The sequence below is a fragment of the Streptomyces sp. NPDC044003 genome (assembly GCF_056435185.1).
The window spans coordinates 236,882-294,552 of the sequence record NZ_JBWKFA010000002.1; the positions used below are offsets into that span (position 1 = coordinate 236,882).

A 57,671-nucleotide genomic window follows, 5' to 3' on the forward strand; every position below is an offset into this window, starting at 1 on the left:
CGGGGGGGTGGGGGGGGGGGGAGGGGGTGGGGGGGGGGGGGGGGGTGGGGGGGGGGGGGGGGGGGGGGGGGGGGGAGGGGGGGGAGGGGGGGGGGGGGGGGGGGGGCTTCCCCCCCCCCCACGCCGCCGTCGGGTGGGCACCATCCGACCACCGGGCCGCACCCGACCGACCAGCCAAGGGACCCCATGACCCACGACCATGACCTCGTGCTGCGGCCCACCCCCGCGCAGACCGCCGCCGCCCTCAACCCGCCCGAGGGGCGCAACGGCGGCGACCTCGTCATCGAGACCCTCACCGGCCTCGGCGCCACCACCGTCTTCGGGCTCCCCGGCCAGCACGCCCTCGGCATGTTCGACGCTCTGCGCCGCTCGTCGCTGACGTACGTCGGCCTCCGCGTCGAGAACAACGCCGGCTTCGCCGCCGACGCCTACGGCCGCATCACCGGCGAGGCCGCCCCGCTGCTGCTCTCCACCGGCCCCGGCGCGCTCATGTCGCTCGCCGCGCTCCAGGAGGCGGCCGCCGCCTCCGCCCCGGTCCTCGCGATCGGCAGCCAGATCCCTGCGGCCGGGCTCGGCGGCGGCCGGCACGGCTACCTGCACGAGCTCCGCGACCAGCAGGCCTCGTTCCGGGACGTCGTGAAGTCCGTCCACACGGTCCGTACGCAGTCCCAGATCCCGTCCGCGATCGCGGCGGCCTGGGAGTCGGCGCTCACCGCCCCGCACGGGCCGGTCTGGGTGGAGATCCCGCAGGACGTGCTCCTCGCGGAGACCGCGATCCCGGTCGTGACGTCCATGGACGCGACGCCCGAGGACGTCGTCCCGCGCCCCGAGCTGACGGCGGTCGCCGCGCACCTCCTGGAGAACGCCGAGCGGCCGGCGATCATCGCGGGCGGCGGCGTCGTCCGCTCCGACGCCTCCGGCAAGCTCCTGGCGCTCGCGGAGAAGCTCGACATCCCCGTCGTCACCACCTTCGGCGGCAAGGGCGCCTTCCCCTGGGAGCACCCGCTGTCGCTGCAGTCCTGGCTGGAGGACCGGCACACCACGGACTTCCTGGAGGACGCCGACGTCCTCCTCGTCGTCGGCTCGGGCCTCGGCGAGCTGTCCTCGAACTACCACACGTTCGCCCCGCGCGGCCGGGTGATCCAGATCGAGGCCGACGCGGGCAAGCTGGAGTCCAACCACCCGGCGCTCGGCATCCACGCGGACGCCCGCCTCGCGCTCCAGGCGCTCCTGGAGACGGCCGGAGAGCGTACGGACCCGGACGCCCCGGAGCGGGTCGCGGCCGTCCTCGGCAAGGTCCGGGAGCGGATCGCCGCGCAGGACCTCGGCCTGGAGCAGCGGATCGTCGCTGCGGTGCGGGAGGCGCTGCCGGACCGGGCGCCGAGCTTCTGGGACATGACGATCCTGGCGTACTGGGCGTGGTCGGCCTTCGACGCGCGGCACCCGAACACGATGCACTCGGCCCAGGGCGCGGGCGGCCTCGGCTACGCCTTCCCCGCCGCGCTCGGCGCGGCCGTCGCCGACCCGTCGCAGCCGGTCCTCGCGGTGTCGGGTGACGGCGGCGCGATGTACTCGATCGCGGAGCTGGCGACGGCGAAGCAGTACGGGCTCGACGTGACGTGGCTGATCGTCGACGACGGCGGGTACGGGATCCTGCGGGAGTACATGACGGACGCGTTCGGCGAGGCCACGGGCACGGAGCTGACCCGCCCGGACTTCGTCGCCCTGGCCGAGTCCTTCGGCGTCCCCGGCACCCTGGCGACCCCGGAATCCCTCACGGCGGACCTCGCGAAGGCCCTCGCGACCCCGGGCCCGTCGGTGGTGGTCCTCCCGGCCCTCCTGAGGATGTTCGAGCCGACGCACCTCTGACGGGCCGCGGTGCCCCGGGAGGCATATTCTGGGGACACGTGCGGACAGTGGCGCACTCCGTACGATTTCCGGCCGTCACGGCCGGCACGGGCGTGACGGCAAGAGCGAAATCCCGGTGAGGTGAAACCTCATGCGTCGTCATTCCCCCTTCCTTCTGCCCGCAGGCGTGGCCCTCGCCATCGTCGGCTTCCTCGCCCCCTCCGCCGAGGCCGGAAGCGCGCACTTCGTCGGCACCCCGACGGCCAACATCTCCGGCAGCACTCTGACCGTCAAGGGCAAGGAAGCCGGACTCGGCAACGAGTCGCAGATCCATGTCGAGGTCACGGCCGACGCCCAGTGCGTCAACCGTGGCAACAACGACCCCGAGGCCGCCAACAAGCAGTCGTTCGGCGGCGGCGGCGACTTCCCGGTCCAGAACGGCAAGGCCAACTTCAGCATCACGGTCACCGCGAACTTCCAGCCCAAGTGCAGCCCGCCGATGACGGTGGTCTGGAGCAACATCACGGTCAGCGACGCGGCCAACGGCCTCTTCGTCACTCTCTGACCCCTCCCGCACCCCCCGGGCCCCGGTCGCGGGACCGGGGTCCGACGCCGTCCAGGCTCAGAGCACGAGCTTCTCCCACTTCTCCCGGTAGAGGCCCATCTGATGCTCGTACCCCTCGTGGAACGCGGCGGTCTCCTTCGGGTTCAGCCCCTTGCCGTACATCGGCTCCGGGGCTATCAGCTCCGTGATGTCCCCGACGACCGCGGCCGCGGCCCGGGCGTGCTCGCCGCCCTTCTCGCGGGCGGCGAGCAGCTGGAGGCCCATGTCGCGCAGGAGGATCACGAAGCTGTTCCGCGGGGTGCTCGTCGTCTTCTTCCGCTCCGACGGCCGGCCCAGCCCGGTCCTCCCTTCGGCCAGCCCTTCGAGGACCTGTACCGCCGCGTGCAGCCGCCCCCACCGGTACGGCTTCCCGTCCTCGACCTTCCCCATGGATCTCCCCTTCCCCTCCGTTCACGGCACCGCCCGGCCGGCGGCCCCGGGGCTCACCTACCCGCCCACCGGCCCGCCGACCCGGCAGGTGACCGGAGACCGGTCCCCGGTCCTAGGACCAGGGACCGGTATTTGTTGCGGCGGGATGAAATCGCACGTCGGCCGCGTTGGGCCTTCCGGTAGAGCAGGACGGATGGGAGGCCACTCGTGGCGGCGGTGGGGCACAAAGAGCCGGATCGGACACAGCAGGGCTGGGCGCGCAGGCTGGCCGGGTACGCGTGGCGGTACAAGGCGAACACGCTGCTGGCGCTCGGGTCCTCCCTTGCCGGTATGGCCGTGCTCGCCCTCGTGCCGCTCGTCACCAAGGTGATCATCGACGACGTCATCGGGACGAAGACCCGGGACCTCGGCGTCTGGACGGGGCTGCTCATCGGCGCCGCCGTCCTCGTCTACGCCCTCACCTACGTCCGCCGCTACTACGGCGGCCGGCTCGCCCTCGACGTCCAGCACGACCTGCGGACCGACATGTACGACACCGTCATCCGGCTCGACGGGCGGCGGCAGGACGAGCTGTCCACGGGGCAGGTCGTCGGGCGCGCCACCAGCGACCTTCAGCTGATCCAGGGCCTTCTCTTCATGCTCCCGATGACGATCGGGAACATCCTGCTCTTCCTCATCTCGCTGGCCGTCATGGCCTACCTGTCGATCCCGCTCACCCTCGTCGCGCTCGCCGTCGCCCCCGCCCTCTGGTGGATCGCCAAACGCAGCCGCACCCGTCTCCACCCCGCCACCTGGCACGCGCAGCAGCAGGCCGCCGTCGTCGCCGGCGTCGTCGACGGGGCCGTGACCGGCGTCCGGGTCGTCAAGGGCTTCGGCCAGGAGGACCAGGAGACCGGCAAGATCAGGGAGGCCGGGCGGAAGCTGTTCGCCGGGCGCCTGCGGACGATCCGGCTCAACTCCAGGTACACCCCCGCCCTCCAGGCCGTACCCGCCCTCGGCCAGGTCGCGGTCCTCGCGCTCGGCGGCTGGCTCGCCTACCGGCACCAGATCACCCTCGGCACCTTCGTCGCCTTCTCCGCCTACCTGGCCTCCCTCGTCGGCCCGGTCCGCATGCTCGCCATGGTCCTCACCGTCGGCCAGCAGGCCCGCGCCGGCGTCGAGCGGGTCTACGACCTCATCGACACCAAGCCGGTGATCAAGGATGGCACCAAGGAACTGCCCGCCGACGCGCCCGCCACCGTCGAGTTCGACGACGTCTCCTTCGCGTACGAGGACGGGCGCCCGGTTCTCGACCGCTTCTCCCTGGAGATCCGGCCCGGCGAGACCGTCGCCGTCGTCGGCGCCTCCGGCTCCGGCAAGTCCACCGTCTCGCTCCTCCTGCCCCGCTTCTACGACGTCACCCACGGCGCCGTCCTCGTCGGCGGCCACGACGTCCGCGAGCTCACCCTCGACTCCCTGCGCGCCGCCATCGGCCTCGTCCCCGAGGACTCCTTCCTCTTCTCCGACACCGTCGCCGCGAACATCGCGTACGGCGTCCCCGACGCCACCCGCGAGCAGATCGAGACCGCCGCCCGCGCCGCCCAGGCGGACCGTTTCATCGCCGAGCTCCCGGACGGGTACGACACCAAGGTCGGCGAGCACGGCCTCACCCTCTCCGGCGGCCAGCGCCAGCGCGTCGCGCTCGCCCGCGCGATCCTCACCGACCCCCGGCTCCTCCTCCTCGACGACGCCACCTCCGCCGTCGACGCCAAGGTCGAGCACGAGATCCACGAGGCCCTGAAGTCCGTGATGGCGGGCCGTACGACCCTGCTCATCGCCCACCGCCGCTCCACCCTCGGCCTCGCCGACCGCATCGCCGTCCTGGAGGACGGCCGGCTCGCCGACATCGGCACCCACGCCGAGCTGGAGGCCCGCTCCCCGCTCTTCCGCCGCCTCCTCACCGACCCCGAGGAGCTCGGCGCCGTCTCGCCCGGCCACGTCACGCCGCCGGACGAGCTTCCCGAGGACCGCACGCTGCGGGCCGAGCTGGACGCCGAGTTCGACGCCGAGCGGGGCATCACCCCGACCCTGTGGGTACGGGACGAGACCACCGGCCGCGAGACCCCCGCGCCCGGAGCCACCCCCGAACTCCTCGCCGCCGTCGCGGCCCTGCCGCCCGCCACCGACACCCCCGACATCGACGAGGCCCGGGCCGTGTCCCCCGAGGACGCGTACGGGCTGCGCCGGCTGCTCCGCGGCTTCGGCGCCCCGCTGCTCATCAGCCTCGGTCTGGTCGCCCTCGACGCGGGCGCGGGCCTGCTGCTTCCGGTCCTGATCCGGCACGGCATCGACGAGGGCGTGAACCGGCTCGCGATCGGCGCCGTCTGGGCGGCCTCAGCGCTCGCCCTGGTCACCGTCCTCGTGCAGTGGGTCGCGCAGACCGCCGAGACCCGGATGACGGGCCGCACCGGCGAGCGGGTCCTGTACGCGCTGCGCCTGAAGATCTTCTCCCAGCTCCAGCGTCTCGGCCTGGACTACTACGAGCGCGAGCTCACCGGCCGGATCATGACCCGGATGACCACGGACGTCGACGCCCTGTCGACCTTCCTCCAGACGGGCCTGGTCACCGCCTTCGTCTCGGTCGTCACCTTCTTCGGGATCATGGTCGCGCTGCTCGTGCTCGACCTCCAGCTCGCCCTGGTCGTCTTCGCGACCCTGCCGGTCCTCGCCCTCGGCACGTACTACTTCCGCCGCTCCAGCGTGAAGGCGTACGAGCTGGCGCGCGAGCGGATCAGCGTCGTCAACGCCGACCTCCAGGAGTCCGTCGCCGGCCTCCGGATCGTCCAGGCCTTCCGCCGCGAGCGCTCGGGCGCGGCCCGCTTCGCGGAGCGCAGCGACTCGTACCGTGAGGCGCGCGTCCGGGGCCAGTGGCTGATCTCGGTCTACTTCCCGTTCGTGACCCTGCTGTCCTCGGTCGCGGCCGCCGCCGTCCTGATCGTCGGCGCGAACCGCATCGAGGCCGGCACCCTCACCACCGGTGCGCTCGTCGCCTACCTCCTCTACATCGACCTCTTCTTCGCCCCCGTGCAGCAGCTCTCGCAGGTCTTCGACGGCTACCAGCAGGCCGCCGTCTCCCTGAAGCGGATGCAGGAGCTGCTCCAGGAGCCGACGTCGACGGCCGCCGCCGACGCGCCGCGGGACGTGCTGTCGCTGCGTGGCGAGATCGCCTTCGAGGACGTGTCCTTCGCGTACGGAACCGAGGAAGAGGCCCTCACCGGCATCGACCTCCGGATCCCCGCCGGACAGACCGTCGCCTTCGTCGGCGAGACCGGCGCCGGAAAGTCCACCCTGGTCAAGCTGGTCGCCCGGTTCTACGACCCGACGGCCGGCCGGGTCACCGCCGACGGCGCCGACCTGCGGGACCTCGACCTCACCGCGTACCGGCACCGGCTCGGCGTGGTCCCCCAGGAGGCGTACCTCTTCGCCGGGACGATCCGCGACGCCATCGCGTACGGCCGCCCCGAGGCGACCGACGCCGAGGTCGAGGCGGCGGCCCGCGCGGTCGGCGCGCACGACATGATCGCCACGCTCGACGGCGGCTACCTCCACGAGGTCGCCGAGCGAGGCCGCAACCTCTCCGCCGGGCAGCGCCAGCTGATCGCCCTGGCCCGCGCCGAACTCGTCGACCCGGACATCCTGCTCCTGGACGAGGCCACGGCGGCCCTGGACCTGGCGACCGAGGCCCAGGTCAACCAGGCCACCGACCGGCTCGCGGGCCGCCGCACGACCCTCGTCGTCGCCCACCGCCTGACGACGGCCGCGCGTGCGGACCGGGTGGTCGTCATGGACCACGGGCAGGTCGCGGAGGACGGCACCCACGACGAACTCCTGGCCCTGGGCGGCCGGTACGCGATGCTGTGGAACACGTTCATCGGGGAGGCGGAGCCGGAGCGGGTCTGAGGAGCGCTCTGAGTACGGGGGATCCGCCGGGTGAGTACCCCGGCGGATTCCCCGCTCTCGTCCGGCGGACTTGAATCGAGGGCATGAGCCACGAGACGACCCGCGCCCGCGCCACCGCCTCGCCCGCCGTTCCCTCCGCCTCCGACGAGGCCGGCCGGCGCCTGCGGAAGCGGTCCCTGATCTGGGCCGGGCTGTTCGTGCCGGCGACCGTGCTCGCCGGCATCGTCGCCCTCACCGCCGAGAACGCCGGCCGCTGCGTCACCTACGGGGAGGGCTGCGGCTCCACCCCCGGCTACGCGTACGTCGTGAGCCTGGTCCTGGCGGCCGTCGCCTTCGTGACCGCCCAGAGCGCGGCGCGTGCCACCGTCGCCCGGACCGCGTTCCGGGTCCAGCTCGGCGCGGAGGCCGTCTTCCTGACGCTGGTCATGACGACCTTCGGGTAGCGGGAGACAAGCGGAGGCAACCATTCCCGGACCTCGTGCGTCGTACGGCCGTACGACGACTCGCCCGGGAGAGGAACGCATGACCACAGACGTCGGCACGGCCCGAACCCTCGCCCGTGTGCTCGTCCCGCTCCTCGCCGCCCTCGCGCTGCTCCTCCTCCCCGGCCCCGGGCCCGGCGGCGGGACCGCCGACGCCGCCGCCGTCTGCCACGGCCGGCCCACCCGCACCATCACCTTCGCCACCGGCGAGCTGCGCCTCTACCGGACCCGCCAGTACGTCTGCGCCGTCACCGTCGCCAAGCACCCGGGCCCGCGCCGCCCGATGACCGTCTCGCTCCAGCCGCGCGGCGGCCGGGCCGTCGTCCGGTCGGGCCGCTTCGACCGACAGGCGGGCCCGTTGACGGTCCACGCACTCAACCGCTGCGTCCGGGCGAGCGGTTCGGTGGCGGGCCGGGGGACGGCGACGGGCTGGATCCTGTGCTGATGTACAGGAAAGTCCAAGGGTAAGGACCAACTGGGTCTGGCGGTCCGCACGTTGTCCCCGCTAGGTTCGCGACACCGTTGTGAACCAAGGGGAGGGTGAATGCGCAAGTCGCTGAGATGGGCGCTGTCGCTTTCGGTGCTCATAGGCACCGTCGGGTCGACCGGTGTGGCTACCGCCGCGGACACGGAGGCCGGCAGCGCTGCCGTCGTCGACTCGCAGAGCACGAGCACGGACATCAAGGACCGCATCCTGGCGATCCCCGGGATGAGCCTGATCGAGGAGAAGCCGTACGCGGGCTACCGCTACTTCGTCCTCAACTACGAGCAGCCGATCGACCACAAGCGCCCGTGGGCGGGCACGTTCCAGCAGCGGATCTCGATCCTCCACAAGGACACGAGCCGCCCGACCGTCTTCCGCACCAGCGGCTACGGTCTCTCCACCACGCCGAGCCGGACCGAGCCGACCCGGATCATCGACGGCAACCAGGTCTCCATGGAGTACCGGTTCTTCACGCCGTCCCGCCCGGCGCCGGCCGACTGGTCGAAGCTGGACATCTGGCAGGCCGCCAGCGACCAGCACCGGATCTACGCGGCGCTGAAGTCGATCTACGGCCAGAAGTGGCTCTCCACCGGCGCCTCGAAGGGCGGCATGACCGCCACGTACTACGAGCGCTTCTACCCGCGCGACATGGACGGCGTCGTCGCCTACGTGGCGCCGAACGACGTGGTCAACAAGGAGGACTCGGCCTACGACCGGTTCTTCGAGACCGTCGGTACGAAGGACTGCCGCGACCGCCTGAACAACATGCAGCGCGAGGCCCTCGTCCGCCGCGAGCCGCTGGAGAAGAAGTACAAGGCCTGGGCCGAGTCCGAGGGCGCCACCTTCAACACGGTCGGCTCGCTCGACAAGGCGTACGAGGCCGTCGTCCTCGACTTCGTGTGGGGCTTCTGGCAGTACTACGGCCAGAACGTCTGCGACCAGATCCCGGACGCGGCGACCGCGAGCGACGACGTCGTGTACGACACGATCGACGCGTACTCCGGCTGGTCCGCCTACAGCGACCAGGGCCTGGAGTACTACACGCCGTACTACTACCAGGCGGCGACCGAGCTCGGCTCGCCGACCATCAAGCAGCCGCACCTCGACGGCCTGAGCCGCTACGGCTACCAGCCGGCCAGCAGCTTCGTGCCGAGCGAGATCCCCATGAAGTTCAAGCCGTGGGTCATGCGGGACGTCGACGACTGGGTCCGCAAGAACGCGAACCACATGCTCTTCGTCTACGGCGGCAACGACCCGTGGGGCTCCGAGCAGTTCCACGTCGACAAGGGCGCGCGCGACAGCTTCGTGTACGTGGCGCCGGGCATGAACCACGGCGCGAACGTCGCCGGGCTCGTCCCCGCCGAGCGTGACGCCGCCACCGCCCGCATCCTCGCCTGGGCCGGCGTCTCCGCCCCGGCCGTCCAGGCGGCGCAGCCGCTGGCGGCGTTCGATGCGCGCATCGACACGGCGGTCGACGAGGACACGACCCGGGAACACGGCCTGCGGCCGTAACCCGTCGTGGGCACCGCTCCACCGGGGCGGTGCCCACGCCCACCCCGTTGTGGGCAATCGCTCCACCGGGGCGGCGCCACCGCCCACCCCGTTGTGGGCAGGCGTTCCGCAAGGGGCGGAACGGGTGGGCACAACGGACCCGCGCCCTGCCGGCGCCAGAGGCTTTCGCGCCTGAACCCGCACCGCAGGTACGGCGCACAACGTGGTGCGGGTCAGGCTCGGAACGCGGAGGCGCCGCTAGAGGGCGCCGTCCCGTGTGCCCACCCGTCCCGCCCAGCGGGACGATTGCCCACACGGGCCGCGGCTCAGCGCACGTACGACAGCCCGTACCCCACCGGATGCAGCACCTTCGTCGGGTCCTCCGCGTTCTGGATCGGGACCGGGAGGCGGCCCTGGGGACGGGCGCGGCCGGCCAGGACCCGGGCGGCGGCCCGGAGTTCGACGTCGGTCCAGGAGTAGGCGGCGAGGGTCGCCCGCTGGCCGCCGAGCCGCGCGATGTCGTACGGGTTGCGGATCGCGACCGTCACCACCGGCACCCCCGTCGCGACGAGCCGCGCGACGAGCGTCCGCTGCGGACTGGTCGCGGACACGTTGTACGTGCCGACGAGCACCACGTCCTTGCCGGCCGCCGCCGCCACCGCCTCCTCGATCTTCGCGGCCGTCGGGGTGATCCCGGTGGAGAGCGCCGTCGCCGTGAAGCCCAGCTCCGACAGCGCCGTCGCGAGCGTCGTCGTCGGCGGGCCCGTCGTGCCGGACGGTGAGGCCGGGTCGGCGCCGACGACGAGGACCGAGCCGTGGGTGGCCGGGCTCAGCGGCAGGAAGCCGTCCTCGTTGAGGAGGAGCGTCGTGGTCGCCTCGGCGATCCGGTCGGCGTGGGCGAGGTGGGACTCGGTGCCGACGACCCGCTCGACGCCCGCCCGGGTCGCGTACGCCTGCCGGAAGAGGCCCAGCTTCGCCTTGAGCCGCAGGATCCGCAGGATCGATTCGTCGAGCCGGGCCTCCGTCAGTTCGCCGTCCCTGACGGCCTTCAGGACCGCGTTCCAGGCGACGTCGAGTTTCGGCGGGTTGAGCAGCTGGTCGACGCCGGCCTTGAGGGCGAGGACCGGGACGCGCTCGTCCCCGTACTTGGTCCGTACGCCCTCCATGCCGAGGGAGTCCGTGACCACCACGCCGTCGTAGCCGAGCTGTTCGCGCAGGATGCCGGTGAGGATGGGCCGCGAGAGCGTCGCCGGGTCCTCGCTGGGGTCGAGCGCGGGGACCACGATGTGCGCGGTCATGATCGAGTCGATGCCGGCGTCGATCGCCGACCGGAACGGCGGCGCGTCGAGCTCGGCCCACTGCTCCCGGGTGTGGGTGATGGTCGGCAGGCCGTAGTGGCTGTCGACGGCGGTGTCGCCGTGGCCCGGGAAGTGCTTGGAGGTGGCCGCGACCCCGGCCCGCTGGTACCCCTTCACCTGCGCGGCGACGAGCCCGGCGACGGCCTGCGGGTCGGAGCCGAAGGAGCGGACCCCGATGACCGGGTTGGCCGGGTTGACGTTCACGTCGGCGACCGGGGCGTAGTTCTGCCGGATGCCGACGGCGGCGAGTTCCTCGCCGGCGATCTGCGCGGCCTTGCGGGCGTCCGCGTGCGAGCCGCCGGCGCCGAGGGCCATCGCCCCGGGCAGCAGGGTGGCGGGCTTGCCGACCCGGCAGACGATGCCGTGCTCCTGGTCGGTGGAGATGAGGACGGGGACCGGGGTGGGCTGGGCGAGCGCGGCCTGCTGGATGCCGTTGGAGAGGGCGGCGATCTGCTGCGGGTCGCGGGTGTTGTGGGCCCAGGAGAAGTAGATGACCCCTCCCACGTGGTAGCGCTCGACCAGCTCGGCCGCGGTGCGGACGCCGATCTCCTTGAGGTTGGCGTCGATGTCGGCCTGGTCCGGGGCGGTGGCGGAGTGGCCGTAGACCCGCATCACGAAGAGCTGGCCGACCTTCTCCTCCAGCGACATCCGGTCGATGAGCCGCTGGAGTCTCAGGTCGTCGGCCTCGGCGTGGGCGGTGGGGGTGATGAGACCGGTGACGGCCGCCGCGGCGGCTGCGGCGGTCACCGTGAGGAGGGTGCGTCGGGAGGGGGCGGGGGCGCGGTGGTGCACTGATGCTCCTTCCGGCCGTGCAAGGTTGAAGGAAACTTCCAAGGTGTCACGGATAGCCCGAAAGTAACTGCCAGGTCAAGGACCCGCGCAGGAATCGTTCCCGCCCGCCTCAGGCGGCCGAGGCGATCGTGGGCCAGAGCTCCTGGAGCGTACGGACCGCCTCCCGGATCGCCGGGCGCCGCGCCGCACCGGTCCGCCACATGGCGTGCAGCCGGCGCGTCGGCGTCGGGTCGAGCCGCACCGGCACGACCTCCGGCGGCAGGGTCCCGCGGCCCAGGCGCGGGACGAGGGCGATGCCGAGGCCGGCCGCCACCAGGGCCACCTGCGTGTGGTTCTCCTCCGCCTGATGGACGATCAGCGGCTCGTACCCCGTCGCCCGCAGCGTCCGCGTCAGCCAGTCGTGGCAGACCGTCCCCGGCGGCTGCGAGATCCACCGCTCCGCCGCCAGCTCCTCCCGGCGCACGGACTCCCGCGCCGCCAGCGGATGGTCCCGGTGGACGAGGATGTCGCACAGGTCGTCGCCGATGACCACCTGCTCGACCCCCGGCGGCGTCGGCAGCGGAGCGATGTCCCAGTCGTGCGCCACCGCCAGGTCGATCACGCCCCGCGCCACCAGGTCGACCGAGAGGTGCGGGTCCACCTCCGAGAGACGGGCGTCGAGGTCCGGGTGGAGCCGGGCCAGCTCGGCGAGCGCCCGGGGCATCAGACCGCGCGCCGCGCTCGCGAAGCAGGCGATCGTGAGCCGCCCGGCGGGCCGGCCGCGCCGCTCCTCCAGACGTACCTCCGCCTCCTCGACGAGAGCGAGCAACTCCCGGGCCGTGGCGGCGAGTTGTTGGGCGTCGTCGGTGAGCCGGATACCGCGCCCGCTGCGTTCGAGCAGGGTCGTACGGGTCTCCCGCTCCAGCTTCGCGATCTGCTGCGAGACCGCGGACGGGGTGTAGCCGAGGGCGGTGGCGGCGGCGCCGACACTGCCGTGGACGGCGACGGCGTGCAGGGCGCGCAGACGACCGAGATCCAGCACGGGCACCTCCTGTGGGAGTTCCTGGATGTAGGGATCCTTCATCCCACCATGAAGAGACCTGTGCTGGTGCTACACGGTCGGCCGCGGCCATGCTCGATCGCATGCGCCCCGCCCACCTCGCCCTCGCCGCCCTGGTCGCCGCCGTCTGGGGAGTCAACTTCGTCGTCATCGAGATCGGCCTCGACCACTTCCCGCCGCTGCTCTTCTCCGCCCTCCGCTTCCTCGTCGCCGCCCTCCCGGCGGTGTTCCTCGTCGGCCGCCCGAAGGTCGCCTGGAAGTGGATCGTGGGCGTCGGACTCGTCCTCGGCGTGGCCAAGTTCGGCCTGCTCTTCACCGGCATGGACCTCGGCGCCCCGGCCGGACTCTCCTCCCTCGTCCTCCAGGTCCAGGCCGTCTTCACCGCCCTCTTCGCCTTCGCCGCCCTCGGTGAACGCCCCGCGCGGCTCCAGGTGCTCGGGATGGCGGTGGCTCTCGCCGGCATCGGCGTCGCCGCCGTCGACGAGGGCGGCTCGGGCCCGCTCGTCGGCTTCGCCCTGGTGATCGCCGCGGCGGCCTGCTGGGGCGTCTCCAACGTCCTGACCCGCAAGGCCGCCCCGCCCGACGCCCTCAACTTCATGGTCTGGGTCAGTACGGTGCCGGTCCTGCCGCTCCTCGGCCTCTCCCTCCTCCTGGAGGGCCCCGAGCGCGACCTCGAGGCCCTGCGCGGACTCGACTGGACGGGCGCCGGCGTCATCGCGTACGTCGCCTGGATCACGACCGTCTTCGGCTTCGGCGCCTGGGGCCTGCTCCTGCGCCGCTACCCCGCGTCCTCCGTCGCCCCCTTCTCCCTCCTCGTCCCGGTCTTCGGCATGTCCTCGGCGGCCCTCGTCCTGGGCGAGCCGGTGAGCCCGCTCCGCTGGTGCGCGGCGGCGCTGCTCGTGGGGGGAGTGGCGCTGACGTCGTTCGCCCGGAGGGCAGTCGAGAAGCCCGGGGCTAGGGTGCTGGTGCCGACGCCGAACGGGGGAGCGACACCATGACCCATCCGCAGCCTTACGGGCAGCCGCAGCCGCAGCCTTACGGGCAGCCGCAGCCGCAGCCGCAGCCGCAGCCGTACGGACATCCGCAGCCCTATGGGCAGCCGCAGCCGTACGGACAACCGCAGCCCTCCCCTCCCCGAGGGTGCGAGGTCTGCGGCGCGCAGCCTGCCGTCGCGGCCGCCGTCCGTGCGCACCAGGGCATGGTCGTCATCATGCGCACGGTCACCCGGCGCGGTGTCTTCTGCCGCACCTGTGGTCTCGCCGTCTACCGGAAGATGACCTCCGACACGCTCGTGACCGGCTGGTGGGGCCTGCTCTCCCTGTTCGTCACGCCGTTCGTCGTGCTCTCCAACGTCCTCGGCGCCCGCGCCGCGTTCCGTCGTCTGCCCGAGCCGCAGGGCGCCTGGCGGCCGCCCCTGGACCCGGGCAGGCGGGTGCTGCGCCGCGCGCCCGCGATGCTGGTGCTCACCCCGTTCGCGCTCGTCGCGGCCGCGATCCCCACACTCGTGCTCATCGGGCTGATCGCGGGCCCCGAAGGCGACGGCGAGCGGGTCGGGCTCTCCGTCGGCGACTGCGTCGACAACACCGCCGACTGGCCCGAGCAGGCGCTCCTGAAGGTGGACTGCGGATCGCCGCAGGCCGAGTACCGCGTCGCGGACGAGGCCTCCTGCGGGCCGGGGGACTACATCCTGCGCGCCGAATATCAGATGAACTCCCCTGGGGAGCCCGGCTACTGTGTCACGCGCCCGTGACCGTGCGCCGCCGAGAGGTTCCGCCCCGTATGACCTTCGAGAACGTCACCGTCGACAGCGTCGAACCCGCCCCCGGAACCGTCCTGTTGGCGGGGATCCCCGGCAGCGGGAAGTCCACGGTCGCGGCGGCCCTCGCCGCGCGGTTCGCCCGCGCGGCGCACATCGAGGTCGACCACCTCCAGGAGCTGATCGTCCAGGGCTGCCACTGGCCGACCCCGGACGGCGACCCGGAGGCGGACCGCCAGATCCTGCTGCGTGCCCGCAACGGCTGCCTGCTCGCGGACAGCTTCGCCGCGGCGGGCTTCCTGCCGGTCCTCGACGACGTGGTCGTACGCCGCTCCCACCTGGACTACTACCGCGCCCACGCGAAGGCGGTCCCGCTCCACGTGGTGATCCTGGCCCCGGGCCCGGACAAGGCCTGGGAGCGCAACAACGCCCGCCACAAGAAGCTGACGACGAACTGGGCGTTCCTGGACGAGGCCATGCGCGCGGAACTCTCCGGCGAGGGTGTCTGGATCGACAACGCGGACCAGACGGTCGAGGAGACGGTCGACGCAGTCCTCGCGGCGACGGGCCTGCGCCCGGAGCGGTAGATCGGCCGGGGCCTCCCGCCGGGAGTGGTAGATCGGCCGGGGCTTCCCGCCGGGATCGGTGGGTCGGTCGGGGCCTTCCGCCGGGGGCGGTGGGTCGATCGGGGCCTTCCGCCGGGATCGGTGGGTCGGTCGGGGCCTTCCGCCGGGAGCGGTAGGTCCGTCGGGGCCTCCCGCCTGGAGCGGTAGGCCGGCAGGGCCCTCCCGCCCGGAGCCGTAGGCCAGCCGGGGCCTCCCGCCCGGAGCCTTAGGCGAGCCGGGGCCTCCGTCCGCGGAGACCCCCACCCCGGCGCCCCGCTACCCCCGCGGCGCCGCCGTAGACCCCCGTACCACCAGCTCCCCCGGCACCGTCTCCACGCCGCCCGCCGGAGGCTCCTCCGCGTTCATGGCCAGGCGGCCCGCGCGGACCCCTGCCTCGTGCAACGGCAGTCGTACGGTCGTCAGGGACGGGACCGCGTCCACCGAGAACGGGAGGTCGTCGAAGCCGGCGACCGACACGTCGCCGGGGATCGACAGGCCCCGTTCCCGCAGGGCCGCGCAGACGCCGAGCGCCACCGTGTCGTTGGCCGCGACGACCGCCGTGAGGTGCGGGTCCCGGGCGAGGAGTTCCGCCGTCGCCTCGTGACCCGAGCGGCGGTCGTACGGCCCGTGGACCGTCGGGCCCTCGGCCACGCCCGCCGCCGCGAGGGCCTCCCGGTGGCCCTCCAGGCGGTGCCGGGTGGTGGTGCGGTCGGCCGGCCCCGCCACGTAACCGATCCGTCGGTGGCCGAGGCCGAGCAGGTGCTCGGTGAGGTGGCGCCCACCGGTCCTGTTGTCGAAGACGAGCGCCGCCGTGCTCGCGTCGCCGGGGACCGGCGGCCGCCCGCACAGCACGACCCGGGTCCCGGCCTCGGCCAGCTTCGTCAGCTTCCCGGCCGTCGCCGCGAGGTGCTCCGGGTCCTCCAGGGAGCCGCCCATGAGGATCACGGCCGCGGCCCGCTGCCGCTGGAGCAGGGTGAGGTAGGTGAGCTCGCGCTCGGGGGAGCCGCCGGTGTTGCAGACGACGGCGAGCTTCTCGCCCCCGCCGCGCCCCGTCGCGCTCTCCCCGATCGCGCTCTGCGCCGCGCTCGCCATGATCCCGAAGAAGGGGTCGGCGATGTCGTTGACCAGCACGCCGACCAGGTCGGACGTGGCGGCGGCGAGGGAGCTCGCGGGGCCGTTGAGGACGTAGTCCAGCTCGTCCACGGCCTGCAGCACCCGTTCGCGGGTCGACGCGGCGACCGGGTAGTTGCCGTTCAGGACGCGGGAGACGGTGGCGGGGGAGACCCGTGCGCGGGCGGCCACGTCAGCCAGGGTGACGGTCATCGCGTGCGTACCTCCAGGGCCCTTGTCGGCGGCGATGTCGGCAGGCTAGCGTCATCTTCGATGGAAAGCGCTTTCTATCGAGATGTCGAGAGAACACCGCGGAGAGGAACCTTTCGTGACACGCAGGACAGTCCGCATCGCCATGAACGGCGTCACCGGGCGCATGGGATACCGCCAGCACCTCGTCCGCTCGATCCTCGCCCTGCGCGAACAGGGCGGCCTCGACCTCGGCAACGGCGAGACCCTCTGGCCCGAGCCCGTCCTCGTCGGCCGCCGCGAGCACGCCCTGCGCGCCCTCGCCGAGCGCCACGGCCTCACCGAGTGGTCCACCGACCTCGACGCCGTCCTCGCCGACGACTCCGTCGACGTCTACTTCGACGCCCAGGTCACCTCGGCCCGCGTCGAGGCCCTCACCAAGGCCGTCGCCGCCGGCAAGCACGTCTACACCGAGAAGCCCACCGCGGCCGACCTCGCCGGCGCCCTGGAACTCGCCCGCCTCGCCGAGGCGAAGGGCATCAAGCACGGCGTCGTCCAGGACAAGCTCTTCCTCCCCGGCCTGCTCAAGCTCAAGCGCCTCATCGACGGCGGCTTCTTCGGCGAGATCCTCTCCGTGCGCGGAGAGTTCGGCTACTGGGTCTTCGAGGGCGACTGGCAGGACGCGCAGCGCCCCAGCTGGAACTACCGTGCGGAGGACGGCGGCGGCATCGTCGTCGACATGTTCCCGCACTGGGAGTACGTGCTCCACGAGCTCTTCGGCCGCGTCACGAGCGTCACCGCCCAGGTCTCCACCCACGTCCCGCAGCGCTGGGACGAGCAGGGCAAGCCGTACGCCGCCACCGCCGACGACGCCGCGTACGGCATCTTCCAGCTGGAGGGCGGCGCCGTCGCCCAGATCAACTCCTCCTGGACGGTCCGCGTCCACCGCGACGAGCTCGTCGAGTTCCAGGTCGACGGCACCCACGGCTCCGCCGTCGCCGGACTCCGCGGCTGCCGCGTCCAGCACCGCTCGGCCACCCCGAAGCCCGTCTGGAACCCCGACATCCCCGCCACCGAGTCCTTCCGCGAGCAGTGGCAGGAGGTCCCCGACAACGCCGAGTTCGACAACGGCTTCAAGGCCCAGTGGGAGCTGTTCCTCCGGCACATCGCGCTCGACGAGCCCTACCACTGGGACCTCCTCGCCGGCGCCCGCGGCGTCCAGCTCGCCGAACTGGGCCTGCGGTCCGCCGCCGAGGGCCGCCGCCTGGACGTCCCGGAGGTGACGCTGTGACGATCCGGCTGCCCTCCCCGGACGGCTCCACGCGCGCGTACACCCCTCGCGCCGAACCGCTCGCGCTCTCCGCGACCGGCCCCCTGACCTCCCGTACGGTCTTCTCCGCCGCGCACGTCGTCGCCGACCCGTACGCCGACACCACCCCCGACTCCCCGGCCGCCGTCGACTGGGACGCCACCCTCGCCTTCCGCCGCCACCTCTGGTCCCACGGCCTCGGGGTCGCCGAGGCCATGGACACCGCCCAGCGCGGGATGGGCCTCGACTGGGCGGGCGCGGCGGAGCTGATCCGCCGGTCGGCGGCGGAGGCGCACAGCGTGGGCGGCCGCATCGCCTGCGGCGTGGGCACGGACCAGCTGACGGGCCCGGCCGGCCTGCCGGAGATCCGTGCGGCGTACGAGGAACAGCTCGCGGTCGTCGAGGAGTCGGGCGCGCAGGCCATCCTCATGGCCTCCCGGGCCCTCGCCGCCGCGGCGACCGGCCCCGAGGACTACCTCGACCTCTACGGCCACCTGCTCCGCCAGGCGAGCGAGCCGGTGATCCTGCACTGGCTGGGCCCGATGTTCGACCCGGCCCTCGACGGCTACTGGGGATCGCCCGACCTCGACGCGGCGACCGAGACCTTCCTCGACGTGATCAAGGCCCACCCCGACAAGGTCGACGGCATCAAGGTCTCCCTCCTCGACGCCCGGCGCGAGGTCGAGCTGCGCCGCCGCCTCCCGGAGGGCGTCCGCTGCTACACGGGCGACGACTTCCACTACCCGGAGCTGATCGCGGGCGACGAACAGGGCTTCAGCCACGCCCTGCTGGGCATCTTCGACCCGCTGGGCCCGCTGGCGGCGGAGGCGGTGAGGATCCTGGACACCGGTGACGTGGCGGCCTTCCGCAAGACGCTGGACCCCACGGTCGAACTCTCCCGGCACCTCTTCCAGCCCCCGACCCGCTTCTACAAGACGGGCGTGGTGTTCCTCGCCTGGCTGGCCGGCCACCAGGACCACTTCGCGATGGTCGGCGGCCTGCAGTCCGCCCGCTCGCTGCCGCACCTGGCCCGCGCGTACGAACTGGCCGACGGCCTGGGCCTGTTCCCGGACCCGGCGCGCGCCGAGTCCCGGATGCGCTCGCTCCTCACCGTGTACGGAGTCCCGCGATGAACCTCGACCGCTTCTCCCTCAACCAGATGACGGTGAAGCAGCTGGCCCTGCCCGAACTGGTCGAGCACTGCCTCCGACTGGGCGTCCCGGGCATCGGGCTCTGGCGCGAACCGGTCCAGGAGTACGGGGTGGAGGCCGCGGCCGACCTGGTGCGGGACGCGGGGCTCACCGTCACCACCCTCTGCCGCGGCGGCTTCTTCACGAGCGACGGCTGGGAAGCGGACAACCGCGCGGCGATCGACGAGGCCGTGACGCTCGGCACGGACACCCTCGTCCTGGTCTCCGGCGGCCTCACCCCGGCCTGCCCGGACCTGCCGTCCGCGAGGGCTCGCATCGCCGAGGCGATCGGCATCCTCGCCCCGTACGCGGGGGAGCGGGGCGTCCGCCTGGCGATCGAGCCCCTGCACCCGATGTACGCCTCCGACCGGTGCGCGGTCTCCACCCTGGACCAGGCCCTGGAGATCGCGGAACGCTTCCCCGCCTCCCAGGTCGGCGTCACGGTCGACACGTACCACCTGTGGTGGGACGACCGGGCCCCGGCGGCGGTGGAACGCGCGGGTGCGGCCGGCCGCATCCACTCCTTCCAGCTCGCCGACTGGACCACCCCGCTCCCCGCGGGCGTCCTGAACGGCCGGGGCCAACTGGGCACGGGCGCGATCGACCTCGCGGCCTGGGTGGCCCTGGTGGAGAAGGCCGGCTACACGGGCCCGGTCGAGGTGGAACTCTTCAACGACGCCCTGTGGGCGCGGGACGGCGCGGAGGTCCTGGAGGAGACGCTGGAGGCGTTCCTGGAGGTCTGAACCGGCTGAGCGGGTGGTCTTCGCGTTGCGTGCCCCGGACCGCGCTCGGCGGAGGTCCGGGGCGCCAGCGTTGGAGGCCAGGGGCCGTGTCCCCGGGTTCGAGAGTGGTGACCGGCACCTGGCGGGCCGTCCGGGACGGCGTCACGATCACCGTCTTCGAGGTCGAACGCACGGAATACGAGCCGGACTCCGGTTCGGCATGCCGGGAGCGCCGCCGGGGAACTGTCCGGTGGAGGGGGCGTCCTGGCGGTCGGGGGGTGGTGGGGCGTGCCGGAGTGGCTGATCGCGGTGCTGATCCCGGTGGGGCTGGTCGGACTGGGGACGGCCGGGTTCCTGATCTGGGCGCGGCTGGGGACGGACCGGCCCGTGGAGCACGAGAGCACGATGCCGAGGGAGTGGGACCCGGGCGGCTGAGCCGGGTGCGGGCGCCGGTGGCGCAGGCACCGCGTACGGTCTGTTTCCCGTGGGGTGCGGACCGGGTCCTGACGGGTTTCCACAGGTGGGGTCCGCGCTGTCCGAGCCCTTCGCTACGGTCGGTGCATGTCCAACGAGGGTCGCGGTCCCGCAGTGCTCGAAGGGGTTCTGGAGCGGATCACCTATGCCAACGAGGAGACCGGGTACACGGTCGCCCGGGTCGACACCGGGCGGGGTGCCGGGGATCTCCTCACGGTGGTGGGGGCGCTGCTCGGTGCGCAGCCGGGGGAGTCGCTGCGGATGGAGGGGCGTTGGGGCTCCCACCCGCAGTACGGCAAGCAGTTCACCGTCGACAACTACACGACCGTGCTGCCCGCCACCATCCAGGGCATCCGGCGCTATCTCGGGTCCGGGCTCGTCAAGGGCATCGGGCCCGTCTTCGCCGACCGCATCACGCAGCACTTCGGGCTCGACACCCTCGACATCCTCGAAGAGGCGCCCGCGCGGCTCATCGAGGTGCCGGGCCTCGGGCCCAAGCGGACCAAGAACATCACCGCCGCCTGGGAGGAGCAGAAGGCGATCAAGGAGGTGATGGTCTTCCTCCAGGGGGTCGGGGTCTCGACGTCCATCGCCGTGCGGATCTACAAGAAGTACGGGGACGCCTCGATCTCCGTCGTGCGCAACCAGCCCTATCGGCTCGCCGCCGACGTCTGGGGCATCGGCTTCCTCACCGCCGACAGGATCGCCCAGTCCGTCGGCATCCCGCACGACAGCCCCGACCGGGTGAAGGCCGGTCTGCAGTACGCGCTGTCGCAGTCCAGCGACCAGGGGCACTGTTTCCTGCCCGAGGAGCGGCTCATCTCCGATGCCGTGAAGCTCCTCCAGGTCGACACCGGGCTCGTCATCGAGTGTCTCGGTGAGCTCGCCCTCGATCCCGAGGGGGTCGTACGGGAGACCGTGCCCGGGCCCGAAGGGGTGCCCGTCACCGCCGTCTACCTGATCCCCTTCCACCGGGCCGAGCTCTCCCTCGCCGGGCAGCTGCGGCGGCTCCTGCGGACCGAGGAGGACCGGATGCCGGCCTTCCGGGACGTGGCCTGGGACAAGGCCCTGGCCTGGCTCGCGGACCGTACGGGGGCCTCCCTCGCGCCCGAGCAGGAGGAGGCCGTGCGGCTCGCCCTCACCCGGAAGGTCGCCGTGCTCACCGGCGGCCCCGGCTGCGGCAAGTCCTTCACGGTCCGCTCGATCGTGGAGCTGGCCCGGGCCAAGAAGGCGAAGGTCGTGCTCGCCGCCCCCACCGGGCGGGCCGCCAAGCGGCTCGCCGAGCTGACCGGCGCCGAGGCCTCCACCGTGCACCGGCTGCTTGAGCTGAAGCCGGGCGGGGACGCAGCGTACGACCGGGACCGGCCCCTCGACGCGGACCTGATCGTCGTCGACGAGGCCTCCATGCTCGACCTGCTGCTGGCGAACAAGCTGGTCAAGGCGGTGGCACCGGGTGCCCATCTGCTGCTCGTGGGGGACGTCGACCAGCTGCCGTCGGTCGGCGCGGGCGAGGTCCTCGGCGATCTGCTCGCCCCCGGCAGCCCCGTACCGTCCGTGCGCCTGACCCGGATCTTCCGGCAGGCCCAGCAGTCCGGGGTCGTCACCAACGCGCACCGCATCAACGCCGGCACGCCGCCCCTCACCCAGGGCCTCCCCGACTTCTTCCTCTTCGTCGAGGAGGAGACCGAGGACGCCGCCCGGGTCGCCGTGGACGTCGCGGCCCGGCGGATTCCGGCCAAGTTCGGTCTCGACCCGCGCCGGGACGTCCAGGTTCTCGCCCCGATGCACCGGGGCCCGGCGGGCGCGGGCTCGCTGAACGGTCTGCTCCAGCAGGCGATCACCCCGGCCCGCCCGGACCTGCCGGAGAAGCGGTTCGGCGGTCGGGTCTTCCGGGTGGGCGACAAGGTGACCCAGATTCGGAACAACTATGAGAAGGGGGCCAACGGGGTCTTCAACGGTACGGTCGGCGTCGTCACGGCGCTGGACACCGTCGAGCAGCGGCTGACCGTGCGGACGGACGAGGACGAGGAGGTGCCGTACGACTTCGACGAGCTGGACGAACTCGCCCACGCGTACGCGGTCACCATCCACCGCTCGCAGGGCAGCGAGTATCCGGCGGTGGTGATCCCGGTCACCATGAGCGCCTGGATGATGCTTCAGCGGAACCTGCTCTACACGGCCGTGACCCGGGCCCGGAAGCTGGTCGTCCTGGTCGGATCCCGCCGGGCGATCGCCCAGGCGGTCCGTACGGTCTCGGCGGGCAGGCGCTTTACCGCACTCGCCCATCGGCTCACAGGGGACGCCCTCGTGTGAAAGATCACGGGGACTACCGGAACCGGGGCGAAGGGGGCAGGATATGAAGGTTGGCGGCACTGAGTGCCGCCGAATGGCCCAATGAGCGACCCCGAGTGCACTCTCCTGAGCCAAATGGGGGATGGTAGAGACAGTCAGGGCACCTCGAAGAAGAGGCACTACGTCGGTGAGGGATGACGTGAGCGACAACTCTGTAGTACTGCGGTACGCGGACGGTGAATACACCTACCCGGTGGTCGAGAGCACCGTCGGCGACAAGGGCTTCGACATCGGCAAACTCCGAGCCCAGACCGGGCTGGTCACCCTTGACAGCGGATACGGCAACACCGCCGCCTATAAATCCGCCATCACCTACCTCGACGGTGAGCAGGGCATTCTGCGGTACCGCGGCTACCCCATCGAGCAGCTGGCCGAGCGCTCCACCTTCCTTGAGGTGGCGTACCTGCTGATCAACGGCGAGCTGCCGAAGGTCGACGAGCTGTCGACCTTCAAGAACGAGATCACGCAGCACACCCTGGTCCACGAGGACGTCAAGAACTTCTTCCGCGGCTTCCCGCGGGACGCCCACCCGATGGCGATGCTGTCCTCGGTGGTCTCCGCGCTGTCCACCTTCTACCAGGACAGCCACAACCCGTTCGACGAGCAGCAGCGTCACCTCTCCACGATCCGGCTGCTCGCCAAGCTGCCGACGATCGCGGCGTACGCGTACAAGAAGTCGATCGGTCACCCGTTCGTCTACCCGCGCAACGACCTCGGGTACGTCGAGAACTTCCTGCGCATGACCTTCTCGGTCCCGGCGCAGGAGTACGACCTGGACCCGGTCGTCGTCTCCGCGCTCGACAAGCTGCTGATCCTGCACGCGGACCACGAGCAGAACTGTTCGACCTCCACCGTGCGTCTGGTCGGCTCCTCGCAGGCGAACATGTTCGCCTCGATCTCCGCCGGCATCTCGGCCCTGTGGGGCCCCCTGCACGGTGGCGCCAACCAGTCGGTCCTGGAGATGCTGGAGGGCATCCAGGCCAACGGCGGCGATGTCGACTCCTTCATCCGCAAGGTGAAGAACAAGGAGGACGGCGTCCGCCTGATGGGCTTCGGCCACCGGGTGTACAAGTCCTTCGACCCGCGCGCCAAGATCATCAAGGCGGCGGCGCACGATGTCCTCTCGGCCCTCGGCAAGTCCGACGAGCTGCTCGACATCGCGCTCAAGCTGGAGGAGCACGCGCTCTCCGACGAGTACTTCGTCTCGCGCAACCTCTACCCGAACGTGGACTTCTACACGGGTCTGATCTACCGCGCCATGGGCTTCCCGACCGAGATGTTCACGGTCCTCTTCGCCCTCGGCCGCCTTCCGGGCTGGATCGCCCAGTGGCACGAGATGATCAAGGAGCCGGGTTCCCGCATCGGCCGCCCGCGCCAGATCTACACGGGTGAGGTCCTCCGCGACTTCGTCCCGGTCGAGGCCCGCTGACCTCAGCCGCCTCTCGGTCACGTAAGCGAAAAGCGCCCCGCCACCGATCCCCCCACGGGTCGGCGAGCGGGGCGCTTTCCATGTCCCGGTGCGGATTCCCCCCACGGGATCCTGGCCGGGCGTCTGACGCGCGGTCTGCCGGGGGCACGTACGGGAGGGCCGCTCAAAGCTCCCCGATGCACGTGCCCCGGCCGCGCTTGCCTGGGACGTCCCCCAAGACATCCCATGAACGTCCCCCAAGACGTTCTTGGCATCGCCCACTTAGACTCGCGAACAGCCCAGATGGTTACCCCCCAATATCTGTGATCTAGATCTCTTTGTGAAGGTCCTGTGCGTCACACGTGGGTGAATTCACGTGAACCGACGCAGACGAAGGCTGTTGGATACGACGAAGACGGACGAAAAGGCCATGGCCAGGCCCGCGATCATCGGGTTGAGGAATCCGGCCGCCGCGAGGGGGAGCGCGGCGACGTTGTAGCCGAAGGCCCAGCCGAGGTTTCCCCGGATCGTCGCCAGGGTCCGCCGGGCCAGCCGGATGGCGTCCGCCGCGACCCGCAGGTCGCCCCGGACCAGGGTCAGGTCGCTCGCCTCGATGGCCGCGTCGGTGCCCGTCCCCATCGCGAGCCCGAGGTCGGCCGTCGCGAGCGCGGCGGCGTCGTTCACCCCGTCGCCCACCATCGCGACCGTACGGCCCTCGGCCCGCAGCCGCCGGACCACCTCGGCCTTCTCCTCGGGCAGCACCTCCGCGATCACCTCGCCGATGCCCACCTCGGCCGCCACGGCCTCCGCCACCGCCCGGTGGTCGCCGGTGAGCAGCACCGGCCGCAGCCCCAGGGCGCGCAGCCGGGCGACGGCCTCGGCGCTGGTGTCCTTGACGGTGTCGGCGACGGTCAGGGTGCCCCGGGCCACCCCGTCCCAGGCGACGTGGACCGCGCCGGGCTCCGTCGTGGCGGGCGCCTCGACACCCTCGGCCTCGAGCAGGGCGGCGCGTCCGACGAGGACGAGCCGGCCGTCGACGGAGCCGCGCACACCGAGGCCGGGAACGTTCTCGAAGGTCTTCGGGGTGGGGAGCTCCCCGCAGCGCTCGGCGGCGCCGGCGGCGATCGCGCGGGCGACCGGGTGCTCGGAGGAGTGCTCCAGGGCGCCCGCCAGCCGCAGCAGTTCGGTCTCGTCGGCGGAGTCGGTGCCGTACCGCCCGCCGTGCACATGGACGCCGGTCAGCCGCATGCGGCCGGTGGTGACGGTGCCCGTCTTGTCGAGGACGACCGTGTCGACGCGGCGGGTGGACTCCAGCACCTCGGGGCCCTTGATGAGGATGCCGAGCTGGGCGCCGCGGCCGGTGCCGACCATGAGGGCGGTCGGGGTGGCCAGGCCGAGGGCGCAGGGGCAGGCGATGATCAGGACGGCGACGGCGGCCGTGAAGGAGGCGGTGACGTCGTCCGTCACGAGGAGCCAGGTGACGAGGGTGCCGAGGGCGATCAGGAGCACCACCGGGACGAAGACGGCGGAGATCCGGTCGGCCAGCCGCTGCACCTCGGCCTTGCCGCTCTGGGCGTCCTCGACGAGCTTCGCGATCCGGGCGAGCTGGGTGTCGGCGCCGACACGGGTGGCCTCGACGACGAGACGGCCCGAGACGTTGACGCAGCCGCCGGTGACGGCGGAGCCGGGGGTGACGTCCAGGGGCAGCGACTCGCCGGTGAGCAGGGAGGCGTCGACGGCGGAGGCGCCGTCGGTGACGGTGCCGTCGGTGGCGATCTTCTCCCCGGGGCGTACGACGAAGAGGTCGCCGGTCCGCAGCTCGCCGACCGGGATCCGTACCTCCCTGCCGTCCTTGAGTACGGCCACGTCCTTGGCGCCGAGCTCCATCAGGGCCCGCAGCGCGGCGCCCGCCTTCCGCTTGGCGCGGGCCTCCAGGTAGCGGCCGAGGAGGATGAAGGTGACGACGCCGGCGGCGACCTCCAGGTAGATCGAGGAGGAGGCGTGGGCGCGGTCCGCGGTGAGGTCGAAGCCGTGCCGCATGCCGGGCATGCCGGCGTCGCCGAGGAAGAGGGCCCACAGGGACCAGATGTAGGCGGCGAGGGTGCCGACCGAGACGAGGGTGTCCATGGTGGCGGCGCCGTGCCGGAGGTTGGTCCAGGCGGCCCGGTGGAAGGGCAGCCCGCCCCAGACGACGACGGGGGAGGCGAGGGTGAGCGAGAGCCACTGCCAGTTGTCGAACTGGAGCGAGGGGACCATGGCGAGCAGGACCACGGGCGCCGAGAGGAGTGCGGAGACGGTGAGCCGCTGTCGGAGGGAGGCGAGCTCGGGGTCCGCCGGCTCCTCCTCCTGCTCCTCCACCGGCGGAAGGGGGACGTCGGCGGTGTAGCCGGTCTTCACGACGGTGGCGATCAGCTCGTCGACGGCGACGTCCGGCGCGTGTTCGACGTGCGCCTTCTCCGTGGCGTAGTTGACCGTGGCGGTGACGCCGTCCATCCGGTTGAGCTTCTTCTCGATCCGGGCGGCGCAGGAGGCGCAGGTCATCCCGCCGATCGTCAGCTCGGTGACGGTGGTGCTTGGCATGTGCGGTTCCAAAGGGGAGCAGGGCCGTACCAGGTAACGGTACGGCCCTGCGACGTCTGTTCGGGGAGGGGTCAGGCCAGCTCGTAGCCGGCCTCGTCCACGGCGGCGGCGACGGCCGCGTGGTCGAGGGGGGCGTCGGAGACGACGGTGACCTCGCCGGTCTTGGCGACGGCCGTGACCGAGGAGACGCCGGCGATCGCCGAGATCTCGCTGGAGACAGCGCCCTCGCAGTGGCCGCAGGTCATGCCCTTGACCTGGTAGACGGTGGTGAGTTCGGTCTTCGTCTCTGCGGACATGGCGCTCTCCTCCTGGGGATTCAGGGTCTTACGGTCACGAGACTATACCCCTGGGGGGTATAAATCCAGTCGCCCCCGGTCGTGGTGCGGCCCGGCATCCCGTCAGGGCCTATGGTAAATACCCGATATGTCGCATTCGGGGACCACGCTCATCCTGATCATGGCGATCGCCGTCCTGGCGCCGCTGCTCGCCTACTGGGTGGGGCGCAGGATCCCCGTCCCCCTCGTCATCTTCGAGATCCTGCTCGGCATCCTCGTCGGTCCCGACGTCCTGGACTGGGCGCACACCGACGCGCTGATCGACGGGCTCTCGCAGCTCGGCCTCGCCATGCTGATCTTCCTCGCCGGGTACGAGATCGAGTTCGGCAAGGTCCGCGGCGACACCCTCAGGCGCTCCGTATGGGCCTGGGTGATCGCCCTTGCTCTCGGGCTCGGCACCGGCGTCCTGCTCGGCGGCGGCTACACCAAGGGCGTCTTCATCGGTGTCGCCCTGACCAGCACCGCGCTCGGCACCGTCCTGCCGGTGCTGCGGGACGCCGGCGACCTCCACGGGCGGTTCGGCTCGGTCGTCATGGCCTTCGGCGCGGTCGGCGAGTTCGGCCCGATCATCGCGATGGCGCTGCTGCTCAGCGGGCGGGGCGCCGCCGAATCCACGGCCCTCCTCGCCGTCTTCGCCGCGCTCACCGCCGGGGCCGTCCTCTGGGCGCTGCGGCCCCGCCCGCCGTGGTTCTCGAAGATCATCGCCAAGACCCTGCACAGCAGCGGCCAGTTCGCCGTCCGCTTCGTCTTCCTGCTGCTCGCCGTGATGCTCGGGGCGTCGACGGCGCTCGGGCTCGACGTGCTGCTCGGCGCCTTCGCGGCCGGACTCATCACCCGGCTCGTCCTGACCGGGGCCGCGCCCGAATCCGGGCCGCAGATCCTGGAGAAGGTCGAGGGCGTCGGCTTCGGCTTCCTCGTCCCGGTCTTCTTCGTCGTCACCGGCATCGAGTTCGACCTCGACTCGCTCCTCGACGGGGGCAGGACCCTGCTCCTGCTGCCGGTCTTCCTGCTGCTCTTCCTGGCCGTACGGGGCGGGCCGATCTGGTTCCTCGCCCCGCGCGACCTCGACCGCCGGGACCGGGGCGGGCTCGTCCTGTACGGCTCCACCGCGCTGCCGCTCGTCGTCGCGATCACCACCATCGGCGTGGACGACAAGGAGTTGACGGCCGGTGAGGCGGCGGCGCTCGTCGGGGCCGGGATGCTCTCCGTCCTCGTCTTCCCGCTGCTCGCCCTGAAGCTGCGGGCGCGGGCGGGAGCGGAGGAGAGGGTGCGGTCCGAGGAGTCGGTCGGCGGCTCGGAGTCGTGGTGACCGGCCCCGGGTCGGCGGGTCGGAGGGGTGACCGGCCTCGGGGGCCGGCGGGTGGGAGTCGCGGTGACAGGCCCCGGGTTCGGCGGGTCGGAGTCGCGGTGACCGGCCCCGGGTTCAGTGGGTCGGAGGCGTGACCGGTCCCAAGTTCAGCGGCTCGGCGTCGTGGTGACCGGCTCCCCGGTCAGTGGGGAGAGGTAGCGGAGGAGGACGGTCTTCAGCTCGGCGATCGTCGCGTCCCGCTCGGCGCCCTCGGGGGCGGCCAGGACGAGCCCCAGGCCGCCCTTGAAGATCGCGAAGGTCATGTCGGCGATCCGGGCGCGCTCCTCGGGCGACAGCTCGGGCGCGTAGTGCGCGATCACGTCCCGTACCGAGGTCAGCAGGCTGGCGTGCAGGGCGTCGTGCTCCTCGGCGATCCGGCCGGGCACCTCGGAGCCGTGCATCAGGGCGAGGAAGACGGGGTGCTCGCAGTTGAACGCGATCATCGGGTCGACGACCACGTCCAGGAGTTCGGGCAGCGGCAGGGAGAGGTTCGCCGGGGTGAACGCCTGGCCGTGGGCCTCCCGCATCTCGTTCAGGAGGCGCTCGCCGAGCTCGATCGCGATGGCCTCCTTGTTCGGGAAGTACTGGTAGAGCGTGCCGGGCGAGACGCTCGCCTCCCGGGCGATCGCGTTGGTGCTGGTCGCCGTGTACCCGTACGCGCAGAAGACGTTCGCGGCGGCCTGGAGCAGCTGCGCGATGCGGCGCTCGCCGCGGGCCTGACGACGGCGCGGCTTCGGTTCTTCGGACATGGCTCCGCACATGGCTGTCCCCAGGTCTCCTCAACACGTTTGACAAACACGAGAGGTCGCTCGCATTCTTGGGGAATGCGAGTGATCACTCGTGTTTGCCAGTCTATGGCAATGGGCGGCCCCCGCGACCTGCCGGGAAGCGCGTGCGGGAGCCACGGTGAAGGGGACACCGCGTCATGTCCGAAGTCAAGAAAGCACCTCCCGGTGGCGGGAGCGGCGGGGGATGGACGCGGTTCGTGACCGCGAGGCCGCGCCTCACCCTCCTGGTGGCCCTCGTGCTCACCGCCCTCGCCGTCCTCGCGGGCGGCGGCGTCGCCGACCGCATGGGCAGCGGCGGCTGGGAGGACCCGGCCGCCGAGTCCACGTACGCCACCGAGGCCCTGGGGCGGCAGTTCCCGGGCTCCCAGCCGAACGTGCTGCTCCTCGTCGACGCGGGGGACGCGGGGGTCGACACCCCCGCCGTCGCCGCCGAGGCCCGGAAGCTCGCCGAGCGGCTGGACGCCGAGCCGGGCGTCGACGGCGTCGGCTCCTACTGGTCCACCGGCGCGCCCGCCCTCCGCTCCGAGGACGGACACCAGGCGGTGATCGCCGCCCGGATCGCCGGCGAGGAGAAGGACGCCGCCGCCGTCCTCGACCGGATCGCCCCCGCGTACCGGGGCACCCACGGCCCCGTCGAGGTCTCCCTCGGCGGCGGGCTCGCCGTCCGGCACGAGATGCAGACGGTCATCCAGGAGGACCTGCTGAGGGCCGAGCTCATCGCCCTGCCCCTCACCCTCGTCCTGCTCGTCATGGTCTTCGGCAGCGCCGTCGCCGCCCTGCTGCCGCTCGGCGTCGGCATCGTCGCCATCCTCGGCACCAACGCCGTCCTGCGCGGCATCACCGAGTTCACCGACGTCTCCGTCTTCGCGCAGAACCTGACGACCGCGCTGGGGCTCGGACTCGCCATCGACTACGCCCTGTTCGTCGTCCGCCGCTACCGCGAGGAGCTCGCGGCCGGCGCCGACACCTACACCGCCGTCCGCGCGACCCTGCGCACGGCCGGACGGACTGTGCTCTTCTCCGCCCTGACCGTCGCCGTCTCGCTCGCCGCGATGCTGGTCTTCCCGCAGTACTTCCTGCGCTCCTTCGCGTACGCCGGGATCGCCGTCGTCCTGCTCGCCGCCACCGCCGCGCTCACCCTGCTCCCGGCGGCCCTCGTGCTGCTCGGCGACCGGGTCAACGCCCTCGACCTCCGGCGCCTGCTCCGGCGCGGCGGCGCGCCCGCGCAGGACACCGCGGGCAGCGGCCGGGACGAGGCCGCCGACCCGGACCGGGACGCCACCGCCGCCCGCGCGGGCCGGGGCGGCACCGCCGGGGCCGGGTGGGGGCGGGCCGCCGCCCTGGTGATGCGGCGGGCGCCCGTCTTCGCAATCGTCACCACCGCCGGGCTCGTCCTCCTCGGACTGCCCTTCCTCGGCGTGAAGTTCGGCACCGCCGACGACCGCCAGCTCCCCGTCACCGCCTCCTCCCGGGTCGTCCAGGACCAGCTGCGGGACGGCTTCCCCGGGAACCCGGGCGGCGGCATCACCGTCCTCGCCGAAGGCACCGCCACCCCCGCGCAGTACGCCGACTACCGCGAGCGGATCGCCGCGCTCGACGGCGTCGGACGGGCCGAGGGGCCCGTCACCACCGGCGGCGGCTCCGCCTACTTCACCGTGGTGCCCGAGGGCGAGACCGTCGGCGCCGACGCCCAGCGGATCGTCGGGGAACTGCGCTCCGCCGAGGCCCCGTTCGCGACCTCCGTCACCGGACCGGCCGCCGTCCTCGTCGACTCCAAGGACGCCATCGCCGAGCGGCTGCCCTGGGCGGCCGGGATCATCGTCCTCGTCACCCTGCTCCTCGTCTTCCTGCTCACCGGCAGCGTCGTCGTCCCGGTCCAGGCCGTCCTCCTCAACGCCCTCAGCCTCACGGCCATGTTCGGCGCCGTCGTCTGGGTCTTCCAGGAGGGACACCTCGCCGGATTCCTCGGCTTCACCTCCACCGGCGACATCGAGACCACCCTGCCCGTCCTCATGTTCTGCGTGGCCTTCGGACTCTCCATGGACTACGGGGTGTTCCTGCTCTCCCGCATCAAGGAGGAGTACGACGCCACCGGCGACCACGAGCACTCCGTCCGCTTCGGACTGCGCCACACGGGCGGACTGATCACCGCCGCCGCCGTGATCCTCGCCGTCGTCATGGTCGCCATCGGCACCTCCCGCGTCACCAACACCAAGATGCTCGGACTCGGCGTCGCGCTCGCCGTCCTCATGGACGCGATGGTGGTCCGCAGCCTGCTCGTCCCCTCCGTGATGAAGCTGACCGGCCGCCTCACCTGGTGGGCCCCCGGCCCGCTGCGCCGCTTCCACGACCGCTTCGGCGTCAGCGAGTCGGACGGGCACAACCTTTCCCCGACCTCGGATGTCGAAGAGGTGTCCGGGAGGTGGAGAGAGACCACCTCGCTGCGCGGTTGAGAGACACCCCTGGGGGAGATTCGTGGCACGCACGCGTACGGCTCTGGTCCTGGCGACGGTGCTCGTCGCCGGAATCGCCCCCCAGGCCCTGGGCGGACCGGCGGCCGCCGCGCCCGCAGCCGCCCCGGCGGTCGGGGCGGCCGAGGCCGCCGAGGTGGGGACGGTCGTCCAGGAGGGCGGCCGTCTCACGGTCCCGGCGGGCACGGAGGGGCCGGTGACGCTGCGGCTCACCGTCACGCTGCCGGCCGGGGTCACCGGACCGGTGCGGGCCGAACTCGCCCTCCCGGTGACGGCGTTCCCGCCGGCCGGCCCCAGCCCGCTCCGGCTGGCCGGGGCGCTGACGTCCACCTGCGCGGTGAACGGCGGGGCGTTCGCGCCCTGCGCCTGGGACTCGCCGTGGATCGACGGCGAGGACTATCCGCACCCGGTACGGCTCAAGCTGCCCGTCACGGAGGCCGCGCCCACCCTCACGTACGCCGTCACGATCGACACCTCGTCGGACCAGGCGTGGGTCGGTTCCCTGGACGCGCCCGTGGAACTCACCGATGCCACGGGCGCCGTGGTCGCCCTGGGCACGGCCGGACTCGACTTCGTCCTCGGCACCTCCGAGCCGAACCACCTCGGCGCCCTGCACGCCCGGGACAAGAACGGGGTGCTCTGGCGGTACGAGGGCACGAGCCGGCCCGAGACGCCGTTCAAGCCGCGCAGAAAGGTGGGCGGCGGCTGGAACATCTACACCGCGGTCGTCCCGATCTCCACCCCGATGTCGAACGGCACCGGCGACCTCGTCGCCCGCGACAGGGCCGGTGTCCTCTGGTACTACAAGGGGACCGGCAACCCGGCCGCCCCGTTCGCGCCGCGCACGAGGGTCGGCGCCGGCTGGAACGTCTACACGGCGTTCGCCGGCCGCGGGAACGGCACGCTGGTCGCCCGCGACAGCAACGGTGTCCTGTGGGACTACGAGCGCAACTTCGGCCCCTCCACGGCCCCGTTCCGCCCGCGGCTCCGGGTCGGCGCCGGCTGGAACGTCTACAACGCCCTCGCGGGATACGGCGGCGGACCCCTGGCCCGCGACACCGGCGGCGTGCTGTGGAAGTACGGCGAGACCGGCTCCATGGGCGACCCCGAGGGCTACCCCTTCCGGGCGCGGCTGCGGGTCGGCGCCGGCTGGAACGCGTACACGGCCTTCGCCGGCACCGGCGACCTGGGCCGCCGCAGCTACCCGGACGTCGTCGCCCGGGACAGGACCGGCCACCTCTGGCTCTACCAGGGCGTCATCAAGAACGGCGCCCTCGTGCCCGGCCCGACCCGCACACCGGTCGGGCCCGGCTGGAACATCTACGACCTGATCTTCTGAGGAGTTCTGCATGGCACGTACGCGCACGGCGCTGGTCCTGGCGGCGGCCCTCTTCGCCGGGGTCGCCCCGGCGGCGCTCGCGGGAGCGGCCGCGGCCGCCCCCGCGGCCCCCGCGGTGGCCACCGAGGTGGGGACGGTCGTCCAGGAAGGGGGCCGGCTGACGGTTCCGGCGGGCGGCGAGGGCCCGGTGACGCTGCGGCTCAAGGCCACGCTGCCGGCCGGGGTCACCGGTCCTGTGAGCGCGGACATCGGTCTGCCCGTCATGAACTACCCGGCCGGCGGCCCCAATCCGCTCCGGCTGGCCGCCGCCCTGTACTCCACCTGCGCGGTCAACGGCGGGGCGTTCGCGCCCTGCGGGTGGGACGCCCCGTGGGTCGACGGCATCGACTACCCGTACTCGGTGCGGCTCCGGCTCCCGGTGGCCCAGGCGGCGACCACGCTCACCTACGCGGTCACGATCGACACCTCCTCGCACCAGAGCTGGATCGGCTCGCGCGACGCGCCCGTCACGCTGCGGGACTCCGCGGGTGCCGTCGTCGCCCAGGGCGAGGCCGGGCTCGACTTCGTCGCCGGGGTCCTGCCGGACCCCGAGTCCATGGGCGCCATCCATGCCCGGGACACGGCCGGCGTGCTCTGGCGGTACGAGGGCATGGGCCGCGTCGACAGGCCGTTCAAGCCGCGCAAGAAGGTCGGTGCCGGCTGGAACATCTACACCGCGATCGTTCCGCTGGGCGGAACCTCGGCGAGCGGGCGCGGTGGCCTCGTGGCCCGGGACAAGGCCGGAGTCCTCTGGTACTACAAGGGCACCGGCAACCCCGACGCCCCCTTCGCGCCCCGGGTCCGCCTCGGCGGCGGCTGGAACATCTACACCGCCCTCGCCGTGAGCCCCCGGGGAGAGCTCGTGGGCCGGGACAGGGCCGGTGTCCTCTGGTTCCACGCCTGGAACCGGGAGAGCGAGCCCTTCGCCGTCGAATCCCGCCTGCGGGAAGGTGCGGGCTGGAACATCTACACCACCCTGAGCCGGTTCGGCTGGGGCGCCCTCGCCCGCGACACGAGCGGCGTGCTGTGGAAGTACGACGGCGCCGTCGGCGAGCCGAGGCGGATCTACGAGCCGCGCGTACGGGTGGGCGCCGGCTGGAACGCGTACTCCTCGATCACCACCATGCCGGACGTCATCGGGGACGGGGAGCCGGACCTCGTCGCCCGCGACCGGACGGGCAAGCTCTGGCTCTACCAGAGCGTGTTCAAGAACGGCGTACAGGTGCCCTCGTCGACCCGCACCCCGGTCGGCCTCGGCTGGAACATCTACGACCTGATCTTCTGAGCGAATTTTCTCGGACGTGCGTGCAACCGTTCACGTCCCGACAGAGTCCAACAGGTGTCAGGCAAGTGACGGAAGCTCATGACCCTGACCAATGTGCTGAGTTGAAGCGATATTCCGGGGGGAATTCCATGGCAAGCATGCGTGCAACTCTGGTTCTGGCGACGGCACTCGTCGCCGGGATCGCACCGGTGGCGCTGGGGGGCGCCGCCGCCGTCGCAGCGCCCGCGCCGGTCACCGCGGCCTCCGCCGCCTCGACCGCCGAGCTGGGGACGGTCGTTCAGGTAGGGCCGCGGCTGCCGGTTCCGGCCGGTGGTGAGGGGCCGGTGACGCTGCGCTTCAAGGCCACGGTGCCGGCCGGGGTGACCGGTCAGGTGAAGGCCCGCGTCACCCTTCCCATCACCAACTGGCCGGGCGGCGGCTGGACCGACTACCGGACCGCGGCCCGGATCGTGTCCACGTGCTCGGTCGGCGGCGGCGCGTTCACGCCGTGCGCCTGGAACGGGACGCGGTTCGAGGAGGAGGACAAGCCGGCCCGGGTCGTCCTCGACCTGCCCGCCGTGGAGGCCTCGGCGACGCTGGAGTACGCCGTCACGATCGACCTGCCCGCCGAGCTCGCCTGGATCGGCTCCCTCGACGCCCCCGTCGAGCTGAAGGACGCGAGCGGGTCGGTCGTCTCCGAGGGCAAGGTCGGCATCGACGTCTACGAGGGCGTTCCCAACGCGTACGACCGCGGCGCCGTGCACGCCCGCGACAAGGACGGCGTGCTCTGGCGGTACGAGGGCACGGGCAATGTGCGCCGGCTGCTCTCGCCCCGCACGAAGGTCGGCGGCGGCTGGAACATCTACACCTCGATCCTCCCGGTCACCACCACGCGGGCCAGCGGCGACGGCGACCTGGTGGCCCGGGACAAGGCCGGTGTCCTCTGGTACTACAAGGGCACGGGCAACCCGGCCGCCCCCTTCGCGCCCCGTGTGAAGGTCGGCGCCGGCTGGAACATCTACACCGCCTTCTCCGCCCACGACGGCGGCCTGCTCGCCCGTGACCGGGACGGCGTCCTGTGGAACTACGACCGGAACGCGTCGTCCTCCACCGCCCCGTTCAAGCCGCGCGTCAAGGTCGGTGCCGGCTGGAACGGCTACAACACGATCACGTCCTTCGGCAGCGGCCTCCTGGCCCGTGACAAGGCCGGCGTGCTGTGGTCGTACGCATCGGCCGCCCCCGGCACCAGCGCCGGATCCCGCCCGCTCAAGCCGCGCGTCAAGGTCGGCGGCGGCTGGAACGTCTACTCGGCCGTCGTCGGCACCGGTGACCTCCACCGCGGCGGTGTGCCCGACGTCCTCGCCCGTGACACGAGCGGCAGGCTCTGGGAGTACTCCGGTGTGGTCACGAGCGCTCCGATGCCCTCGTCGACCCGCTCCCTGATCGGCGCCGGCTGGAACATCTACGACGCCATCTTCTAAGCGTTCGGCGCCCCGCCGAACCCGCACGGCACGACGCCGGGCCCCGGAGTGTTCCGGGGCCCGGCGTCCGCGTCCAGGAGGGCGGCCGTCGGTGCGTCAGTCGCGGCGGGCCCGGCTGCCGGGGCGGCCGGCGACCCAGGCGCGGATCGTGTCCACGTACCAGTAGGGCTTGCCCGACTCCACGTGGTCCGGTGCCGGAAGAAGCCCGTGCTTCCGGTAGGAGCGGACCGTGTCCGGCTGCACCTGGATGTGTGCGGCGATGTCCTTGTACGACCAGAGCCTTCTGTCCGTCATGCCCGGTACCTCCCTGCGCGCCGCGCAGCGGCGGCGGGGGTGCCGTTCGGGGGCGCTGCGGGCGGGCGATGGCGATCAAGCGATCAATCAGCCTGTGCCCGGTGCAACGGCCCTCCCGACACGAGGAGAGCGGCTGTCGAGCGCCTGTGACGCAAAGCCCGCGTAACGGAGACAAGTGTGACGGGGGAGGGACCCGTGTGACCGAAGTGGCACACGCGCCCCTCGGTGTGTCCGCGCGCGTCAGCCCTGATCAGAACGGTATGCGCCGGCCACCGCGTCCCACGCCGCGCCGGTCACACGCCGCACGAGCGGAGAAAGCGCCGGGTCCGCAGGGCGATCGGGTACGGGGCGTCCGGCTCGCACGGGTACATGTCCTGCTCGACGATCGCGAAGAGGTCCACGTCGAGCGCCGACGCGGCGGCGAGCACCGGTTCGAGCGCGGGCACCCCGGACGGCGGCTCGCACATCACGCCCCGCGCCACCGCGGGCCCGAACGGCACCCCCTCGGCCACCACCCCGGCCAGGACCTCCGGGTCGACCTGCTTGAGGTGGAGGTAGCCGATCCGCTCCCCGTACGTCTCGATCAGTTTGACGCTGTCCCCGCCGGCGTACGCGTAGTGCCCGGTGTCCAGGCAGAGCGTGACCGCCTCCGGGTCGGTGGCGTCGAGGAAGCGCGTCACGCTCTCCTCGCCGTCGATGTGGGTGTCGGCGTGCGGATGGACGACGATCCGCAGCCCGTACCGCTCGCGCACCTCCCGGCCCAGACGCTCCGTCAGCCGGGTCAGATCCCGCCACTGCCCGGCGGTCAGCACGGGCTCCTCCAGGACCTCGCCCGTCCGGTCGTCCCGCCAGAAGGAGGGGATGACGACCAGGTGCTCCGCGCCCACGGCCTGCGCGAGCGCGGCGTTCTCCGCGACGTGCGCCCAGGTCCGGTCCCAGACGTCCGTGCCGTGGTGCAGGCCGGTGAAGACGGTCCCCGCCGAGACCCGCAGTCCGCGCCGCGCGGTCTCCTCCAGGAGGACGGCCGGATCGGTGGGCAGATAGCCGTACGGACCGAGCTCGATCCACGTGTACCCGGCGCCCGACACCTCGTCGAGGAAGCGCTGCCACGGCACCTGCCGGGGATCGTCGGGGAACCACACCCCCCACGAGTCGGGGGCGGAGCCGATACGGAGACGGGACGGTGGCGACGGCTGCGGCGACGGCTTCGTCATGAGCGCCACCTTGGCCGGGCCCGGGAGCACCGTCAAGCGGTCCGGTGGTCCGAATGTCCGGACATATCGTTGACAGGCCTCCGGGCGGACGACTAGACCTGGGGACGGAGCCCAGGGCGGCCCGACCGAGAGGTGGCGCGTGGAGACGGAGCCGTACGAGCTGATCACCATGGGGCGCCTCGGCGTGGACCTGTACCCGCTCCAGACCGGCGTCGGACTCGACCGGGTCGACACCTTCCGCAAGTTCCTCGGCGGCTCCGCGGCCAACGTGGCCGTCGCCGCCGCCCGCCTCGGCCGCCGCACCGCGCTGATCTCCCGCACCGGCGCCGACCCCTTCGGCGGCTACCTGCGCCGCGAGCTCAAGGGCTTCGACGTGGACGGCCAGTGGGTGACCGAGGTCGCCGCACACCCCACCCCCGTCACCTTCTGCGCGCTCTTCCCGCCCGACGACTTCCCGCTGTACTTCTACCGCCGCCCCCACGCCCCCGACCTGGAGATCCGGCCGCACGAGCTGGACCTCGACGCGATCCGCGCCGCCCGGGTCTTCTGGGCGACCGGCACCGGCCTGTGCGCCGAACCCAGCCGCACCGCCACCCTGGAGGCGCTCCGCGCCCGGTCCGGCTGGGAGATGACCGTCCTCGACCTGGACTGGCGGCCGATGTTCTGGTCGGACCCGGCGGCGGCCCGCCCGTACTACACCGAGGCGCTGCGGCACGCGACCGTCGCCGTCGGCAACCTCGACGAGTGCGAGGTCGCCACGGGGGAGCGGGAGCCGGAGGCCGCCGCCCGCGCCCTCCTCGCGACCGGCTCGGTCCGGCTCGCCGTCGTCAAGCAGGGCCCCGCGGGCGTCCTCGCGCTCGCCGCCGACGGGACCCGCGCCGAGGTGCCGCCGCTGCCGGTCGAGGTCGTCAACGGGCTCGGCGCGGGCGACGCGTTCGGCGGGGCGCTCGTCGACGGCCTGCTCGCCGGCCTGGACCTCGGCACGGTCCTGCGCCGCGCGAACGCCGCAGGCGCGATCGTCGCGGGCCGCCTCGCCTGCTCCTCCGCCATGCCGGACGCCACGGAGATCGGGGAAGCCCTCGCGGCGGGCAGCGGCACCCTGCCGGAACGGGGGTAGGGATCCGCCATGGACACGAACCTCCACCTCCCCGCCGGGACCGCCGCCCACGGCCCGTACGCCGTCTCCGTCGACCCCGAACGGGCCGGATGGACGTACTCCGCCCTCCGCGTCCTCGCCCTCGGACCGGGGGAGAGCCACGTCTTCGAGAGCGGGGATTTCGAATGGGTCGTGCTTCCCCTCTCCGGTGCCTGTAGCGTGCGCGTCGACGGCGAGATCCTCGAACTCCTGGGCCGCGCGAGCGTGTTCGAAGGAGTGACCGACTTCGCCTACGTGCCCCGCGACGCCCACGCCCAGATCGCCTCCGGCGCGGGAGGCCGCTTCGCTTTGGCAGGAGCGAAATGCGAGCGACGACTCCCCGCCCGCTACGGCCCCGCGCCGGAGGTTCCCGTCGAGACCCGGGGCAGCGGCAACCGGGCCCGCCAGGTGCGGAACTTCGCCTCGGCCGACGCCTTCGGCTGCGACCGGCTCATCGCCGTCGAGGTCGTCACATCCGGCGGGAACTGGTCCTCCTACCCGCCGCACAAGCACGACGAGCACCGCCCGGGCGCCGAGTCCGTCCTGGAGGAGATCTACTACTACGAGATCGCCGGCCCCCACGGTCTCGCCTACCAGCGGATCTCACCCTCCCGGCCCGGCGGCGCCGAGCTCCTCGCCGAGGTCCGGGACGGCGACGCGGTCCTCGTCCCCGACGGCTGGCACGGGCCCTCGATCGCCCAGCCGGGGCACGACCTCTACTACCTCAACGTCATGGCGGGTCCAGGACCCGAAAGGGAGTGGAAGATCTGCTTCCACCCGGACCACACGGAGGGATACGCATGAGCGTCCGACTGACCGTCGCCCAGGCGCTCGTCCGCTTCCTCACCGCCCAGCACACCGAGCGCGACGGCGAACGGCAGCGGCTGATCACCGCCACCTGGGGCATCTTCGGCCACGGCAACGTCGCCGGGATCGGCCAGGCGCTGGTCGAAGAGCGGCACATGCCCTTCCACCAGGGCCGCAACGAGCAGGCCATGGTGCACGCCGCCGTCGGCTACGCCCGCCAGCGCAACCGGCTCTCCGCGCACGCCGTCACCACCTCCATCGGCCCCGGCGCCACCAACCTCGTCACCGGCGCCGCCCTCGCCACGATCAACCACCTCCCGGTGCTGCTCCTGCCCGGCGACACCTTCGCCACCCGCCCCGCCGACCCCGTCCTCCAGCAGCTCCAGGTCCCGTCCGCGGGCGAGGTGTCCGTCAACGACTGCCTCCGCCCGGTGTCGCGCTACTTCGACCGGGTGACCCGCCCCGAGGCCCTGATCCCGGCCGCCCTCGCCGCCGTACGGGTCCTCGCCGACCCCGTCGAGACCGGCGCCGTGACCCTCGCCCTGCCCCAGGACGTCCAGGCGGAGGCGTACGACTGGCCGGAGGAGTTCTTCGCCGAGCGGACCTGGCAGGTCCGCCGCCCCCGCCCCGACGCCGCCGAACTCGACGCCGCCGTCCGCGCCGTGGAGGCGGCGAAACGGCCACTGATCATCGCGGGCGGCGGAGTGAAGTACAGCCGCGCCGAGGGCGCGCTGCGCGAGTTCGCCGAGCGCACCGGCCTGCCCGTCGCCACCACCCAGGCCGGCAAGGGCGTCCTCCCGTACGACCATCACTGCGACGTCGGCGGCATCGGCCACACCGGCACCGACACCGCCAACACCCTCGCCCGCACCGGCGACCTGATCATCGGCGTCGGCACCCGCCACACCGACTTCACCACCGCGTCCGGCACTCTCTTCCGCCCCGACACGCCGATCCTCAACCTCAACATCGCCGGCTTCGACGCCCACAAGCAGGCCGCGCTGCCCCTCGTCGCCGACGCCCGCGAGGGCCTCACCGCGCTCACCGAGGCGCTCGGCGGCCACCGGCGAACGCGGGCCGAGTGGTTCCACTCGAAGGCCGCCTGGCAGGAGCGGACCGACACCGCGTACGCCGTCCCCGACGAGGACGCCCGCCCCACCCAGACCCAGGTTCTCGGCGTACTCGACACTCTGGTCGACACCCGCGACATCCTGATCAACGCCGCCGGCTCGCTCCCCGGCGACCTCCACAAGCTCTGGCGGACCCGTTCCCGGGACCAGTACCACGTCGAGTACGGCTACTCCTGCATGGGCTACGAGATCCCCGCCGCGATCGGCGTCCTCCTCGCCGCGCCCGGCCGGCCCGTCTGGGCGCTCGTCGGCGACGGTACATACTTGATGAATCCCACCGAAATCGTCACCGCCGTCCAGGAACGGCTCCCCCTGAAGCTGGTGATTCTGCAGAACCACGGGTACGCCTCCATCGGCGGTCTCTCCGAGGCCGTCGGCGCCGAGCGGTACGGCACCGACTACCGCCACCGGGCCGACGACGGCAGCTTCACCGGACCGCCGCTCCCCGTCGACCTCGGCGCCAACGCCGCCTCCCTCGGCCTGCGGGTACTGCGCCCCCGCACCGTGCGTGACCTGCGGGAAGCCCTCGCGGACGCGCGGGCGGCCACGGATCCCACATGTGTCTACGTCGAGACCGAAACGGCAGACAGTGTGTCGGGCCCGCCCCCGGCCCAGGCGTGGTGGGATGTGCCCGTGGCCGAGACGTCGACCCGCCCGTCGGCGGCCAAGGCCCGCGAGGAGTACGACCGGCACGTCACCGCCCGACGCCGCCATCTCTGAAGGAGTAACTCGTCATGACGAAGACCGTCCACCACTGGATCGGTGGCAAGACCGTCGAGGGCACGTCGGGGAACTGGGGCCCGGTCACCGACCCGGCCACCGGCGCCGTCACCACGAAGGTCGCGCTCGCCTCCGTCGACGAGGTCGACGCCGCCGTCGCCGCCGCGAAGGACGCCTTCGCGACCTGGGGCACCTCCTCGCTCGCCCAGCGCACCACGATCCTCTTCAAGTTCCGCGCGCTGCTCGACGCCAACCGCGACGCGATCGCCGAGCTGATCGTCGCCGAGCACGGCAAGGTCCACTCCGACGCCCTCGGCGAGGTCGCCCGCGGCCTGGAGATCGTCGACCTGGCCTGCGGCATCACCACCCAGCTCAAGGGCGAGCTCTCCACCCAGGTGTCGAACCGCGTGGACGTGGCGTCCATCCGCCAGCCCGTCGGCGTCGTCGCCGGCATCACGCCCTTCAACTTCCCGGCCATGGTGCCGATGTGGATGTTCCCGATCGCCATCGCGACCGGCAACACCTTCATCCTCAAGCCCAGCGAGAAGGACCCCTCGCCGTCCCTGAAGATCGCCGAGCTGCTCGCCGAGGCGGGCCTCCCGGACGGCGTCTTCAATGTCCTCCACGGCGACAAGGTGGCCGTCGACCGCCTCCTGGAGCACCCGGACGTCTCCGCGATCTCCTTCGTCGGCTCGACCCCGATCGCCCGCTACATCCACACCACCGCCTCCGCCAACGGCAAGCGCGTCCAGGCGCTCGGCGGCGCGAAGAACCACATGCTGGTCCTCCCGGACGCCGACCTCGACGCCGCCGCCGACGCGGCCGTCTCCGCGGCCTACGGCTCCGCCGGCGAGCGCTGCATGGCGATCTCCGCGGTCGTCGCCGTCGGCGCGATCGGCGACGAGCTCGTCCAGAAGATCCGCGAGCGCGCCGAGAAGATCAAGATCGGTCCCGGCACCGACCCCACCTCCGAGATGGGCCCGCTCATCACGGCCGTCCACCGCGACAAGGTCGCCTCCTACGTCCACGGCGCGGCCGACGAGGGCTGCGAGGTCGTCCTCGACGGCACCGGATACACCGTCGACGGCCACGAGAACGGCCACTGGATCGGCCTGTCCCTCCTGGACCACGTCCCGACCACGGCCAAGGCCTACCAGGACGAGATCTTCGGCCCGGTGCTCTGCGTGCTGCGCGCCGAGTCGTACGAGGAGGGCCTCGCCCTCATCAACGCCTCGCCGTTCGGCAACGGCACCGCGATCTTCACCCGCGACGGCGGCGCCGCCCGCCGCTTCCAGCTGGAGGTCGAGGCCGGCATGGTCGGCGTCAACGTGCCGATCCCGGTGCCGGTCGGCTACCACTCCTTCGGCGGCTGGAAGGACTCGCTCTTCGGCGACCACCACATCTACGGCAACGACGGCGTGCACTTCTACACCCGCGGCAAGGTCGTCACCACCCGCTGGCCGGACCCGTCCGAGGCCCCCGCGGGCGTCGACCTGGGCTTCCCGCGCAACCACTGACGGGACCCGTCCCGAGAACGGCCCCCGGGGTGCTGGACAGCACACCCCGGGGGCCTTCCCCGTGTCAGCCGTCCCCGCCGAACGTCCAGCCGAGCATCGCGAAGACCCCCTCGTCGACCGCGCCCGCCGACCGGTACGTGGCGAGCGCCGCCTCGTTGTCCGTGTCCACCGGCACCCACGCGCCCCGGCAGCCGCGCGCCCGCGCCTCCGCCACCAGCGCCTCCGTCAGCGCCCGCCCGATCCCGCGCCGGCGCCGGGACTCGTCCACCGACAACTCGTACAGGCACATCTCCGCGCCCTTGTCGGGGTGCAGCATCTCGATCCCGGAGACGAACCCGGCCGGGAAACCGTCCTCCGCGTACGCGATCAGCATGAGGTGACCCGCCGCCGCCAGGAACCGGGCCGCCCAGTCCTCCCGGGCCGGACCGTCGTACAGATGCTGCGCCGCCAGCAGTTCGGCCACCGTCGTCACCCGCCGGATCTCCACACCGTCTCCCTGGGTCCGTCTCCCCGTGCCCGCGCGCCGGCCGTCCGTGTCCCGGCCGTCCGTGTACCGCGCCCGCTGTACGCGGACCGTACTCCGTACGACTCCAGGAGGTGCGACACCTCCGTCTCCGGGCAGCCGTGCCGCACAGCCCGGGCACCTAGGCTCGACCCCATGCGACTCCGACTTCCCCGGTGGGCCGCGGTCACCGCCGCACTCGCCGTCCTCGCGGGCGCCGGCACCTGGACCGCCGTCGCCCAGGACGATCCGCCGCCCGTGCACCGCGCGGACCGGATGCTCGACGTCGACGGGGTACGGCTCGACACCTCGTACTTCACCGGCGCGGGCGCCGGCCGCCGGCCCGCCGTCCTCCTCGGCCACGGCTTCGGCGGCTCCAAGGACGACGTCCGCGCCCAGGCCGAGGGCCTCGCCCGCGAGGGATACGCCGTCCTCACCTGGTCCGCCCGAGGCTTCGGCGCCTCCACCGGAGAGATCGGCCTCAACGACCCCGACCACGAGGTCGCGGACGTGCGGAAGCTGATCGACTGGCTCGCCGCCCGCCCCGAGGTCCTCCTCGACAAGCCCGGCGACCCGCGCGTCGGCGTCACCGGCGCCTCCTACGGCGGCGCGATCTCCCTGCTCGCGGCCGGTCACGACCCGCGCGTCGACGCCATCGCCCCCCAGATCACCTACTGGAACCTCGCCGACGCCCTCTTCCCGAACGGCGTCTTCAAGAAGCTCTGGGCAGGGATCTTCTTCTCGGCGGGCTCCCCGGCTTCGGGCGGCGGCCCGGCCGCGGGCGGCTCCCCGGCCGCGGGCGGCTCCTGCGGCCGGTTCACCGCCGAACTCTGCTCCCTCTACCAGCGCGTCGCCGTCGCCGGGAAGCCCGACGCCGCCGCCCGCGCCCTCCTCGAAGCCCGCAGCCCCTCCGCCGTGGGCGCGCGCGTCAAGGTGCCCGCACTCCTCGTGCAGGGCCAGTCCGACTCCCTCTTCACCCTCGCCCAGTCCGACGCCATGGCCCGCACCCTCACGGCCAACGGCGCGCCCGTCGCCGTCGACTGGATCGCCGGCGGCCACGACGGCGGCGACCGCGAGACCGACCGCGTCGAACGCCGCATCACCACCTGGTTCGACCGCTGGCTGAAACGCGACGCCTCCGTCGACACCGGTCCCGCGTTCCGCGTCAGCCGCACCGGCGGCGTGGACTCCACCGACGGGCAGGCCACCCTGCGCGCCGCGACCGCCGACCACTACCCGGGGCTCACCTCCGGCACCACGAGCCTCGCCCTCGGCGGGGCACCACAGACCTTCACCAACCCGCCGGGCGCCGCACCGCCCGCTGTCTCCGCCGTCCCCGGCCTCGGCGGCGGACTCTCCGGCCTCTCCTCCCTCGGCGTCGGCCTCTCCCTCGACTTCCCCGGCCAGCACGCCCGCTTCGACGCGAAGCCGCAGGCCGAGGCGGTGCGGATCACCGGCACACCGACCGTCCGCGTCAAGGTCACCTCCACCGCCGCCGACGGTTCCGCCGTCCTCTTCGCCAAGGTGTACGACGTGGGGCCCGACGGACGGCAGCAGGTGCTGCCCGCCCAGCTCGTCACCCCCGTCCGCGTCGAGGGCGCCAAGGCCGGGAGGAGCGTCACGCTGACCCTGCCCGCGATCGACCACGAGGTGGAGGCCGGGCACCGGCTGCGGCTCGTCGTCGCCGCCACCGACCTCGGCTACGCCTCCCCGACGGTCCCCGCCGGCTACACCGTCGCCGTCGAGGGCCCGCTCACCGTGCCCACCGCGCCCGGTCTCGCCACCCAGGCCGCCGCCCTGCCCTGGTGGGTGTGGGGCCTGCCGCTCCTCGGCCTCGCCGGCGCCGCCGCCCTGCTGCTCACCGCCCGCCGCAAGGTGACGGCGCCCGCGCCCGACCCCGAACTCGCCGCCGTACCGCTCCAGATCACCGGCCTGTCGAAGAAGTACAAGGGCGGCGAGCGGTACAGCGTCCGGGACCTCTCCTTCCGCGTCGAGAAGGGCCAGGTCCTCGGCCTCCTCGGGCCGAACGGCGCGGGCAAGACCACCACCCTGCGCATGCTGATGGGCCTCATCACCCCCGACGAGGGCGAGATCCGGGTCTTCGGCCGGGCCATCAGGCCGGGCGCCCCGGTGCTCTCCCGCGTCGGCGCCTTCGTCGAGGGCGCGGGCTTCCTGCCGCATCTGTCGGGCCGGGAGAACCTGGACCTGTACTGGAAGGCCACCGGCCGCCCCGCCGAGGACGCCCACGTCGACGAGGCCCTGCGGATCGCGAACCTGGGCGGCGCCCTCGAACGGGCCGTCCGCACCTACTCGCAGGGCATGCGGCAGCGCCTCGCCCTCGCCCAGGCCATGCTGGGCCTGCCCGACCTGCTGATCCTCGACGAGCCGACCAACGGCCTCGACCCGCCGCAGATCCGTGAGATGCGCGAGGTGATGATCCGGTACGCGGCCGGGGGCCGGACCGTCATCGTCTCCAGCCATCTCCTCGCCGAGGTCGAACAGTCCTGCACCCATCTGGTCGTCATGGACCGGGGGCAGCTCGTGCAGGCCGGACCGGTCGCCGAGATCACCGGCTCCGGCGACACCCTGCTCGTCACCCTCGGGGAGACCGTCCCCGACGCCCTGGTCGAGAAGGTCGGCGCCCTGCCGGGAGTCGGCTCCGCCGCCCGCACCGACGGCGGTCTCCTGGTCCGCCTCGACGGCCTCGACCCGACCGCCCTCATCGGCGAACTCGTCCGCCTGGACGTGCCGCTGACCGGGGTCGGCCCCCACCGGCGTCTGGAGGACGCCTTCCTGACCCTGATCGGAGGAGCCGCGTGACCGCCATGGCCACCCCGCCCATCCCGTCGCCGCGCGCCCCCGGCTACCGGCCCGGACGCACCCTGCCCCTGCGCGTCGAGGCCCTCCGCCAGTGGAAGCGCCGGCGGACCATGGTCATGGGCGGCATCCTCGTCGCCCTGCCCTTCGTCCTCATCGCGGCCTTCGCGATCGGCGGCTCCGGGGACGGCGACCGCAACGGCCGCATCACCCTGATGGACACGGCGACGGCTTCCGGCGCCAACTTCGCGGCGACCTGCCTCTTCGTCTCGGCCGGCTTCCTCCTCGTCATCCCGGTGGCACTGTTCTGCGGGGACACGGTCGCCTCCGAGGCGAGCTGGTCCTCCCTGCGGTATCTGCTCGCCGCGCCCGTCCCGCGCTCCCGGCTCCTCGCCTCCAAGCTGACGGTCGCCCTCGGCTACAGCACGGCCGCGATGGTCCTCCTCCCGCTCGTGGCCCTGGCCGCGGGCACGGTCGCCTACGGCTGGGGGCCGCTCCAGCTGCCGACGGGTGGCTCGGTGCCCGCCGGGGACGCCCTGCTCAGGATCGGGATCGCCGTCGTCTTCGTCTTCGCCTCCCAACTGGTCACCGCGGGCCTCGCCTTCTGGCTGTCCACCCGCACCGACGCCCCGCTCGGCGCGGTGGGCGGCGCCGTCGGCCTGACCATCGTCGGCAACGTCCTGGACGCCGTCACGGCGCTCGGCGACTGGCGCGACTTCCTGCCCGCGCACTGGCAGTTCGCCTGGATCGACGCGCTCCAGCCCCAGCTGGAGTGGGGCGGCATGCTGAAGGGCACGGCGATCTCCCTGACGTACGCCCTGGTCCTCTTCGCGCTCGCCTTCCGCGGCTTCGCCCGCAAGGACATCGTGTCCTAGAGCCCTCTCGTCACAACCACCCCCTCCGAGCCGCTTCCGCGCCCGCGCGGAAGCGGCTCGTCGTGCCGAGGGCCGCCATCAGCTCGCCCACCCTGCGGCTGTACGTCCGCGCGGACATGCCGAGCCGGGCGGCCGCCGTCTCGTCCGTGACCCCCGACAGGAGGGCGTCGAGCACCGGGCGCAGCTGGTGCGGCAGATCGCGGGGCGGCGGCGGTGGCGGCGCCGCGTACGCCAGGTCCTCGGCCGCCTCCCAGCAGGCGTGATGGGCCCGGACGAGGGCCTGCACCACGACCGGGTCCCGGATGAGCAGCAGCCCGTTGTAGAGCAGCTCCAGATCGAGCGGGACCGCGGCGACCGTCCGGTCGACGAGGATCATCTTGAACGGGATGGCCTCCGCGAGGCGGGCCCGGCCGGGGATCCGGAGCCCCCCTGCGATCCGGGGCAGCGCATGCCGCGGGACGATCCGTCTGACCTCCTCGGCCCGCTCCGCCGAGGCCCGCATGCACGCTCCCGCCAGCTCCAGGAACGGCTCGGGGATCGCGCAGCCCGCGGACGCGACCGGGTCGTCGAAGGTCAGCAACTCGTGCCGGGTGGAGGCGGCAAGCCCGGCGAGCGCGGCGCTGATGCGCCGCGCGCCCCGGACCGGCCGCCCGGCGGGCCGCTGTCCCTCGGTCACGGCCCGGTTCATCGCCGAACGGGCGAGCATCACGGAGCCCGCGCTCTCTGCCACCGCTGACCACCCCCGCCCGATCGATGTCCACTCCATGTACGCATGCGACTGCACACGGTGACAACCCCTGTTGAAAAGGATGGCGAATCCATGCCACCCGACGTCACCCGTGTCGCCGTTGCCGCATCGAGATCCATCCGCAACTCCTTCGACTGCTCCCCGCGGGCCTCTCGTTCGTCACATTCACAAGTGCCCGACAAAGAGGGGGAGATGAGATGGAACGACAGAACCAGGTGCGGTCCCGGCGCAGAGGGACCCGGTTCCCGGCCGTGGTCGCGGCTCTGCTCGCGGCCGGACTCGCCGTCGGCGGCTGCGGCGCGGGCGGCGAACGCAGCACCGCCGACAGGGGATCGAAGGGCGGCGGCCGGGCCGCCCCCGACGCCGCGACCGTCGCGCCCCAGGAGGGCGAGCAGCGCTCGCCGACGCCGGCCCCCGACTACCTGTCCACCTTCGCGCTCGACGTGGACACCGCCTCGTACGGCTACGCCCGCCGCACCCTCGCCGAGGGACGGCTGCCCGACCCCACGACCGTGCGCCCCGAGGAGTTCGTCAACAGCTTCCGCCCCGACTACCCGCGCCCGAAGGACAACGGCTTCAGCGTGACCCTCGACGGGGCCCGCACCGGCACCGACGGCTGGTCCCTGCTGAGGGTCGGGCTCGCCACCCGGGGCGCCGACCGGAAGGCCGAACGCCCGCCCGCCGCCCTCACCTTCGTCGTCGACGTCTCCGGCTCGATGAAGGAGCCGGGCCGGCTCGACCTGGTCAAGGAGTCTCTGGGGCTGCTCGCCGGGCAGCTCCGCGACGACGACTCGATCGCGCTCGTCACCTTCAGCGACGAGGCCGAGACCCGGCTGCCCATGACCCGCGTCGGGGGCGCCCGCGACCGGATCCGCGAGGTCGTCGACGCGCTGGAGACGAGCTCGTCCACCAACGTGGAGGCGGGCGTCCGCACCGGCTACGACGTCGCCGTCGAGGGCCACCGCAAGGGCGCCACCAACCGGGTGGTGCTGCTCTCCGACGCCCTCGCCAACACCGGTGACACCGAGGCCGAGTCGATCCTCGCGCGGATCGACGAGGAGCGCAGGGAGTACGGGATCACCCTCTTCGGGGTGGGCGTCGGCAGCGAGTACGGCGACGACTTCATGGAGCGGCTCGCCGACAAGGGCGACGGGCAGACGACGTACGTCTCGAACTCGGCACAGGCCCGGAAGGTCTTCGTCGACCAGCTGCCCGCCCATGTCGAGCTGCGCGCCCGCGACGCGAAGGCGCAGGTCGCCTTCGAACGGGGGAACGTCGAGAAGTTCCGGCTCATCGGGTACGAGAACCGGGCGGTCGCCGACGAGGACTTCCGGAACGATCGGGTGGACGGCGGCGAGATCGGGGCCGGTCACACGGTCACCGCGCTCTACGCGGTCAAGACGAGGCCCGGGGCGTCCGGCCTGATGGCCACGGCCACGGTCCGCTGGCTCGACCCGGTCACCCGGGCCCCGCACGAGCGCTCCGACGCGGTCATGGCGGGTTCGCCGGCGCTGGCCTCCGACGTCTGGACCGAAGGTCACGACAGCCTCCAGCTGACGGCGATCACCGCCTACTTCGCGGACGCCCTGCGCGGCGGCGACCTGCCCGGCGCCCCGAGCCTCCAGCAGCTCGCGAACCGTGCCGGGGCGATCGCCGACCGCTCGGGTTCCGCGGTGGTCCGCGAACTCGCCGACGCCATCCGGCAGGCCTCCGGGCTGCTCGGCCCCCGGGAGGGTGAAGATCCTTCCCAGGAGGGCGAGTTGAAGTCGGGTGATCCGTACAGCTGACATGGGCCAAGGGGCGGGTGGCGGGTGAGAATGGGCCGCATGGCCACCCTGCTGCTCGCCCTCGCCGTCGGAAGCACCGGGCTCTACGCCGGCTTCCTGCTGATCTTCCAGACCGGGATCATGCCCGCGCTCGCCCGTCTGACGGACCCGGAGTTCGTCACCGCGATGCGCCGGATCAACGAGTACGTGCCGAGGGCCGTGTTCCTCACGGTCTTCCTCGGCGTCATCGCCTTCCCCGTCGCCGCGTTCTTCGTCCCCCAGGACGGGCGGACGGACACCCAGAAGTGGCTGGTCCTCGCGGGGCTCGTCTGCGCGGTCCTCAACCACGCGGTGACCATCGGCGGGAACATCCCGCTCAACACGGCCCTCGCGGCGTCCGAGAAGACCCCGGAGGACGATCCTTCGGCGGTCCGGGCCGCCTTCGAGAAGCGCTGGAACGGCTTCCACCGCGCGCGTACGGCCCTGATCACCCTCGCGTTCGGGCTGCTCACCGCCGCCGCCGTGCTCTAGAGGAACTCGAAAACCGTACCCCGCTGCCGGTTTCTGGCGTGAACTCGCGGGTGTCGGCCCTCCTCGCCTCTGCAGAGACCCTGCGAAACCGTACCCCCGAGTCCTGAAACCGTCTCTTGGCATGCACAAGATCTCCGCCACTGACGAAAATCTGACGCGCGAAAATCCTGACGAACGGGGTGAATCACCACGATATCCGGGGGCGTCATTCCGTACCCTCCGGTTTCTTATTGACATGCCTACGGGGGTCTTTTCTAATCATCGAGAGTCGACCCGCGCGCAGACACCGCACAGGCATGAGGGGGCAAGGTGGACGTCCGGATCCTGGGGGGGCTGTCGGTACGTGAGAACGGGGTGTCCATCACCCCGACGGCGGCCGCGCCCCGGCAGCTGCTCGCCCTGCTCACGGCCAGCGCCGACCAGGTCGTCCCCGTGACGGTCCTGACCGAGGAACTGTGGCCGTCCGGCGCACCGCGCGGAGCCCGCCACGAGCTCCAGGCGCACATAGCCGGGCTGCGCAGCCTCATCGCGGGCGCCCTGCGCGACGCCGAGCCGGCGGAGCCGCGCCCCGGCTGGTCAGACCGGCGCAGCGCCGACGCGATCCTCGTCTCCCAGCCCGGCGGCTACCGGCTCGACACCGGCGGCGGCCCCAACGACGTCTGGCAGTTCGAGCGCGCCGCCGGCGCCGGCTACCGGGCCATGGAGGCCGGCGACCTGTCCCGGGCCGCGCTCCGCCTCGGCGAGGCCCTCGCCCTGTGGCGCGGCGAACCCTACGCGGGCGTGGCCGCGGGACCCCGGCTCCGCAGGGAGATCGAGCGCCTCGAAACCTCCCGGCTCAGCGTCCTCGACCAGTGGATGGAAGCCCAGCTGGGCCTCGGCCGGCACGCCGAACTCGTCTCCGAACTCACCGGACTCGTCGCCCGCTACCGCACCAACGAGCCCCTCCACGCCCACCTCATGGTCGCCCTGCTGCGCAGCGGACAGCACGATGAGGCCCTCGTCGTGTACGAGCGGCTGCGCGTGAACCTCAAGGGCGAGAGCGGCATGGAACCCTCCGCGCGGCTCCGCCGGCTCCAGCGCTCGGTCCTCGCCGTGCGGGACACCGCCGGCCGCCCGCTGTACGCGCCCCGGATCCCCGCGCAGTACGTCCCCGGCCGGTACGACACGGCACCGTACGATCCCGCGCGCGCCCGGCTCGTCCCCGCGGGCTCCGTCGGCTGACCGTCTGACGGGGCGACAGCACCGCCAGGGGGAATGAAGTGCGGCAACTCACCGTTGACCGACTCCCGAAGCCGAATTATTTTCGGCGAGCAGTACGGGTTTCCTCCTAGGTGCCCGATTTCGCTCGACCACGGGGGGCAGGAGCCATGACTTCGCACGGCGCGGACGGAGCCGGTGGTGCCGACGCGCTGCTCACGGTCCTCGAACTGCTCGCCCGGCAGGCCCCGCCCGCCCGCTTCGACACCCTCCTCGACGAGGCCCGGAGCACCGGACTGACCGGCGCGGAACTCCACCGCCTGGAGCGGGCCGTGGAACTCGCCGGCGAGGTCCGCGCCGCACGCGCCCGCGACGCCCGCCGCGAGGCCGGACTCGCCACCCTCACCGACACCGCCCGCGACCTCACCCTCTCCTACGACCTCGACAGCCTGCTGCGGGTCATCACCCGCCGCGCCCGGCGGCTCCTCGACCTCGACCTCGTCTATGTGACCCTGCGCGGCCCGCACGGCGCCTGCTACGTCCACACCACCGAAGGCTCCCGCACCGCGACCGGCCCCGGCCCGCGCCTCACCCCCGGACTCCGGATCGCCGAGGGGTACGGACTCGGCGGCGCCGTCCAGCTCCACGGCGAACCCGTCTGGACCGCCGACTACCTCGCCGACGAGCGCTTCGCCCCCTCCGGCTCCCTCGACGCCGGCGTCCACGCCCCGGCCTTCGACGAGGCCGCCGAATCCGCCCTGCGCGCCGAGGGACTCCACGCCATCGTGGCCGCGCCGCTGCGCAGCGGAGACACCGTCATCGGCGCCCTCTACGGCGCGGACCGGCGCGTCCGCCACCACACCCCGGACGAGATCGCGCTCCTCGCCGGGCTCGCCGACCTCGCCGCCCTCGCCGTCGAGAAGGCCGGGCTCCTGGACCGCACCCGCGCCGAGGTCTCCGAACTGGAGCGGGACAGCTCCCGGGTGCGCACCAGCCTCACCCGGATGCGGCACGTCAGCGAGGCCCACGGCCGCATCATGAACCTCGTCCTCGCGGGCGGCGACCTGTGCAACGTGGCCAAGGCGGCCGCCGACGCCCTCGACGCCACGGTGCTGATCCGCGACCCCGGCGGCCGCCCCCTCGCCACCGCCGGAGACATCCCCGGTCTCGACGAGGAGGCCGTCGCCAAGGCCTCCCTCGACGCCCACGCCCGCCGGCGCCCCGTCCTCGCCGACGACGACATCTGGGTCGCCCCCGTCATCGCGGGCTCCGAGGACCTCGGCGGCCTCGTCATCCGCGCCGCCGGCGGACTCACCGGCGAGGACGAACGGCTCCTCGAACTCGCCGCCCAGTCCGTCGCCTTCCTGCTCCTGATGCGCCGCTCCACCGCCGTCGCCGAAGGACCCGTCCGCGACGAACTCCTCGACGACCTCCTCGCCGACCCGCCGCACGCCCCGCAGCAGATAGCCCAGCGCGCCCGCCGCCTCGGCGTCGACCTCCGCAAGCCGCACGTCCTCGTGCTCGCCCGGCCCGAGGGCGGCGAGCAGGGCCGGGCCGTCGTCTGGGCGTCCTCGTACGCGTACCGCCTCTGCGGCCTCAAAACCGTGCAGGGCGGCTGCATCGTGCTGCTGCTCCCCGGCATCGACGCCTCGGCCGCCGCCAAGGCCGTCGCCGCCGAACTGTCCCCGCTGCTCGGGCACCCCGTCTCCGTCGCCGCCGCCGGACCCGCCCAGAGCCCGGACGGCGTCGGGCGGATGTACCAGGAGGCCGGCCGCTGCCTGGACGCCATGAGCGCGCTCGGCGGCACCGGCTCCGCAGCCTCCGTGCAGGACCTCGGCTTCCTCGGCCTGCTGCTCTCCGACGACAACGACGTCGACGGCTTCGTCGAGGCGGCGATCGGACCCGTACTCGACTACGACGCCGAGCGGTTCACCGACCTCACCCACACCCTGGAGGCGTACTTCGCCTCCGGCGGCAGCCCCACGAACGCGGCCGAGGCGCTCCACGTCCACCCCAACACGGTCTCCCGCCGTCTGGAACGGATCGGCGAACTCCTCGGCCCCGAATGGCAGAAGCCGGGTCAGGTCCTGGAGGTCCAGCTGGCGCTGCGCCTCCAGCGCACCCGGGAGGTCCTGGCCCGGGGCCGCGGCCCGGCAGGTCCGGCCGGCGGCCCCGCGGGACCCGGCTGACCCGCCCGGCCCTCAGCTCGCCGCCGAGCGTCCCGGGGCATAGCCCGTGTCGTACGCCGCGTCCCAGCCGCCGGCCATGACCGTCGCCGCGTGGGCCGCCGAGGCCAGCGTGATGTGACGGTGCCAGCCGCGGAACGAACGGCCCACGAAGTCCCGCAGCCCCGCCCCCTCGCCGACCTCCGCGAAGTCCCGCTCCACCCGGCGGGCGAGCTTGGTGATCCGCACCAGCGAACCGACCGGAGAACCCGTCAGATCGCTGATCCACACCCGGGCCGGGGCCCTGCGCGGGTCGTCCCACTCGCCGAGCAGCACCAGCGGACGCATCCGCTCCCCGCCCGGCGTGGGCAGCGCGACCCGCACGGCCGTCGCGAGCGAGGTCCGCGAGGTGCGCGCCCCCGCCACCGTGTCCACCCAGCTCACCGGCCTGCGCAGCCCCTTGAGCGACTCCAGGATCTGCACGGCGGACAGCGGACCCGCGCCGAAGCCCGGCAGTGAACGGTCGGCGATCGCGAGCCGCGAACCCGGGTTGATCCGGGCCACCACCGGCACGCCCGCCCCGGCGAGCCGGGTCAGGGCCGCCCGCCCCGCACCGCCCCGGATGTCGAGCAGCACCGGCTTGCGGGTGATGTCGGTCCAGCGGGCGGTGTCGAGCGCCGCCGCGACCGCGCACTCCTCCAGGGTCTCCTCGCCGGCCTCCTGCGGAACCTCCGCGCGGTCGCGCCGCGTACGGTCGTTCACCCAGGGATCCGGCAGGAACAGCCGCCAGTTGACCGGCACGCTCAGCTCGTCGCTCGCGAACCACACCCCGAAGGCCTGCTGCCCGTGGAAGACCTGCCCGCGCTCCGGGTCGAACCGCCGGTCCACGCCCACCGAGTGCTCCCCGGCCTTCGGGATGGGCATCGGCCGCACCACCCACGCCTGCGGGCAGCTGTTCCGCTCCAGGTACTTGGCGAGCGCGGCCCGCATGGGCTGCCAGTCCCAGGTGGAGCTGGAGACGAAGTGGTGCAGGCTCTGCTCGGCGGCGGGACCGCCGATCTGCGCGGCGATGTTGCGGATCGACTTGCGGCCCTGCGCCGTGAGCAGACCGTGCAGGTACTGCTCGGCCTTCAGCCGCTGGTCGCGGCGCGGGAAGCCGGAGAACAGCGCGGCACACAGCTCGGCGTAGACGTCCTCGCGCGAATCGGCCGCGCCGCCGGAGGACCTGACGACGCCCAGGGGCACGGCCGGGGCGACGGCCCCGGTGACGGCCCTGCGCTTGGTTGCGACGGATGTACTCACGACACTCCTGCCCGAAGGTTGCGCAGCTCCCTCCCGCTGCTCCACCACCCTCGCCCGCCCCCGCCCGCCGGGACGAGGTGTACCCGGCACCCGAAATGGATTCCGGATGGTGGCCGGACCACCTCCCCCTCCGTCTCCGCAGGTCAGCGCCCCCACCACCGCCGTGTCACGGACCCCCGTCATGGGCTTCCGAAATACCCCGGGAGCACCCGGCGAATACCCCGCGGGGGGATCTGACAGACTCGCCGGCCCCGCTTTGACCCCTCGCAGGGAGTGGCCGGACCATCGCAGAGCGAGGCTGCACGGGCCGGGTCCCGGTTAATGCCCCAGGCCGGGAGCCGTGCCTGTGCGCCTCGCCTCGCACCGCCACCGCCCGGGGAGCCCTTTAACCTTGGGCCCATGGCGCTGCGCAAGGAACTGCAGGTCGTCGCGGTGATCGCCGTCGGCGGCGCCCTCGGCGCGGTCGCGCGGTACGGCGCCTCGCTGGCCTGGCCCACCCCCGAGGGCGCCTTCCCCTGGACGGTCCTCACCGTCAACGCGTCCGGCTGCGCGGTGCTCGGCGTCCTCATGGTCCTGCTCACCGAGACCACGACGGCCCCGCACCCGCTGCTCCGGCCCTTCCTCGGCACCGGCTTCTGCGGCGGGTTCACCACCTTCTCGACGTACAGCCTCGACACCCAGCGCCTGCTGAGCGCGGGCGACCCGACGCGGGGTCTCCTCTATCTGGGCGGGACCCTGCTCACCGCCCTCGTCGCCGTCTGGGCGGGCGTCACCGCCGCCCGCGCGCTCGTACGGAGCCGGGGGAGGCACGCGTGAACTGGCTGCTCGTCGTGGCGGGAGCCACCGTCGGCGCACCCCTGCGCTATCTCACCGACCGCGCGGTCCAGGCCCGCCACGGCTCGGTCTTCCCGTGGGGCACCTTCGCCGTCAACGTCGTGGGGTCGTTCGTCCTCGGACTCCTGACCGGCGTCTCCTCGGCCCAGGCGCACCTGCTGCTCGGCACGGGCTTCTGCGGCGCCCTCACCACGTACTCCACGTTCTCGTACGAGACGTTCCGGCTGTACGAGAACGGGGCGAAGGGCTACGCGGCGCTGAACGTGGCCGGGAGCCTGGCCGCCGGACTCGGAGCCGTATGGCTGGGAGTGGAGACGGCGGCCGGGCTCGCCTGACCCACCGGGTCAGGCGGTGATCCAGTCGCTGGTCGCGATCACCGGCTGGACGCCCTGACGGTGGATGGTGCCCTCGATCAGGCCGTACATCCGGTCGGCCGCGAAGTACACCTCGTTGTCGTTCTTCAGCCCGAACGGCTCCAGGTCCACCAGGAAGTGGTGCTTGTTCGGCAGGTTGAGCCGGACCTCGTTGACGGTGGAGACGTGGTCGAGGACCCGGTCCGCCATCGCGTGCAGGGTCTGCTGGAGCGAGTAGCTGTACGTCTCCGCGAACGCCTCCAGCATGTGACGCCGCACCTTGGCGTACGAGGCGTCCCAGTCGTGCTCCGCGTCCGCCGCCGCCGAGGCCGAGTTCGCCCAGCGGGCGGTCACCTTGGTGGCCAGGATGCGGTCGTACGCCTCCTGGAGCGTCGTGTACCTGTCCTTGATGAAGCCGTGGAACTCGGAGTTGGTCGAGTTCATCACCGTCAGCTCCTTCAGGCCCGACAGGACCTGGAGGCCGGTGGTCTCCGAGTACGTGATCTGCGCGGTACGGACCTCCTGCCCCTTGCGCGCGAAGGAGTGCTGCTCCTTGCGGCTCGGCACCGAGATCCGCTCCCAGGCGAACTCCTCGACGCGGATCTGCGCCTCGTGGATCACGGCCTGGGAGGACACGAAGTGCTTCGCGAGGAGGATGCCGAAGGCCTCGGGGGAGGCCACGCCGTGCTCCTTGGCGAAGGCGTAGACCGTGTTCTTGGTGGTGTCGGTCGGCAGGCAGTTGCCGTTGTCACCGGTCAGATGGACATCGCGGTACTCGCCGCGCAGCGCCACCGACACGTTCAGGTCGCGGATCTCGTGCCACGCGCCGTCGTTGCCCTTGCGGGTGACCGTGACGATGCGGTTCTCGGCCTTGCCGTACTGGTTCTGGGCGAGGACGTGCTTGCTCATGTGCTGCTCAGCTCCTGCGGGTACGTGGATACGGATATCCCGTACGCCCGGCGTCCAGCACCCTCCGTCGTCCAGGAGGTCGCTCCCCGCCGTCCGGTCCGTGAACGGCGGACCGCCCCGGGACTGACGAGCATCCCGGTCCGTAGGTGTCGGCTCGAAGATAGGTGCGTTCCGGGTGGCTGGCAATGGGGGAGCCGGCCCTCAGGAGGGCAGCACCCGGGACTCGACCGTCGGCAGCCCCTTGACCCACCAGTGGTCGTAGCGGCGGTAGACGTGCGGGTCCCGGGCCGCGATCAGCCGCCCGAGCGACTCGGCCTCGGCGGCGAGCGCCTCCCACACCCCGGCCGGCAGCGGGTGGAAGGCCGAGGCCTCGATCCCGCCCTCGACCGGTCGCCAGACCCCGGCCACGTACCCGTCGACGAGCAGTGTCGGGAGCGTGTCGCCGTTCACGCGGATGACGCGCTTGCGGTACTCGGGCGGGATGACGCGGCTGCGGTCCGCGTAGGCCAGCAGGACGCTGTCCCACATCGCGAGCAGCCGGGGCGGAGCCGGGAGGTCCTCGTCGGGCCGCTCCGCCCCCGGCACGTCGTACAGCACCGCCCCGTCGGGCCCTTCCAGGCGCTCCAGTTCGCCCTCCAGGGCCTTCACCGCCGCCCGTACGAGACCGCGCGGGGCCATCGTGAACTGCGCCATGTCCGGCACGGACGCGGGCCCGAAGCCCTCCAGGTAACGCCGGATCAGGACGGCCAGGCCGGCGGCGGACGCCTCCGGGTCGCGGAGCACCGGCAGTTCGCTCGCGGTGACGAAGGACTGCGCGGCGCCGAACGACCACGGCGGGCCGGTCGGCGCGTGCCACAGCGGGGCGTACTGCCGGACCATCCGCCACACCACGTTCTCCACGGGCCCGCCCCGGCCCTCCTCGATGTGCTCCTTCAACTCGGCCCCGGTCCGCGCGCTCCCGGCGTACTCCAGGAGGCCCGGCAGCAGCTCGTCGGCGTCGGCGGCCGTGAACCCCGCCTTCGTGAACCGGGGATCGTGCAGCCGCGACCCGCGCATCGTCGGCTCCATGCCCTCCCGGAAGGCCCGGTAGTCCTCGGCGTGCACCAGATGCAGCGTGAGCCGCATCAGCGTCGACCTGACCAACTCGAAACCGTGCACGGCCTCGTCGAGACGGTCCGGGTCGAAGCCGGCGATCCTGCTCCACAGCGCCACGTACGGGGAGCCCGGATGCTGCGCCTGGAGGCCCACCACCCGCCGTACCGCGTCCGCGACGCCGAGCGGCGCCCGCTCCAGGAGCAACTGCCGTTGGAGGGTGGAGCGGTTGAGGGCGCGCGCGGTGATGACCATGGCGCGATTCTCTCTCCCAGGACTGACAGCGACCCAACGTCACGGAGGTCTGGCGCCAGGACGGCACCGTCCTCCTCCACCGCACCAGCCCCGTATCGATCCCCGGCATACGCCGCCCGGGCCCGGACAGCACCCCGATCCGGGAAGCCGCCCCGGAGGACGTGGGCGCCGACCTGCTGCTGCGGTAGGCCCCGTCCCGTCCCGTCCGGTTCACCGGGGCCACGTCCGCGGGTCACGCCGTTCTCACCCGCGCTCGTGAGCATCGGCGCATGACCTTCCTGCCTCGGGCCACGCGCCCGGCCGCCGTCGGCTCCGCCGTCG

The 57,671-nt window shown here is 72.7% G+C and carries 47 protein-coding genes (1 of these 47 cut by a window edge); 33 read left to right on the plus strand and 14 right to left on the minus strand.

Features of this window, described 5'->3' with window-relative positions; translation table 11 throughout:
• Positions 1-186 precede the first annotated feature (186 nt).
• Both AC07AW_RS07765 and AC07AW_RS07770 read left to right on the plus strand, forming a co-directional pair.
• On the plus strand, positions 187-1,869 hold the full coding sequence (locus tag AC07AW_RS07765) for a thiamine pyrophosphate-binding protein (RefSeq protein ID WP_478814577.1): 1,683 nt from the start codon (positions 187-189) through the stop codon (positions 1,867-1,869).
• A gap of 130 nt (positions 1,870-1,999) precedes the next feature.
• The gene (locus AC07AW_RS07770; RefSeq protein WP_478814578.1) at positions 2,000-2,413 is read left to right on the plus strand and encodes a hypothetical protein; all 414 of its coding nucleotides are present in this window, start codon (positions 2,000-2,002) and stop codon (positions 2,411-2,413) included.
• Positions 2,414-2,470: 57 nt separating this feature from the next.
• Here AC07AW_RS07770 and AC07AW_RS07775 read toward each other — a convergent pair whose 3' ends face one another.
• On the minus strand, positions 2,471-2,842 hold the full coding sequence (locus AC07AW_RS07775) for a hypothetical protein (protein ID WP_478814579.1): 372 nt from the start codon (positions 2,840-2,842) through the stop codon (positions 2,471-2,473).
• Between the two features lie 207 nt (positions 2,843-3,049).
• Between AC07AW_RS07775 and AC07AW_RS07780 the strand changes: the two genes are divergently transcribed.
• The 4 genes from AC07AW_RS07780 to AC07AW_RS07795 all read left to right on the plus strand — a co-directional run bounded on the left by AC07AW_RS07780 (position 3,050) and on the right by AC07AW_RS07795 (position 9,259).
• Positions 3,050-6,781 carry an ABC transporter ATP-binding protein gene (locus tag AC07AW_RS07780; protein WP_478814580.1) on the plus strand — a complete coding sequence of 1,244 codons (3,732 nt, stop codon included), beginning with the start codon at positions 3,050-3,052 and terminating at the stop codon, positions 6,779-6,781.
• An 83-nt stretch (positions 6,782-6,864) separates the two neighbouring features.
• Positions 6,865-7,224 carry a hypothetical protein gene (locus AC07AW_RS07785; protein WP_478814581.1) on the plus strand — a complete coding sequence of 120 codons (360 nt, stop codon included), beginning with the start codon at positions 6,865-6,867 and terminating at the stop codon, positions 7,222-7,224.
• Between the two features lie 79 nt (positions 7,225-7,303).
• Positions 7,304-7,708, plus strand: a complete 405-nt coding sequence (locus AC07AW_RS07790) for a hypothetical protein (RefSeq protein WP_478814582.1) — start codon at positions 7,304-7,306, stop codon at positions 7,706-7,708.
• A 99-nt stretch (positions 7,709-7,807) separates the two neighbouring features.
• On the plus strand, positions 7,808-9,259 hold the full coding sequence (locus tag AC07AW_RS07795; RefSeq protein ID WP_478814583.1) for an aminopeptidase: 1,452 nt from the start codon (positions 7,808-7,810) through the stop codon (positions 9,257-9,259).
• A gap of 305 nt (positions 9,260-9,564) precedes the next feature.
• Here AC07AW_RS07795 and AC07AW_RS07800 read toward each other — a convergent pair whose 3' ends face one another.
• Together AC07AW_RS07800 and AC07AW_RS07805 are read right to left on the minus strand one after the other, a co-directional pair.
• On the minus strand, positions 9,565-11,388 hold the full coding sequence (locus AC07AW_RS07800) for a glycoside hydrolase family 3 protein (protein ID WP_478814584.1): 1,824 nt from the start codon (positions 11,386-11,388) through the stop codon (positions 9,565-9,567).
• A 109-nt stretch (positions 11,389-11,497) separates the two neighbouring features.
• A complete protein-coding gene (locus tag AC07AW_RS07805; RefSeq protein ID WP_478814585.1) occupies positions 11,498-12,409 on the minus strand; it encodes a LysR substrate-binding domain-containing protein in 912 nt (303 codons plus the stop codon).
• Positions 12,410-12,510: 101 nt separating this feature from the next.
• On the opposite strand from AC07AW_RS07805, the gene AC07AW_RS07810 reads away from it, so the two are divergent.
• From AC07AW_RS07810 to AC07AW_RS07820, 3 genes are read left to right on the plus strand one after another with little or no spacing between them, the layout of a single operon-like run.
• Complete coding sequence (locus tag AC07AW_RS07810) at positions 12,511-13,425, plus strand: EamA family transporter (protein ID WP_478814586.1); 915 nt, start codon at positions 12,511-12,513, stop codon at positions 13,423-13,425.
• Entirely contained in the window at positions 13,422-14,177 is a 756-nt protein-coding gene (locus tag AC07AW_RS07815) for an LppU/SCO3897 family protein (RefSeq protein WP_478814587.1), read from the plus strand. Before AC07AW_RS07810 ends, AC07AW_RS07815 begins: the two co-directional genes overlap by 4 nt.
• A 29-nt stretch (positions 14,178-14,206) precedes the next feature.
• A complete protein-coding gene (locus tag AC07AW_RS07820; RefSeq protein WP_478814588.1) occupies positions 14,207-14,770 on the plus strand; it encodes an AAA family ATPase in 564 nt (187 codons plus the stop codon).
• A 294-nt stretch (positions 14,771-15,064) separates the two neighbouring features.
• Here the strand turns inward: AC07AW_RS07820 and AC07AW_RS07825 are convergent, their stop codons facing one another.
• Positions 15,065-16,111, minus strand: coding sequence for a LacI family DNA-binding transcriptional regulator (locus AC07AW_RS07825; protein WP_478814589.1), 1,047 nt, complete (start codon positions 16,109-16,111; stop codon positions 15,065-15,067).
• A gap of 115 nt (positions 16,112-16,226) precedes the next feature.
• On the opposite strand from AC07AW_RS07825, the gene AC07AW_RS07830 reads away from it, so the two are divergent.
• From AC07AW_RS07830 to AC07AW_RS07855, 6 genes are all read left to right on the plus strand, one after another.
• Positions 16,227-17,378, plus strand: a complete 1,152-nt coding sequence (locus AC07AW_RS07830) for a Gfo/Idh/MocA family protein (protein ID WP_478814590.1) — start codon at positions 16,227-16,229, stop codon at positions 17,376-17,378.
• The gene (locus AC07AW_RS07835) at positions 17,375-18,529 is read left to right on the plus strand and encodes a dihydrodipicolinate synthase family protein (RefSeq protein WP_478814591.1); all 1,155 of its coding nucleotides are present in this window, start codon (positions 17,375-17,377) and stop codon (positions 18,527-18,529) included. The genes AC07AW_RS07830 and AC07AW_RS07835 overlap by 4 nt, the downstream gene beginning before the upstream one ends.
• Positions 18,526-19,329 carry a sugar phosphate isomerase/epimerase family protein gene (locus tag AC07AW_RS07840; RefSeq protein ID WP_478814592.1) on the plus strand — a complete coding sequence of 268 codons (804 nt, stop codon included), beginning with the start codon at positions 18,526-18,528 and terminating at the stop codon, positions 19,327-19,329. Before AC07AW_RS07835 ends, AC07AW_RS07840 begins: the two co-directional genes overlap by 4 nt.
• A 267-nt stretch (positions 19,330-19,596) precedes the next feature.
• A complete protein-coding gene (locus AC07AW_RS07845) occupies positions 19,597-19,743 on the plus strand; it encodes a hypothetical protein (protein WP_478814593.1) in 147 nt (48 codons plus the stop codon).
• 126 nt (positions 19,744-19,869) lie between these two features.
• The gene (recD2, locus tag AC07AW_RS07850; protein ID WP_478814594.1) at positions 19,870-22,095 is read left to right on the plus strand and encodes an SF1B family DNA helicase RecD2; all 2,226 of its coding nucleotides are present in this window, start codon (positions 19,870-19,872) and stop codon (positions 22,093-22,095) included.
• Positions 22,096-22,273: 178 nt separating this feature from the next.
• The gene (locus tag AC07AW_RS07855) at positions 22,274-23,563 is read left to right on the plus strand and encodes a citrate synthase (protein ID WP_030685223.1); all 1,290 of its coding nucleotides are present in this window, start codon (positions 22,274-22,276) and stop codon (positions 23,561-23,563) included.
• Between the two features lie 351 nt (positions 23,564-23,914).
• On the opposite strand, the gene AC07AW_RS07860 is transcribed toward AC07AW_RS07855, so the two are convergent.
• Positions 23,915-26,122: a heavy metal translocating P-type ATPase gene (locus AC07AW_RS07860; RefSeq protein ID WP_478814595.1), complete on the minus strand. Its 2,208-nt coding sequence runs from the start codon at positions 26,120-26,122 to the stop codon at positions 23,915-23,917.
• A gap of 71 nt (positions 26,123-26,193) precedes the next feature.
• Positions 26,194-26,418 carry a heavy-metal-associated domain-containing protein gene (locus AC07AW_RS07865; RefSeq protein ID WP_478814596.1) on the minus strand — a complete coding sequence of 75 codons (225 nt, stop codon included), beginning with the start codon at positions 26,416-26,418 and terminating at the stop codon, positions 26,194-26,196.
• A 127-nt stretch (positions 26,419-26,545) separates the two neighbouring features.
• On the opposite strand from AC07AW_RS07865, the gene AC07AW_RS07870 reads away from it, so the two are divergent.
• The gene (locus AC07AW_RS07870) at positions 26,546-27,766 is read left to right on the plus strand and encodes a cation:proton antiporter (RefSeq protein ID WP_478814597.1); all 1,221 of its coding nucleotides are present in this window, start codon (positions 26,546-26,548) and stop codon (positions 27,764-27,766) included.
• A 146-nt stretch (positions 27,767-27,912) separates the two neighbouring features.
• Here AC07AW_RS07870 and AC07AW_RS07875 read toward each other — a convergent pair whose 3' ends face one another.
• Positions 27,913-28,554: a TetR/AcrR family transcriptional regulator gene (locus AC07AW_RS07875; RefSeq protein ID WP_478814598.1), complete on the minus strand. Its 642-nt coding sequence runs from the start codon at positions 28,552-28,554 to the stop codon at positions 27,913-27,915.
• 176 nt (positions 28,555-28,730) lie between these two features.
• On the opposite strand from AC07AW_RS07875, the gene AC07AW_RS07880 reads away from it, so the two are divergent.
• The 4 genes from AC07AW_RS07880 (at position 28,731) to AC07AW_RS07895 (ending at position 35,187) form a co-directional block, all read left to right on the plus strand.
• Entirely contained in the window at positions 28,731-31,046 is a 2,316-nt protein-coding gene (locus AC07AW_RS07880; RefSeq protein WP_478814599.1) for an MMPL family transporter, read from the plus strand.
• 22 nt (positions 31,047-31,068) lie between these two features.
• Entirely contained in the window at positions 31,069-32,403 is a 1,335-nt protein-coding gene (locus tag AC07AW_RS07885; protein WP_478814600.1) for a hypothetical protein, read from the plus strand.
• Between the two features lie 10 nt (positions 32,404-32,413).
• Positions 32,414-33,727: a hypothetical protein gene (locus tag AC07AW_RS07890; protein WP_478814601.1), complete on the plus strand. Its 1,314-nt coding sequence runs from the start codon at positions 32,414-32,416 to the stop codon at positions 33,725-33,727.
• A gap of 137 nt (positions 33,728-33,864) precedes the next feature.
• The gene (locus AC07AW_RS07895; RefSeq protein WP_478814602.1) at positions 33,865-35,187 is read left to right on the plus strand and encodes a hypothetical protein; all 1,323 of its coding nucleotides are present in this window, start codon (positions 33,865-33,867) and stop codon (positions 35,185-35,187) included.
• 96 nt (positions 35,188-35,283) lie between these two features.
• Here AC07AW_RS07895 and AC07AW_RS07900 read toward each other — a convergent pair whose 3' ends face one another.
• On the minus strand, positions 35,284-35,481 hold the full coding sequence (locus tag AC07AW_RS07900) for a helix-turn-helix transcriptional regulator (RefSeq protein ID WP_478814603.1): 198 nt from the start codon (positions 35,479-35,481) through the stop codon (positions 35,284-35,286).
• Between the two features lie 293 nt (positions 35,482-35,774).
• Entirely contained in the window at positions 35,775-36,695 is a 921-nt protein-coding gene (locus AC07AW_RS07905; protein WP_478814604.1) for a sugar phosphate isomerase/epimerase family protein, read from the minus strand.
• A gap of 169 nt (positions 36,696-36,864) precedes the next feature.
• Here AC07AW_RS07905 and iolC point away from each other — a divergent pair, with 169 nt between their 5' ends.
• The 4 genes from iolC to mmsA are packed head-to-tail and all read left to right on the plus strand — an operon-like array spanning position 36,865 to position 42,004.
• Entirely contained in the window at positions 36,865-37,812 is a 948-nt protein-coding gene (gene iolC, locus AC07AW_RS07910) for a 5-dehydro-2-deoxygluconokinase (protein WP_478815305.1), read from the plus strand.
• A 9-nt stretch (positions 37,813-37,821) separates the two neighbouring features.
• The gene (iolB, locus tag AC07AW_RS07915; protein WP_478814605.1) at positions 37,822-38,634 is read left to right on the plus strand and encodes a 5-deoxy-glucuronate isomerase; all 813 of its coding nucleotides are present in this window, start codon (positions 37,822-37,824) and stop codon (positions 38,632-38,634) included.
• Positions 38,631-40,487 (plus strand): 3D-(3,5/4)-trihydroxycyclohexane-1,2-dione acylhydrolase (decyclizing), encoded by a 1,857-nt coding sequence (iolD, locus tag AC07AW_RS07920; RefSeq protein WP_478814606.1) that lies wholly within the window; start codon positions 38,631-38,633, stop codon positions 40,485-40,487. The genes iolB and iolD overlap by 4 nt, the downstream gene beginning before the upstream one ends.
• A gap of 14 nt (positions 40,488-40,501) precedes the next feature.
• On the plus strand, positions 40,502-42,004 hold the full coding sequence (gene mmsA / locus AC07AW_RS07925) for a CoA-acylating methylmalonate-semialdehyde dehydrogenase (protein ID WP_478814607.1): 1,503 nt from the start codon (positions 40,502-40,504) through the stop codon (positions 42,002-42,004).
• A gap of 64 nt (positions 42,005-42,068) precedes the next feature.
• Here the strand turns inward: mmsA and AC07AW_RS07930 are convergent, their stop codons facing one another.
• Positions 42,069-42,491, minus strand: a complete 423-nt coding sequence (locus AC07AW_RS07930) for an N-acetyltransferase family protein (RefSeq protein ID WP_478814608.1) — start codon at positions 42,489-42,491, stop codon at positions 42,069-42,071.
• Positions 42,492-42,662: 171 nt separating this feature from the next.
• On the opposite strand from AC07AW_RS07930, the gene AC07AW_RS07935 reads away from it, so the two are divergent.
• The gene (locus AC07AW_RS07935) at positions 42,663-45,326 is read left to right on the plus strand and encodes a CocE/NonD family hydrolase (protein ID WP_478814609.1); all 2,664 of its coding nucleotides are present in this window, start codon (positions 42,663-42,665) and stop codon (positions 45,324-45,326) included.
• 5 nt (positions 45,327-45,331) lie between these two features.
• The gene (locus tag AC07AW_RS07940) at positions 45,332-46,198 is read left to right on the plus strand and encodes an ABC transporter permease (RefSeq protein ID WP_478815306.1); all 867 of its coding nucleotides are present in this window, start codon (positions 45,332-45,334) and stop codon (positions 46,196-46,198) included.
• A gap of 10 nt (positions 46,199-46,208) precedes the next feature.
• Here the strand turns inward: AC07AW_RS07940 and AC07AW_RS07945 are convergent, their stop codons facing one another.
• Positions 46,209-46,928 carry a helix-turn-helix domain-containing protein gene (locus AC07AW_RS07945; RefSeq protein WP_478814610.1) on the minus strand — a complete coding sequence of 240 codons (720 nt, stop codon included), beginning with the start codon at positions 46,926-46,928 and terminating at the stop codon, positions 46,209-46,211.
• Between the two features lie 215 nt (positions 46,929-47,143).
• On the opposite strand from AC07AW_RS07945, the gene AC07AW_RS07950 reads away from it, so the two are divergent.
• The 4 genes from AC07AW_RS07950 to AC07AW_RS07965 all read left to right on the plus strand — a co-directional run bounded on the left by AC07AW_RS07950 (position 47,144) and on the right by AC07AW_RS07965 (position 52,629).
• Complete coding sequence (locus AC07AW_RS07950; RefSeq protein WP_478814611.1) at positions 47,144-48,733, plus strand: vWA domain-containing protein; 1,590 nt, start codon at positions 47,144-47,146, stop codon at positions 48,731-48,733.
• A 39-nt stretch (positions 48,734-48,772) separates the two neighbouring features.
• Positions 48,773-49,243: an anthrone oxygenase family protein gene (locus AC07AW_RS07955; protein WP_478814612.1), complete on the plus strand. Its 471-nt coding sequence runs from the start codon at positions 48,773-48,775 to the stop codon at positions 49,241-49,243.
• A gap of 309 nt (positions 49,244-49,552) precedes the next feature.
• The gene (locus tag AC07AW_RS07960) at positions 49,553-50,464 is read left to right on the plus strand and encodes an AfsR/SARP family transcriptional regulator (protein ID WP_478814613.1); all 912 of its coding nucleotides are present in this window, start codon (positions 49,553-49,555) and stop codon (positions 50,462-50,464) included.
• Between the two features lie 146 nt (positions 50,465-50,610).
• Positions 50,611-52,629 (plus strand): helix-turn-helix domain-containing protein, encoded by a 2,019-nt coding sequence (locus tag AC07AW_RS07965; RefSeq protein ID WP_478814614.1) that lies wholly within the window; start codon positions 50,611-50,613, stop codon positions 52,627-52,629.
• A gap of 12 nt (positions 52,630-52,641) precedes the next feature.
• Here AC07AW_RS07965 and AC07AW_RS07970 read toward each other — a convergent pair whose 3' ends face one another.
• On the minus strand, positions 52,642-53,907 hold the full coding sequence (locus AC07AW_RS07970; protein WP_478814615.1) for an IS701 family transposase: 1,266 nt from the start codon (positions 53,905-53,907) through the stop codon (positions 52,642-52,644).
• A 399-nt stretch (positions 53,908-54,306) separates the two neighbouring features.
• Between AC07AW_RS07970 and crcB (AC07AW_RS07975) the strand changes: the two genes are divergently transcribed.
• Positions 54,307-54,723: a fluoride efflux transporter CrcB gene (crcB, locus tag AC07AW_RS07975; RefSeq protein ID WP_478814616.1), complete on the plus strand. Its 417-nt coding sequence runs from the start codon at positions 54,307-54,309 to the stop codon at positions 54,721-54,723.
• Complete coding sequence (crcB, locus tag AC07AW_RS07980; protein ID WP_478814617.1) at positions 54,720-55,076, plus strand: fluoride efflux transporter CrcB; 357 nt, start codon at positions 54,720-54,722, stop codon at positions 55,074-55,076. Before crcB (AC07AW_RS07975) ends, crcB (AC07AW_RS07980) begins: the two co-directional genes overlap by 4 nt.
• A 9-nt stretch (positions 55,077-55,085) precedes the next feature.
• Here crcB (AC07AW_RS07980) and pucL read toward each other — a convergent pair whose 3' ends face one another.
• Positions 55,086-56,003 carry a factor-independent urate hydroxylase gene (gene pucL, locus AC07AW_RS07985; protein WP_478814618.1) on the minus strand — a complete coding sequence of 306 codons (918 nt, stop codon included), beginning with the start codon at positions 56,001-56,003 and terminating at the stop codon, positions 55,086-55,088.
• A 201-nt stretch (positions 56,004-56,204) separates the two neighbouring features.
• Positions 56,205-57,350 carry a winged helix DNA-binding domain-containing protein gene (locus tag AC07AW_RS07990; protein WP_478814619.1) on the minus strand — a complete coding sequence of 382 codons (1,146 nt, stop codon included), beginning with the start codon at positions 57,348-57,350 and terminating at the stop codon, positions 56,205-56,207.
• Positions 57,351-57,619: 269 nt separating this feature from the next.
• On the opposite strand from AC07AW_RS07990, the gene AC07AW_RS07995 reads away from it, so the two are divergent.
• On the plus strand, positions 57,620-57,671 hold the 5' end (the start) of the coding sequence (locus AC07AW_RS07995) for a hypothetical protein (RefSeq protein WP_478814620.1). It continues 815 nt past the right edge of the window; the window shows 52 of its 867 coding nt (coding positions 1-52); it begins with the start codon at positions 57,620-57,622; the stop codon falls past the right edge of the window.

Bases quoted from the DNA above. Each gene is read 5' to 3' on its own strand.
- AC07AW_RS07765 (WP_478814577.1), top strand. From the start codon at position 187: ATGACCCACGACCATGACCTCGTGCTGCGGCCCACCCCCGCGCAGACC.
- AC07AW_RS07770 (WP_478814578.1), top strand. From the start codon at position 2,000: ATGCGTCGTCATTCCCCCTTCCTTCTGCCCGCAGGCGTGGCCCTCGCC.
- AC07AW_RS07775 (WP_478814579.1), bottom strand. From the start codon at position 2,842: ATGGGGAAGGTCGAGGACGGGAAGCCGTACCGGTGGGGGCGGCTGCAC.
- AC07AW_RS07785 (WP_478814581.1), top strand. From the start codon at position 6,865: ATGAGCCACGAGACGACCCGCGCCCGCGCCACCGCCTCGCCCGCCGTT.
- AC07AW_RS07790 (WP_478814582.1), top strand. From the start codon at position 7,304: ATGACCACAGACGTCGGCACGGCCCGAACCCTCGCCCGTGTGCTCGTC.
- AC07AW_RS07795 (WP_478814583.1), top strand. From the start codon at position 7,808: ATGCGCAAGTCGCTGAGATGGGCGCTGTCGCTTTCGGTGCTCATAGGC.
- AC07AW_RS07810 (WP_478814586.1), top strand. From the start codon at position 12,511: ATGCGCCCCGCCCACCTCGCCCTCGCCGCCCTGGTCGCCGCCGTCTGG.
- AC07AW_RS07815 (WP_478814587.1), top strand. From the start codon at position 13,422: ATGACCCATCCGCAGCCTTACGGGCAGCCGCAGCCGCAGCCTTACGGG.
- AC07AW_RS07820 (WP_478814588.1), top strand. From the start codon at position 14,207: ATGACCTTCGAGAACGTCACCGTCGACAGCGTCGAACCCGCCCCCGGA.
- AC07AW_RS07825 (WP_478814589.1), bottom strand. From the start codon at position 16,111: ATGACCGTCACCCTGGCTGACGTGGCCGCCCGCGCACGGGTCTCCCCC.
- AC07AW_RS07840 (WP_478814592.1), top strand. From the start codon at position 18,526: ATGAACCTCGACCGCTTCTCCCTCAACCAGATGACGGTGAAGCAGCTG.
- recD2 (WP_478814594.1), top strand. From the start codon at position 19,870: ATGTCCAACGAGGGTCGCGGTCCCGCAGTGCTCGAAGGGGTTCTGGAG.
- AC07AW_RS07860 (WP_478814595.1), bottom strand. From the start codon at position 26,122: ATGCCAAGCACCACCGTCACCGAGCTGACGATCGGCGGGATGACCTGC.
- AC07AW_RS07865 (WP_478814596.1), bottom strand. From the start codon at position 26,418: ATGTCCGCAGAGACGAAGACCGAACTCACCACCGTCTACCAGGTCAAG.
- AC07AW_RS07870 (WP_478814597.1), top strand. From the start codon at position 26,546: ATGTCGCATTCGGGGACCACGCTCATCCTGATCATGGCGATCGCCGTC.
- AC07AW_RS07875 (WP_478814598.1), bottom strand. From the start codon at position 28,554: ATGTCCGAAGAACCGAAGCCGCGCCGTCGTCAGGCCCGCGGCGAGCGC.
- AC07AW_RS07880 (WP_478814599.1), top strand. From the start codon at position 28,731: ATGTCCGAAGTCAAGAAAGCACCTCCCGGTGGCGGGAGCGGCGGGGGA.
- AC07AW_RS07890 (WP_478814601.1), top strand. From the start codon at position 32,414: ATGGCACGTACGCGCACGGCGCTGGTCCTGGCGGCGGCCCTCTTCGCC.
- AC07AW_RS07895 (WP_478814602.1), top strand. From the start codon at position 33,865: ATGCGTGCAACTCTGGTTCTGGCGACGGCACTCGTCGCCGGGATCGCA.
- AC07AW_RS07900 (WP_478814603.1), bottom strand. From the start codon at position 35,481: ATGACGGACAGAAGGCTCTGGTCGTACAAGGACATCGCCGCACACATC.
- AC07AW_RS07905 (WP_478814604.1), bottom strand. From the start codon at position 36,695: ATGACGAAGCCGTCGCCGCAGCCGTCGCCACCGTCCCGTCTCCGTATC.
- iolC (WP_478815305.1), top strand. From the start codon at position 36,865: ATGGGGCGCCTCGGCGTGGACCTGTACCCGCTCCAGACCGGCGTCGGA.
- iolB (WP_478814605.1), top strand. From the start codon at position 37,822: ATGGACACGAACCTCCACCTCCCCGCCGGGACCGCCGCCCACGGCCCG.
- iolD (WP_478814606.1), top strand. From the start codon at position 38,631: ATGAGCGTCCGACTGACCGTCGCCCAGGCGCTCGTCCGCTTCCTCACC.
- mmsA (WP_478814607.1), top strand. From the start codon at position 40,502: ATGACGAAGACCGTCCACCACTGGATCGGTGGCAAGACCGTCGAGGGC.
- AC07AW_RS07935 (WP_478814609.1), top strand. From the start codon at position 42,663: ATGCGACTCCGACTTCCCCGGTGGGCCGCGGTCACCGCCGCACTCGCC.
- AC07AW_RS07940 (WP_478815306.1), top strand. From the start codon at position 45,332: ATGGCCACCCCGCCCATCCCGTCGCCGCGCGCCCCCGGCTACCGGCCC.
- AC07AW_RS07950 (WP_478814611.1), top strand. From the start codon at position 47,144: ATGGAACGACAGAACCAGGTGCGGTCCCGGCGCAGAGGGACCCGGTTC.
- AC07AW_RS07955 (WP_478814612.1), top strand. From the start codon at position 48,773: ATGGCCACCCTGCTGCTCGCCCTCGCCGTCGGAAGCACCGGGCTCTAC.
- AC07AW_RS07965 (WP_478814614.1), top strand. From the start codon at position 50,611: ATGACTTCGCACGGCGCGGACGGAGCCGGTGGTGCCGACGCGCTGCTC.
- crcB (WP_478814616.1), top strand. From the start codon at position 54,307: ATGGCGCTGCGCAAGGAACTGCAGGTCGTCGCGGTGATCGCCGTCGGC.
- pucL (WP_478814618.1), bottom strand. From the start codon at position 56,003: ATGAGCAAGCACGTCCTCGCCCAGAACCAGTACGGCAAGGCCGAGAAC.
- AC07AW_RS07990 (WP_478814619.1), bottom strand. From the start codon at position 57,350: ATGGTCATCACCGCGCGCGCCCTCAACCGCTCCACCCTCCAACGGCAG.